The organism is Saccharothrix sp. CB00851, from assembly GCF_001905065.1.
In the GTDB taxonomy this organism is placed as follows: domain Bacteria; phylum Actinomycetota; class Actinomycetes; order Mycobacteriales; family Pseudonocardiaceae; genus Actinosynnema.
In genome coordinates, this window is record NZ_LWLC01000043.1 from 1 (window position 1) to 52,100 (window position 52,100).

Consider the following 52,100-nt stretch of genomic DNA (forward strand, 5'->3'; position numbering starts at 1 on the left):
CGGATCAACTCTTCACGATCCCGCGCCGACAACCTGACCGGCCGCTTCAGTTGCGACACCACCACACCAGTCCTTGTCCGGCAGGGAACGGCCCTGCCGGACAACAGCCTCCCAGCCACTGGCATCACAACTAAGCAGCGACACGCTACTAGATCCCGAAGGCCGCGGCCAACTTCTCCGCGTCACCCTCGCTGACCCCGGCCAACGCCGCGACCGGCGCGTCGAGGACCTCGGCCACGCTCAGCCCCTCGTACGCCTTGTCCAACTGCTTGGCCAGATCCACGGAAACAGCCACTGGTGACTCCACCTCACATAGTCGGTGATCAGGTCCATGTCACCCTATCGAGCCCACGGTCCTGTTCGCCGCGCCGCCCGGATCGCCGACGACCGTCACCCCAACGGGGGGCAGTCCGGCAACGCGGAGTGGCCGCGGCGGTTTCGGTGGACCGACCCACGTCATCCCGAGGACACCACCCGGCCGGGGATCTCCGGCCGCGCCGAACCGACGTGTAGGCGGACCTGGCCGACGGGCAACACCTGCCCCATGCGCGCACCCGGCAGGCCGGCCCGATGACGGCGGCATGGCCCCTGGAATGGATCATCGCGGTCTTCGCGGGCGCCGGCGTGGTCACCGTGCTCGGCGCCGTCCGGCTGGCCGCCCTGGGCGACGCGCCGGCCGACCGCACCGGCTGGGGCGAGGCGTTCTTCGGCGCGGTGTTCTTCGGACTGATCACCTCGCTGTCGGGCATCGTCATGACCGGCGTCAGCGCCGCCTCCGGTGAACCGGAACTGGCCTACAGCAACGCGGTGGGTGGTATCGCGGTGCAGACGCTGGCGATCGTGGCCGCCGACGCCGCCACCGGCGGGTCAACCTCGAACACGCCGCCGCCTCCACCCAGAACCTGCTGTTCGGCTGCCTGCTGATCGCCCTGCTCAGCACCGCGCTGCTGGCCACCTTCAGTCCCGACGTCACCGTGCTGGGCGTGCACCCCGCCTCGCCGCGTCGTTGGTTGGCCACAGCGGTGACCACCATGACGAGCGGTCCGGCAGCGGAGCATGCCGTCGAACCGGCCCCGGCCCGGGGGCCGGTTCGGTAGGGCCGGATGCGAAGAGCGAAGGACGACCGATGAGATGGGCGCCCGGTGCGGACCGCGCCGCGCGCTGGACCGATCGACCCGCACCGCGCCACCAGGCCGGAGCGTGAGCGCTGGCTGCTCAACACACCACGCCGAACCTGGCAGAACCACTCGGAGGAGTTGGTCCTGCCGCGTTCTGCGCAGAAACCGGCGCGCTCTGACTACCCATTCGAGTGGGCTTCACACCGCGGCGCTACGCCACCGGTTCACCCGCAGGGGGAGTCACGGCGGCGGACGGGCGGTGCAGCGACAGCGTCGCCAGTGCCTTGGTCAGCGTGCCGAACAGCGGCAGGACGTTGTCCGTGCCGGTGACCTCCAACGACCGCAGCACATGGCGTCGCGTGACCACCACCGCGAAGGTGATGCCGTCACGCCCCGTCCGCTGCCCGGTCTCCATCAGCAGCGATATACCGGTCGAGGCGAAGAAGTCGACGTCCGAAAGATCGATCACGAACGCGGCGGGACGGCTGTTCAGCCGCGAGGCGACCTCGGCCCGCAGGACACCCACGGTGCTCATGTCGACCTCGCCGCTGCGCCATCCAGGAGGTCGCCGAGAGTTCACGCCACCATCATGATCGCCGACAGGCACCCCACCGCGGTGAGCACGCCGACCGCCAGTGGCAGTCGGCCGGGACCGGCTCCGCGCCGCCAGCGCTGTCGTCCCCGTCTGCCCGCCCACACCGCCACGACCGCGACCAGCGCGATCAGCACACCGGGCACCACCCGCAGGCCCCAGCCACCGCGAGCCGCCACCTGCAGCAACAACGCCGAACACGCCGCCGCGCTGAACGCCGTGCGCCGCCACGCCAGGTCGGTGCGCTCGGGCTGCAACCCCGGATCACGGGGACCGCTCACCCGACAGCCACCAGAATCCCGGCCGTCACTGTCACGACCAGCACCCCGCCGGCCAGGACGACCATTACCCGGCTGCTGGGCAACGGCTGATCGGCACGTATCGCCCGCTGCACCGCCCGCCAGCGGGGATAGCTGGTCGCCGCGAGCACCGCGGCCAGCGCGATGCACATCAGCCCCAGCAGAACCGTCGCGCCGGGGAACCCGAACGGCGGCACCAGCTGCCCGACCGCCACGCCACCGGCCAGTAGCCCCAGCGCCGTGCGGATCCACGCCAGGAACGTCCGCTCGTTGGCCAGGGTGAACCGGTAGTCGGGCTCCCGATCCACCGACGACGACCCCTCCGCCTCACCCTGCATCGACCCTCCGCGTGGTTCGCCCCGCACACCGGACGACCGCCCCGTGGCGGCCTACGTGGGCAGGCTAACCACCTGTAGCCGGTACTTCACCCGACGGCGAGTATTGCCCGGCCTGTCCGTGGCGGAGAGACGCGTAGAACACGGCCCTCACCGCGAACGCCGTGACGATGACCGCGATCGCTCCGGTCGTACCGCCGAGATCGCCTGAACCGGCCTTCGTGTTGTGCGTGATGCCGAAGTCGTCGATCGGCACGCACGAACGGTGTTCGCCGGCGCGCAACGTCGGTGAACGTGACGGAACCGGTACGCCTCTCACGTTATCGGGGGCCGAAGTACCGGAGTAGCCGCCGGTCACGGCGGTACGTTCGGGGAGATGTGCCCTGTGTCGTAGCCGTGGAGGTCAGCCCGATGTCGGACGGACAGCTGACCGGCGAGGTCATCGACGGCAGGTACGCCGTGGGCGGGCTGTACGGCACCGGCGGGATGGCCGAGGTCTACCAGGCGTTCGACACCGTGTTGGAGCGCAAGGTCGCGATCAAGCTGTTCCGGGGCGCGGCCACGCGCGAGGACCGGATCAGGCTGGCCCGCGAAGCGGACGTGCTGGCGGCGCTGCGGTGTCCGGGCATGATCGCGGTCTACGGCTCCGGGTCGTTCCGCGGGCACCCGTTCTTCGTGATGCAGGCCGTCGAGGGCGGCACGCTGCGCCGGCGGATGCGGGGGCCGCTGGCGCCGGAGTCGGTCGCGCGGATCGGTTCGCAGGTCGCCGCAGTGCTGGCCCACGTGCACCGACACGAGGTGGTGCACCGCGACGTCAAGCCGTCCAACATCCTGCTCGACCGCGACGAACGGCGTGCCTACCTGACCGACTTCGGCCTGGCGCTGCAGGCCGAGGTCACCCGGATCACCCGTTCGGGTCTCGTGGTCGGTACCGCCGCCTACCTCGCACCCGAACAGGTCCGCGGCGACGAGATCACGCCCGCCGTCGACGTCTTCGCGTTGGGACTGGTGCTGCTGGAGTGCCTGACCGGGCGGCCGGAGTACCCCGGCGGTGACGCCGAGTCGGCACTCGCCCGCCTGCACCGCGGACCCCTCATCCCCGACGAACTGCCCAGGCCGTGGCGCGAGGTGCTCACCGCCATGACCGGGCTGAGCCCCCGCCGACGACCCACCGCGGCCGAGTGCGCCGAGCTGCTCGTCGCCGCGGGCCGGCTCCACCTGGACGACGCGCCACCGCCAAGCCTCGACACCGCCACCGCACCGAAACCCGCTGAAGCGCCGGTGGTCACCCGCCGGGTGCGCGACGACCTGCTGCTCGGCGGTGCCGCGGCGGTGGTGATAGCCGGAACAGTGCTGCTCAGCGCACTCGACGGTCCCGAAGCGCCGATCGCCGGGGACAACGACCAGCCCGTCATCGGCACCAGCGCCGAACCGACCCCGCCCATCCCTGCCACCGGACCACCACAGCTCTCCTCGACGTCGGCCACGGTCGCCCGAGCGACACAGGAACCGACGGCGGTGGCCGTCATCTCGACCCGGCCGGCGGTGCGGACAACGCAACAGCAATCGTCGACCCGGACGACGCTCCCACCGCCTTCGACATCGCAGGTCGTCCAGCGGACCGGAGCAGGTACGCCTCCGGGCACAGTGCCTCCCGTCAGCACCGAACCGCAGGTCGGCGAAGGTGAGGAACGCGAGGGTGAGGGGCGTGAGAACGGCGATGGCGACTGACCACGAGGCCAGGGCCGCGTGGTGCGCAGCGGAGATCCGGAAGCGGCAGTCGCCTGACCGCGGGCGGGCGATGCGGCACCGTTTCAGGCAGCCGTAGTCTGTCGGAGTCGCAAGAACTCGGGACAGGGGATTTCACCGTGGCCGATCCCGCTGATCCGGAACCGCTGCGGTTCGACACCGCCCGGCCCGATTCCCCGACCATGGCCGACGTGCGCCGTTGGGCCGCCCGTGTCCTGCCCGAGCTGGACGAGGATCACCTCTCGGACGTGCTGCTCGTCGCCACGGAACTGGTCAGCAACGTCTTCGACCACGCTCCCGGTCGGGCTCAGGTTCGGGTGTTCCACCGTCTCGACCCGTGCCGGGTCTACGTCGAAGTGGACGACACCTCGCAGCTCCCGCCGGTGCTGGGGCGGTCGAGCATCGCCGACACCAGGGGACGGGGCGTGGCGATGGTGGCGGTGTACTCCGCGGAGTGGGGTGTGCGCCGGCTCGCCGAGGGCGGCAAGACGGTATGGGCGGTGCTCGCCTGCGACAGCTCCGCCTGCGGTCCCGCCGGTCGCTGACACGTTCGCCCGAGCCGTCCGCGCCGCGGGGTTCGGGCGGGGTGGACGCGGTGGCGTCTCCCCGGTTCAACGGGTGGCGAGAACGTCGAAGCGGGCCACTGCCGGTGGGATCCGCTCGGTTGACTGCCGTTGGGGATGTGGCCGTGTCGCCTTGGTCGGCCGGTGTCGGGACCGGTCACGCGGGTTCGGGGCGGTGGCGGGTCACGAGCAGGGCGATGTCGTCGGTGGCGGGTTGGTTGCCGACCAGGTGCGCCATGATCCCGGCGCAGACGGTCTCCGCAGTGGTCGCCGTCATCTGCCGGCGGAGCTGCTCGAGACGCGTGTCGAGGTCCTCGTCCCGGCGTTCGACCAGGCCGTCGGTGTAGAAACCCATCAGCGCGCCGGGTGGCATGTCGAACGTCGTGCCCTCGCGGCCGGTGACGGCGAGGTTGTGCCCGATGGGCGGTCCGAGTGGTGGGTTGACGAGACGGGCCGGTTCGCCGGGGACGGCCAGCACGGGTGGCAGGTGGCCTGCCAGCGCCAGGTCGACGCGGGCGGTGGTCGTGTCGATCACGGCGTAGGCGACCGTGGCCATGGTCTGGGTCTCGAAGTGGCTGGCCTTGCGGTCGAGCTTGCCGAGCACCTCGGCCGGGTCGGGGAACTCAAGGGCGTAGGCGCGCAGGGCGCTGCGCAGTCGTCCCATGACGATGGCGGCCGGCAGCCCGCTGCCGACCACGTCGCCGATGACCACGCCGATGCGTTCGTCGGGCAATTCGAACCCGTCGTACCAGTCCCCGCCCACACCGTTCTCCGCGCCGGGAACGTAGCGGGCCGCGAACTCCCAGTCGGCGGTGGTCGGCAGCCGGCCGGGCAGGAGACTGTCCTGCAGCAGGGCCGCCGCCGCGAGCTCGGACCGCGACCGGTGCAGGTGCGCAGCCGTGGCCAGCCGTTCCGCGGTGACCTGGAGCAGGTCGAGTCTTCGTCGGTGAACCGGCGCGCGACCGTGCTGCCGATGTGCAACACGCCGATCAGCCTGCCTTCGGCCACCATCGGCACGCCGAGCATCACTCTCAGGCCACGCTCCCACAGCAGTGGGTTGACCACGGTGGAGGGGTCGACGTGGTCGATCTGCACCGGCTCGCGGCGACCGGCGACCGCGCCGGCGAAACCGGAGCCCACGGGTACCCGCACGCCCTGGAGGACTTCTTCCTCCAAGCCGGCGGCCGCCCTGGCCACCAGGTGGCCGCCACCGGAGTCGACCAGGAGCACGGTGGCGGTGTCGACCGAGAACAGCTCCCGCACCTGGCGCAGCAACACCTCGAACAGCTTGTCCACGTCGAGTTCGCGCAGCGCGCTGTCGGTGATCGCCTCCGACACCTGTAGCCGCCGGGCCAACCGCTGCGTATCCATCATCCACCCGCTCCGTCCCGAGACATCGACGCACACCCGAAGGACAGCACGAGCACATGACGGAGCCATGCGAGCCTGCGCGGAACAACGTGGGCGCACCCATGACCGTAATACGACAACGCACACCCGTCCCACCACCGCCTTCACCGGTCGAATGCTCGCGCAATCCGCTCCGTCGAGCAGCCCGCCGCAGACCCTGCCTCGTTCGCGTTCGACAGCACCGCAGTGGACGGTCGTAGCCGGTTATCGCTAACACCAAGCATCTTCACTTGATGCGAAAGACGGCCTTGAGGGGAGCATCCCAGCCCGTTAGCGTTAACAGCCAGCGGTGACGTGGGTCACGTGAACGAGTCGCCGAGGTCTCGACCAACCTCCGAGCCTCGTGGTGCCGGCCACTTGTCGACTTCGTCCGGATGAGGAGTTGTCCGATCATGGTGCAACGACGCACTGTTCTTGCCGGTGGGGTGGCTGCGGTCGCTCTGGCGGGCACGAGCCGACTCGCCGCGCTCGCCGCGCCGGGTGACGCGGCCTATGTGATGGGTTACTGCACCGAATCCCCGTCCCGGATCGCCGACCGGTACGCGCTGCACCTGGCGGTCAGCATGGATGGTCTGCAGTGGACCGCGCTCAACCAGGGCAACCCGGTCGCCACGCCCACGGCGGGCACCGGTGGGCTGCGCGACCCGTTCATCATGCGCAAGCAGAACGTGCACGTCGGCAACGGCACGAACTACCTGTACTACAAGAGCTTCGCCGACGGACGCCTCTACGGCGCGCGCTCCAGCACGCTCAACCCGCGCAGCTTCGACCGCGGCACCTACACCACGGGTGTGGTCAGCGGCGGCATCGAGGCGCCGATCGTGGTCAAGGCGCACAACCGCAACGAGTGGTGGCTGTGGGGCGACTCGTTCGCACCCGTCAACGGCGAGCTGTACGCGTGGCGCAGCGGCGACATCAACACCAACTCCTGGACCCCGCTGACCAAGGCGCAAGCCTCGCGTCCTCGGCCGGCGTGTCGTTCCGCTCGCACAACTTCCCCGACCGCTACCTGCGGCACGCCAACTACGTCCTGCGCATCGACCCCATCCTCACCGCGGTCGACCGCGCGGACGCCACCTTCCAGATCGGCTACTGATCACGTGAGACGCACATCCCCACCGGCCGCTTCACGCGGCAATTCCGGCGACGCACGCCGGTCGTGGACCACGAGGAGACCGACCGCGGCGGCGAACGAGCGGTTACCTCGCGCCGCCGTCCGGCGTGCGGCCACGGCGCTGGCCGTCGTGGCCGGGCTGACCGGGGCGCTGCTCACCGGCTGCGGCACCGACGTGGAGCGGAGTTCCACGTCGGTGACGCGGCTGTCGTTCTGGAGCGGTTACGCCGGTCCGGCGCCGTCGACCCTCGAAGCGATCGTCGACGAGTTCAACGCGGCCAACCCGGACGTGCGGATCGAGGTGAGCCTCATGCCGTGGGACGTGTTCTTCCAGAACCTGCTGCCCGCCTACTTCTCGGAGGGCGGTCCGGACCTGGCGGCCTTCGACAGCACCAGGGTTCCCCAATACGCCCAGAAGGGCGTGCTCGCGCCGGTGGACGACTGGTTCGCCGCGGAGCCCGCGTCCAACGCGCTGGTCACGGCGGCGGTCGACGCGGTGACCTACCAGGGCTCGAAGTACGCCGTGCCGATGACGTTCACCAGCCTCAAGCTCTGCTACAACCGCGCGTTGTTCACCGAGGCGGGGCTGGACCCGGACCAGCCCCCGACCACCTGGGACCAGTGGCGCACCGCGCTGACCCGGCTGACCAGGGACCGCGACGACGACGGCGTGCCCGAGCAGCACGGCATCGCACTGCCCGACCACGAGGCGATCCCCGTGTGGCCCATCCTGCTGTGGGGCCACGGCGGCGACATCCTCACGCCGGACGGTTCCCGGTCCGCGCTCACCAGTCCCGAGGCGGTCGGTGCGGTCCGGACCTGGGTCGACCTGGTGGCCCGCGAGCACGTGTCGCCGACCGGTCTGTCCGGCACCCAGGCCGAGGAGCTGTTCCGCGACGGCAAGGCCGCGATGACGATCACCGGCCCGTGGGCGACCGGTGGCTTCCAGGCGGCCGGTGTGGACTTCGACCTGGCGCCGGTCCCGCCGGGCCCGTTCCGACAGGCCACCCTGGGCACGACCACGTCGCTGGCGCTCAACGCCGAACTGAGCCCTGAGAAGAAGCGGGCCGCTCACCGCTTCCTGTCCCACTGGGTCGGGGAACAGGCGCAGCAGAGCTGGATGAAGGGGTCCGGCTACCCCTCCATCCGGCTGGACCAGTACCCGCCGAACGACAACCCGCTGGTGGGCCAGTTCGCCGACGACGCACGGATCGCCCAACCCGTCATGCCCGGCGTCGTGCAGTTCGCGAAGATCCACGACGACGTCTTCGAACCGGCCATCCGCAACATCATCAGCGGCGAGGCGGGCGTCGACGACGGCCTGGCGACGGCATCGCGCCGCATCGACGAGATCCTGACCGAAACCGGGTGAAGCCGGGCGATCCGATCCGCCGGGTCGACCCGACCCGGCGGCCGGTTCACCGTCCGAGTGTGACTTTGAGGATTCGCTCGTTGCTGTTGTCGGGAACGCTGTCCTTCTCCCCGAGGTTGCTGGTGGTCAGCCACAGGCCGCCGTCGGCGGAGGGTTCGACGGTGCGCAGCCGGCCGTAGGTGCCTTCGCAGCGGGGCCAGCCGTGGTTGCCGCCGCGGACGATCAGGTTGGTCTCTGCCGTCGTCGGCGGCCAGGGACGGCGTCCGTTCCAGCACGTGGTGCGCCACCACCGCCTGCGCCTCCCACGTGATGTCGCCTTCCGGCACCGACAGTCGCAGCACCAGCGACTGCACCTCCACCCGCGCCCAGGTGAGCCGGTCCGCGATCGCCACCCGCTCCGGAGGAAGTGCCCCGAAGCAGCTGTTCGCCGAACTCGATGCCGCACTCGAGGGCGCCCTCCACCAGGGCGGCGCCGGGGTCGGGTGACGCCCGCGGGTGCGGCTTGCTGCTCAGTGGTTCCTGGCTGTCGGTCGCGGGACGGCGGTGGAGTTGCGGACGACGAGTCGGACGTCGAGGACCAGCGGTTCGGTGTGGTGGTTCCCGCCTTCGGCGAGGTCGAGGAGGCGGTCGACGGCGTGGGTCGCCTTGCCGACGATGTCCTGGGCAACGGTGGTGAGCTTCGGGGTGATGTAGGCGCTGATGTCCAGGTCGTCGAACCCGACGACGGAGACCCGCTCCGGCACGGGAACGCCGGTGTCGTGCAGGCCTTCGATGATGCCGATCGCGAGGATGTCCGCGGTGGCGAAGATCGCGGTCGCCTCAGGGTGGTTCGCGAGCAGGCGCCTGCCCAGTTCGACACCGTCGTCGTGGGTGGTGTTGACGGTCTCGGTCGGACAGTCCCGCAGCGACGCCCCGGCGTCCCGCAGTGCCGCTTGGAAGCCGAGGAAGCGTTCGTGCACGACGCCGACATCGGTGAACGACGGCGCGGCGAACACGATCCGCCGGTGACCCAAGGACAACAGGTGTGAGGTGGCCAGGTGGGCGCCGGTGAAGTCGTCGGTGCGCACCCCGGTGGTCAGCGGGTTGTCGGAGTAGCTGTCGATGGCCAGCACCGGTGTCGCCCCGGTGACGCGGCGGTGCAGGCGGTCGACCTCCTCGTCGAGGAAGCCGAGCAGCACGGCCCCGTCCAGGCTCCACGACCGCAGCGCCTCGCCGATCTCGGCGGTGTCGGACACCCCGCGCAGCAACAGGTGGTAGCCGCGCTGGCGCAGCCGGCGCTCGATCTGACCGACGATGGCGATGTTGTGCGGGGAGATGGTGAGGCTGACCTCGCTCTCCGCGGGCACCAACAACCCGATGAGGCGGGAACTGTTGGCGGCCAGGCTGCGTGCCGAACCGTTGGGCACGTAGCCGAGCTCGGCGACGATCCGGCGCACCCGCTCGACCGTCTCCGCCGACACGCGCTCGTGCTTGCCGTTGATCACATTCGACACCGTCATGATGCTCACGCCCGCCGCCCTGGCGATGTCCTTCAGGGTCACCCGCACCGGCCCGATCTCTCCTCTCGCCTTCGCAGAACACCGGACTCGTCGTTGACACCTGCGCTGCGGCGAGGTTAGTGTCCCACACCACCAAGTATAGCGCTAAACCGTGTCTGACCGGCAACGTTCGGTTCATTTGTGGTGCCATGAGGGGAGAAGATCGTGACGATGGACAGCCCGGGCCGGCCGTGGTGGCGCGGCGCGGTGATCTACCAGATCTACCCGCGCAGCTTCGCCGACCTCAACGGCGACGGCACCGGTGACCTCAACGGCGTCCGCGACCGGTTGCCCTACCTGCGCGACCTCGGCGTGGACGCGATCTGGTTCACCCCCTGGTACGTCTCACCGCTGGCCGACGGCGGCTACGACGTGGCCGACTACCGGGCCATCGACCCGGCGTTCGGCACGCTGGCCGACGCCGAGGCGCTGATCGCGGACGCCGCCGGGATGGGCATCCGCACGATCGTCGACGTCGTGCCGAACCACGTCTCCAGCGAGCACGCGTGGTTCAAGGCGGCGCTGGCGGCCGGGCCCGGTTCGCCGGAGCGGGAGCGGTTCTGGTTCCGCGAGGGTCGGGGTGAGCACGGCGAGCTGCCGCCGACGGACTGGGTGTCGAGCTTCGCCGGCGGCACCTGGACGCGGGTGCCGGACGGCCAGTGGTACCTGCACCTGTTCGCGCCCGAGCAGCCGGACCTGAACTGGAACCACCCGGACGTGCGGCGCGAGCACGAGGACGTGCTGCGGTTCTGGTTCGACCGGGGCGTGGCGGGCATCCGGGTCGACTCGGCGTCCATGCCGGTCAAGGACCCGGCCCTGCCCGAGGTGCCGACAACCTACGAGGCGGGCGGGCACCCGTTCATCGACCGCGACGAGCTGCACGACATCTACCGCGGCTGGCGCGCGGTGGCCGACTCCTACGCCGAGCCGCGCGTGCTGGTGGGGGAGATCTGGCTGGACGACCAGCAGCGCTTCGCCCGCTACCTGCGTCCCGACGAGATGCACTCGGCGTTCAACTTCGACTTCATGGGACGCCCGTGGGAGGCCAAGCAGCTGCGCGAGTCGATCCAGTCCACGTTGGACGCGCACGCCCCGGTCGGCGCGCCGCCCACGTGGGTGCTGTCCAACCACGACGTCACCCGACCGGTGACCCGGTACGGCCGTGAGGACAGCTCGTTCTCCTTCGCCACCAAGCGGTTCGGCACGCCGACCGACCTGGCGCTCGGGGAGCGACGGGCCCGCGCGGCGGCACTCCTCACCGCGGCGCTGCCCGGCGCGCTGTACGTCTACCAGGGCGACGAACTGGGACTGCCCGAGGTCGAGGATCTGCCGCTGGAGGCGTTGCGGGACCCCATGCACTTCCGCTCCGGGCGCACCGACCCCGGCCGCGACGGGTGCCGCGTGCCGTTGCCGTGGACCCGTTCAGATCACTCGTTCGGGTTCAGTCCGGACGGGTCGGGCGCCCCTGCCTGGCTGCCGCAGCCGGCCGCCGGGTGGGGCGAGCGCTCGGTGGAGGTGCAGGACCGCGACCCGCGTTCCATGCTGGCCCTCTACCGGGCCGCCCTGGTCCTGCGCCGGTCCGAACCCGGGCTGCGCGGAGAGTGCTTCTCCTGGCTGGACAGCACCGAGGACGTGCTGGCCTTCACCCGTGACGACGTCGTGTGCGTCGTCAACCTCGGCACCGCGCCGGTCCACCTGCCCGATCACCACGAGGTGCTGCTGACCAGCGTCGACCTCGACGGTGACCACCTGCCCGCCGACGCCGCCGCCTGGCTGCGTGCCTGATCAACCCTGGAGAAAGACGATGAAGTCCTCCGCCGCAAGGCCACTGCCGACCAGACTCGCGACCGCGGCGATCGTGCTGCCCCTGATGTTGAGCGGGTGCGGTTCCGATCCCGACGACCAGGTGGGCGCCGACGGCAAGGTCGTCATCACCGTCGCGATGGACGCGGGCCTGGAGAAGGCCGCGATCGACGCGTTCACCAAGCGCGCCGAGCAGTTCGAGGCCGCCAACACCGACATCGACGTCCGCACCCAGGAGTACACCTGGACCGCCGCGTCGTTCACCGCCCAGCTCGCCGGCGGCACCATCCCCGACGTGTTCACCGTGCCGTTCACCGACGGCCGCGGCCTGATCGAGCGCAAGCAGATCGCCGACGTCAGCGAGCAGGTCGCGAAGCTGCCCTACGCCTCCTCGCTCAACCCGAACATCGCCAAGGCCGGGCAGGCCGCCGACGGCAAGCAGTGGGCCGTGCCCATCGCCGCCTACGGCCAGGCGCTGCACTACAACCGCACGCTGTTCACCCAGGCCGGGCTCGACCCGGACAAGCCCCCCACGACCTGGGCCGAGGTCCGCGCCGCGGCCAAGCAGATCACCGAGCGCACCGGCCAGACCGGGTACGCCCAGATGACCTCGGGCAACACCGGCGGCTGGATCCTCACCACGCTCGACTACGCCTTCGGCGGCCGGATCGAGAAGATCACCGGCGACCAGGCCGAGGCCACCGTGGACACCCCGGAGATGGCCGAGGTGCTCGACACCCTGCGAGCCATGCGCTGGGACGACAACAGCATGGGCGCGAACTTCCTCTACGACTGGGCGGGCATCAACCAGGACTTCGCCGCCGGCCGCATCGGCATGTACGTCTCCGGCGGCGGCAACTACGGCAACCTCGTCACCCAGAACGGCCTCAAGGCCGAGGACTACGGCGTCGCCGCCCTGCCGCTGGCGGACAAGCCGGACGCGGGCGTGCTCGGTGGCGGCACGCTGGCCGTGGTGAGCCCGAAGATCGGCGAGCGCAGCAAGGACGCCGCCGTGAAGTGGATCGACTTCTACTACATGGGCAAGCTGACCGACCAGGAGGCGGCCGTCGCCGACGCCAGGACGCTGGCCGAGACCAACCAGCCCGTCGGCGTGCCGGCGCTGCCGGTGGTGGACCGCGCGACCTACGACAAGCAGCAGGAGTGGACCAGGCAGTACGTCAACGTGCCGTTGGACCAGATGACGCCGTACACGGCGAAGATGTTCGACCAGCCGCTGGTCACCGAGCCGACCCGGTCCACCCAGGACGTCTACAAGATCCTGGACCAGACCGTGCAGACCCTGTTCACCGACCGGTCCGCGGACGTGACCGCCCTGCTGGCCAAGGCCGACGCCGAGGTGCAGGCCCAGATCGGCCGGGGCTGACGTGGCCCTCCGACCCGACTCCCGCGTGGCGGCGCTCTCCCCGCCGCCACGCGGTCCCCGCCCTCCGCGACGGCGGCGGCGCACGCCGGTCACGTGGATTCGCCGCGGCGGGTTGAGCACCCTGGTCTTCCTGTTGCCGCTGCTGCTGGTGTTCGGGGTCTTCTCGTGGGCGCCGATCGTGCAGTCGGTGGTGATGAGCTTCCAGCGGACCAACCTCGTCGGGCCCGTCGAGTTCGTCGGCCTGGACAACTTCGCCCAGGTGCTGTCGGACCCGCTGCTGTGGACCGCGTTGCGCAACACGGTGTGGTTCGCGGTGCTGGCGCTGCTGTTCGGCTACCCGCTGCCGCTGCTGGCCGCGGTGCTGATCAGCGAGGTCCGCCACCGCAAGGGGCTGTTCAGCGCGTTGGCCTACCTGCCGGTGGTGATCCCGCCGGTGGTCGCGGTGCTGTTGTGGAAGTTCTTCTACGACGCCGGTCCGACCGGGGTGTTCAACACGGTGCTGGGTTGGGTCGGGCTCGGACCGTGGCAGTGGCTGCAGGACCCTGGCAGCGCGATGCCCGCGCTGGTGCTGGAGGCCACCTGGGCCGCCGCCGGCGGCACGGTGATCATCTACCTGGCGGCGCTGGCCGGGGTGCCCGCCGACCTGTACGAGGCCGCCGAGATCGACGGCTCGGGGATCTGGCGCAAGGTCTGGCACGTCACGCTGCCGCGGCTGCGGGGCGTGCTGCTGGTGACGTTCATCCTGCAGATCATCGGCACGGCGCAGGTGTTCCTGGAGCCGTTCCTGTTCACCGGCGGCGGTCCCGCGAACTCGACCACCACCCTGCTGCTGCTGATCTACGACTACGCCTTCGCCAACAGCCTGGGCGGTGACTACGGCGCGGCCACCGCGTTGAGCCTCATGCTCGCGGCCGTCCTGGCGTTGTTCTCGATCGCGTACTTCCGGCTGACGAGATCCTGGAGCACGTCGTGAACCGAGGTCTGGTCTCGCCCACCGAGTGGGCGACCACCCGCACCCGGCTGGTGCTGCGCGCACTCCAAGGCCTGTTGCTGGGCGCACTGCTGCTCACCGGCCTGGGTCCGGTGCTGTGGCTGGCCAAGGCCGCCGTCACGCCCACCCAGGACACCCTGCGCGAGCCCCTGTCGGTGTTCCCGCACGGCCTAGACCTGGCCAACCTGGCCACGGCGTGGACCCGCGTGGAGATCGACAAGTACTTCCTGAACACCGTGTGGCTCGCTGTCGGCTCCTGGGCCGTCCAACTGCTGGTGGCCACCACTGCCGGATACGCACTGGCGGTGCTGCGGCCCCGCTACGGCGGCTTGATCACCGCGGTCGTGCTGGGCACGTTGTTCGTTCCCTCGATCGTGCTGCTGGTGCCGCTGTACCTGACCGTGGTCGACGCCGGCATGATCAACACCTTCTGGGCGGTGTGGCTGCCGGCCGGTGCCAGCGCGTTCAACGTCGTCCTCGTGCAGCGGTTCTTCGCGAGCCTGCCGCGCGAGGTGTTCGAGGCGGCCCGGGTCGACGGCGCCGGACCGTTCCGGATCTTCTGGTCGGTGGTGCTGCCGCTGTCGCGGCCGATCATCGGCGTGGTGTCGGTGTTCGCCGTCGTGGCCAGTTGGAAGGACTTCCTCTGGCCGATGCTGGTGCTGCCCGACCCCGCGGTGCAGCCGCTGTCCGTGCGCCTGCCCGCCCTGCAGCGCTACGTGGAACTCGACGTGTTCCTCGCCGCCCTGGCGATCTCGTCGATCATCCCCATCGCGCTGTTCCTGGTGTTCCAACGGCTGTTCCTGCACGGCGGCGCGCTGGAGGGCGCGGTCAAGGGATGAACCACGGCCCGACGACGGGCCTCCACCCTGCGAAGAGAGACAACAACGATGTTGATCGAGCTGTCCAAGAGAGGACTCGCGGCAGTCACCACGACAGTGATGGCCGCCGGTCTGATCACCTTGTGGAGCACGGCCGCCCCCGCGGCGCCGGCCGTGCTCGAAGCCGAGTCGGCCGCGCTCTCCGGCGGCGCCCGCGTCGAGTCCGAGCACGCCGGCTACTCCGGCACCGGCTACGCGGGCGGCTTCACCGACGCCAACCGCGGCAACGCCAAGGCGACCTTCACCACCAACGCCACGGCCGGGCAGAACACCCTGACCCTGCGCTACGCCAACGGCACCGGCACGACCCGCACCCTGACCTTGTCGGTCAACGGCAGCACCCGTCAGCTCTCCCTGCCCGCCACCGCGGGCTGGGCCTCATGGGGCAGCGTGCGCCAGAACGTCCAGCTCAACGCCACCGGCAACGCCATCGCCGTGTCCTACGGCACCGGCGACAACGGCAACGTCAACCTGGACAACCTCACCGTCGAGCCGGCACCCGTCTCCGGCGGCGACCTCGAAGCGGAGTCGGCCCAGCTGTCCGGTGGTGCCCGCGTCGAGTCCGAGCACGCCGGTTACACCGGCAGTGGTTACGTGGGCGGTTTCATCGACGCCAACCGGGGCGCGGCAACGGCGACGTTCACCGCCACCAGCAGCAGCGCCGGGACCAGCGAGCTGACGCTGCGCTACGCCAACGGCACCGGCTCGACGCGCTCCCTGTCCGTGTCGGTCAACGGCGCCGTCCGACAGCTGTCGCTGCCCGCCACCGCTTCTTGGAGCACATGGGGCACCGCCACCGCGGCGGTGACCCTCAACGCCGGCGCGAACACCATCGCGGTCTCCTATGGCACCGCCGAGAACGGCAACGTGAATCTGGACCACATCAAGCTCTCCACCGCCGTACCGACCACCACGACGACCAGCCCGCCGGGACCGGTCGGTTCCTACGAACTGGAGACCGGGTTCCTCTCCGGCGGCGCGGCGGCGACCGACAGCCCGTCCGGCGCCACCGGCACGGGCTCGGTGAACCTGCCCGGCAACGGCGCGCGCGTCATCCGCAGCATCAACCAGACCAGCGCGGGCAACGCCACCATCACGCTGCGCCACACCAACTCCACCACGCGTACGGTGACCCTGTACGTCAACGGCATCAAGGGCCCGCAACTGTCCCTGCCGGGCGGCAGCGGCTGGCGCACCACGACCCACAGCCTGGCACTGCGCTCCGGGTTGAACCTCGTCGGCTACCACGTCACGAGCGGCGACACCGGCGGCGTCCAGCTCGACCACATCGCGGTCACCAACACCGCGGGCCTGGCCACGCGCGGCGCGACCGTGCCCTACACCACCTACGAGACCGACAACGGCACCGGAACCCGCATCTCCGGCCGCGCCTACACCACGGAGGCCGCCGAGGCATCCGGCCGCAGCGCCATGAAGCTCACCGGCACCGGCCAGTACGTGCAGGTCACGCTGACCAAGCCCGCCAACGCCATCACCGTGCGCGCGGGCCTGCCCGACGACGCCTCGGGCAACGGCACCACCGCACCGCTGGCGGTGTACGCGGGCGGCACCAAGGTCCGCGACCTCACGCTGACCTCCAAGTACAGCTGGATGTACGGCGACTACCCCTTCACCGGAGGGCCCGGCGGAGCGCGTCCGCACCGCTACTTCGACGACGCCCGCGTCCTGCTGCCCCGGACCTACCCCGCCGGCACGGTGCTACGCCTGGCCAAGGACACCAACGCGACCAGCTACATCACCGTGGACCTGGTCGAGGCCGAGGTGGTCGACGGCCCGACCACCGCCCCGGCCGGTTACCTCAGCATCACCGACCACGGAGCACGGGCCGACGACGGCGTGGACGACAGCGCCGCCCTCCGCTCGGCCGTCTCCGCCGCCCGGGGCAACGCGGCCCGCGGCGTCTGGATCCCGGCCGGTCGGTTCAACCTCCACAGCCTGGTCCAGGTCAACGGCATCGACGTGCGCGGCGCCGGGATCTGGCACACCGTCCTCTCGGGAGCCGACCGCCGCGGCGGGTTCTACGTCAACGGCGCCGACACCACGCTGGCCGACTTCACCTTCGACGGCGACGTCACCACCCGCGACCCCGACGGCGCACCCAGCTCCGACGCGTTCATCGAAGGCGAGTTCGGCACCGGGTCGCTGATCTTCAACGTGGCCTCCAACCACGCCAAGGTCGGCCTGTGGATCAAGCAGGCCGACGGCCTGCTCGCCTCGGGCATGCGCATCCGCAACACGATGGCGGACGGCCTCAACGTCAACGGCAACACCGCCAACGTCCGCGTGGAACAGAGCAACTTCCGCAACACCGGTGACGACGCGCTGGCCATGTGGTCCTGGGAGGCGGCGGGCACCGTCAGCCGCAGTGTGTTCGCCTTCAACACGGTCGCGCTGCCCATCCTGGCCAACGGCGTGGCCATCTACGGCGGCACCGACAACCGCGCCGAGGACAACCTGATCACCGACACCGTGTTCAACGGCTCCGGCGTGATGCTCTCCACCTGGCACGCGTCGATGCCGTTCAACGGCACCACCACCGTGCAGCGCAACACCCTCACCCGCACCGGCACCCGCAACTGGGACTGGCACACCCATACCGGCGCGATCTGGCTGTTCGCCGAACGCTCCGACATCACCGGCGCGGTCGTGCTGCGCGACCTGGAGATCAACGACAGCAACTACCACGGCCTGCTGCTGAGCTGGAACAAGGCCGTTGGCAACCTGACGGTCGCCAACGTCGGGATCAACGGCACCGGCGGCGCCACCGAGTCCTTCGACGACGGCGCCGGAACCGTGACCAACGCCAACTCCCACGGCATGTACTTCTACCTGATGTCCGGCACCGGCCGCTTCGACGGCGTCACGGTCTCCGGGCTCAAGGGCACGGGCAGCCGCGGGATGGTCAACGACGAGAACCGGTACACCGTCCAGCGCGGCAGCGGCAACTCCGGCTGGTGACCCACCGGTGCGGCCCCGCGCGTGACGTCCGCGGGGTCGCACCGCCCGGACCTGCGCGGGAACACCCGGCACAGAACCGAAAGTGCGACGAATGACCCCCTGGTGGCGTGACGCCGTGTTCTACCAGGTCTACCCGCGCAGCTTCGCCGACTCCGACGGCGACGGCGTGGGCGACCTGCCCGGAGTCCGATCCCGACTGCCCTACCTGCGTTCGCTGGGCGTGGACGCGGTGTGGTTGTCACCGTTCTACCTCAGCCCGCAGGCCGACGGCGGTTACGACGTCGAGGACTACCGCGTGGTCGACCCGCTGTTCGGAACCATGGCCGACGCGCGGGCACTGCTCGCCGACGCCCACGACCTCGGCCTGCGCGTCATCGTGGACCTGGTGCCCAACCACTCCTCGTCGCGCCACCCGTGGTTCCGCGAGGCCCTGGCCTCGCCGGACTCCGACCACCGCGCCCGCTACCTGTTCCGACCCGGGCGCGATGACGGGCCGCCCAACGACTGGCAGTCGCTGTTCGGCGGGCCGGCGTGGACCCGCACCACCAACTCCGACGGCACTCCCGGCGACTGGTACCTGCACCTGTTCTCGCCCGACCAACCCGACTTCGACTGGACCCACCCGGCCGTCGCCGAGGAGTTCCGGTCCGTGCTGCGCCACTGGCTGGACCTGGGCGTCGACGGCTTCCGCGTCGACGTGGCCCACGGCCTGGTCAAAGCACCCGGGCTGCCCGACCACGGCGTGCCCACCCACCTGCTGGACCTGACCGCCACGCCGTTCTGGGACCAGGACGGCGTCCACGACGTCTACCGCGACTGGCGGCGGATCCTGGACGCCTACCCGGGCGATCGGGTGGCCGTGGCCGAGGCGTGGGGCCCGACGTTGACGCGCACGGCCCAGTACGTGCGTCCCGACGAGCTGCACCAGGCGTTCAACTTCCACTACCTGACCTGCCCGTGGGACCCGGTGGCGCTGCGAACGGTCATCGACGACTCCCTGAGCGCCATGTCCGCCGTGGGCGCACCCGCGACCTGGGTGCTGTCCAACCACGACGTGGTGCGCCACGCCACCAGGCTCGCCCCCGACGCCGACCTGCGGACGGGGCTGCGCCGGGCCCGCGCGGCGACACTGCTGATGTTGGCGCTGCCCGGCTCGGCCCACCTCTACCAGGGGGAGGAGCTGGGTCTGCCCGAAGTGCGCGACCTGCCGCCGCACACACGCCGCGACCCCGCGTTCGCCCGCACCGGCGGCCGTGACGGGTTCCGCGACGGCTGCCGGATCCCGATGCCCTGGCGGGGAACCCGACCGCCCTACGGTTTCAGTACGCCCGACACCGTTGCGTGGCTGCCCCAACCCGCGCACTGGGGCGAGTACACAGTCGCCGCCCAGACCGGGGATCCGACTTCGACCCTGGAGATGTACCGCGCCGCGCTGACGGTCCGCAAGACCCTGCACGGCGAACTGGTCTGGCTGGCCGCCGCGCCGGACGTGCTCGCGTTCGAACGCGGCACCGCGCGCTGCGCGGTCAACCTGGGCGACCTGCCCTGCACCATCGACACCGGCGGAGTCGACCGCGTCCTCCTGGCCAGCGGCCCGGTGCACCACGACGGCCACCGGACGAGCGTGCCACCGGACACGACGATCTGGTGGCGGGCGTAGGGGACAAGACGTTGTGATCCGCCGTCCCTGGTACGCCTCGAACAGGCAAGTGCCGCCGGCGCGTTGGGAACCGTGGCCACGAGTGCCGGCGCCGTGCCGGCATGGCGTGCGGAGGTGCCGGTCGCCGCCCGACCACACGGTGGATCTCAGGAGCGGTCGTCGTGTGCGCGGGGAGCCCCGGGCGGTCCCAGCCGGTCGACCTCGTCCGCGAACCTGGTCAGCAATGACGTGAGAATTACGACGTCATCCGCCGGCCACTGAAGCACGACTTCGCCGAGCCAGGCGAGTCGGAACCGGGTGGCGCGGTCCCTGGTGCGACAGCCGGCCTCGGTGAGCACCACCCGGGTGCGCCTGGCGTCGGCGGGTGACGGTTCGCGCTCGACCAGTCCGGCTCGCACCGCCCTGTCGACCAGGCGGCTGGCCGTGGAGTGCTCGGTGTCGGTGAACGCGGCGATGTCGCTGATGCTGGTGTCCTGACCCTCCTCCGCCCTCCGGGCGCAGGCCTCGACGACGAGGATGCTCGACATCTCCACTGGTGTGCCGTCGGCGTCGATGACCGGGCGGGAGGCGCTCCACAACCTCCGCAACCTGACCAGGGCCTGGTCCAGGCCGTCCAGGCGACCTTCACTCGACATGTATGTATGGTACATGTTTTGGTGGTCGGGTTGGTTGGAGGTTCGGGTGAGGATCGCGGTGCTGGGGGCGACCGGGCGCACCGGACGCCTGGTGGTGCGCACGCTGCTGGAACGGGGGCACCACCTCGTGGCGGTGGTGCGCGACGCGGACAGGGCGGAGCTCCCCGAGGAGGTCGAGCTGGTCGTGGGCGACGTCCGGCGGGCCGACGTGCTCGGCCGGGCTGTGGAGGGAGCCGATGCCATCGTGTCCGCCCTCGGCCCGGGTCCGGGCGCGCCCCGGTTGCACGCCGAGGTCGCGCCTGTGCTGCTCTCGGTCATGACCGAGAGCGGCGTGCGTCGCTACGTCGGTGTCAGCGGAGCCGGCCTGACCGTGCCCGGCGACCGCAAGAGCTTGCGCGACCGGGTGATCTCCGCGCTCATGTCGCGCTCGGCCATGGTCGCCGACAAGGCGGCCGAGCACCGGACGTGGGTGAGCAGTGACATCGCTTGGACGCTGGTCCGCCCGCCGCGCCTCACCGACGGACCGGCGGGCGACGCGGTGGAGCACCACGCCCACTGCTCGCCCCGGCGCACCCTGCTCAGCCGCGCCGACTTGGCCGTGTTCCTCGCCGACGTCGTCGAGGGCGACCTCTACGCCGGCCGAGCCCCACTGGTCGCGGCCCGATGAGGGCGGTCGTCCTCAACGGCAGAGGTGGTCCGCAGGTCGTCGGCCTCGGTCACAGCGGCGGGGGACAGGCCGAGTACGTGCTGGTCCGGCAATACCGTGCGGCACCCGCCCCGCGCGGACTCCCCGCCACCTCGGCGGCGGCGGTGCCGCTGGCCGGGCTCACCGCATTACAGGCGCTGCACCGCAGGGCACACCTGCACCGGCGCCCGGGAGCACGCGTGCTCGTAATCGGAGCCGGCGGCGGCATCGGGGTGTTCGCGGTGCAGCTGGCCGCACTGGCCGGGGCCCGCGTCACCGGGACCGCCGCAGCGGCCAAGCACGACCTGGTCGCCTCCCTCGGCGCACAGGAGGTCGTCGCCCACGACGATGTCCGAGGCGTCTACGACGTCGTGCTCGACACGCCAGGGGCGTTGCCCGCGACCGCGGCCCGACGCCTGCTGAGGCCGGGTGGCGTCCTCGTGTCCACGCGCCCGGTGAGTGCCCAGGCCGTTCGGGGACTGCTGGCCTCGCGGACCGCTCCACCTGGGCCGCGGCGCTGGCCGGTGTGGACGCGATGTTCCTGCTGTTCCCGCTGCCCGGCAACAAGGCCGCCCGGGAAAGGATCATCCCGTTCGTCGACGCCGCGGCCCGGGCGGGGTGCCGCCACGTGGTCTACGTGTCCGTGTTCGGCGCCGACCGGCTGACCTTCCTGCCCCACTACAAGGTCGAGCGGGCGATCCGGGCATCCGGCATGAACTGGACGGTGCTGCGGTGCTCGTTCTTCATGCAGAACCTGCACCGGTCGGTGTCCACGCATGGCACCGACATCACCGAGCGCGGCGAGCTGTTCGTGCCGGCGGGAAAGGGGCGCACGACGTTCCTGGACGCCCGGGACGCCTCCTCCGTCGCGCTCGACGCCCTGCTCCACCCGGACCAGCACCGCGACGTCGTCCACCACCTCACCGGGGCGCGGGCGCTCGACACGGCACAGGTCGCCGCGGCGCTGAGCACCGCGCTGGGGCGCACGGTGCGCTACACCCGCCCAGGGCTGTTCCGGTTCGCCGCGCGACTGCGGCGGCGGGGCGTCGGATGGGACACGATCGGATTCATGGCGGCCGTCTACACCGCGACCAGGCTCGGTCGCAACCAACCCGTCACCGACGAGGTCGAACGGCTGCTGGGCAGACAGCCCACCTCGCTGGAGCGGTTCCTGAAGGACTCTGCTTGGCGGTGGCCGGAACGCCGGTGGACCTGAACGGCGGCCGAACCCGTTACATCGTCCGCTCGAGCCGAGCCTGTGTCACGGGTAGACCTCCGCGCGATCGAAACCGATGAACGAGTCCTGCACCGCGGGTTGTTTGGCGCCGGCGTCGCGGATGCACAGCACGTGGAAGCGGCCAAGCATGGAATTCCTCAACACCATGCCCGCGCGGTACCCCGCCGCATTGGCGCGGGCCACCGACTACCTCACCGCCATCGCCCACCCCGACGGCGGCTTCCCGACCTGGGTGCGCGGCGCCAACCGGACCTGGACATGACCGCCGGCGCCATCCTCGCCCTGGCCCCGGACTCGGATCGCCACCACGACCTGCTCGTCCGGTCGGTCGACTTCGTGCTCGACGCGCAACGCCCCGACGGCACCTTCGAACGCAGCTGGACCATCAGCGAGTCCAGCGCGATCCAACGGACCCTGGACGCGCTGCACGCCGTACCCGACCTCGCCGCCGATCACCGGGTCGAGGCCGCCACGCGGCGGGCGGTCACCGCTGCCGTTCGACTACCCGGTGCTGACCGACCTCCACGCCCTCACCGCGCTGCGCCGCGCCAAGACCGCCACCAGGACCGCCACGGGAACCGCCCAGCCGGGCGCGTCGCGCGGACGGCGACGGTTCGCCGACCTCGCCGAGAGCATCGACGGCCTGGTGCTGCGACCGGGTGACGCCGCCTACGAGCAGGCCCGGCTGTTGGTCAACCAGCGCTTCGACACCGTGCGCCCGCAGGCGGTGGTCTACCCGCCACACCGCAGGACGTCGAGGAATGCGTCCGCTACGCCCGCACCAACCGGCTCCCGCTGGCGCTGCGCTCCGGCGGCCACAGCTACGCCGGCTACTCCACCGGCCCCGGCCTCGTCCTCGACGTCAGTGCCCTCAACACCACCCAGGTCGCCGACGGCCGTGCCCGGTTCGGCGCCGGCGTCAAGGCCGGACAGGCGCACTCGGCGCTGGCCGCCACCGGCGCCGGCCTGCCGCTGGGCCGTGGTACGGCGACATGGCGGGCAACATGGTGCGCACCACCCCGCGCGCCCAGACCGGCCTGGACGGCTTCGCCTCCTACGACAGCACGCGCAAGCGGGTCGACGTGGTCTTCGGCGACGAGTCCGGCACCAACAACGTCCGCGTCACCGGCCTCAGCGGGCTCGGCGGCACGGTCCGCGTCCGCCTGGAGTCCACCCCGGGCTCCGGGCGCTTCACGAACGTGTCCGCACCGACCACGCTCTCGAACACCACCTACACCGTGACCAACGGCGCCATCACCGTGCCGGTGCCGAACATGTCCGCCACGGCGTCGTACCACCTCGTGGTCGAGCCGACCAGCGGCGTGCCGTCCTACCAACAGCGGTACGAAGCGGAGAACGCGTCGGTGTTCCGCGCCGAACGGCTCTCCGCGTCGAGCGCCTCCAACGGTGGGTACGTCGGCCGGATCGACAACACCGGCGACCCGCGCACCGCGAGCTACGTCGACTTCATCGTCAACGTGCCCACGGCCCGCAACTACACGATGACCGTCGGGTACGCCAACGGCACCGGCGCCACCGCGACGCACGGCCTGGCCTACAACGGCAGCGCGTGGAGCACGATCAGCTACCCGCCCACCGCCGGGTGGGGCCAGTTCGGCGCCACCGTGAGCACCACCGTCGGCCTGCGGGCCGGCTACAACGTGATCCGCCTGGCGAAGGGCTCGCCCTACTTCGCCGGCGGCACCGGGTACGCGGAACTCGACTACATCCAGCTGACCTGACAACAGCCCGGTCACCACCGAGGTCACAGGACGACCCAGGTGGTGACCGGCTTCCAGCGACGCGACGTGGTCGATCACCCGGATGACGTCCTCGCCCTCGAACGCCGGGTCGCCCACGTGTGCCTTGCCGCCGCTCTCGCCGAAGCCGCGCTGGTCGAAGCTGACCACGCCGAAGCCCGCGTCGAGGTACCGCTGGACCGGTCCCGGTTCGGTGGCGCGGGCGCCGCCCCAGCCGTCGACCGGCACCCGGTCCTGCGGCGAGGCGGTGGCGGGCTGGAAGACGGTGAGGCAGATGTTCACAGGTCCGGGTGCCAGCGGTTCGGTTTCCGGCACACCGGCGATGCAGACGTGGTGCGGATCGGGGGCTTCCGCGTTCGCGGCCGGGGGAATGGCGACGGCCACTCCGGCCGCGGTCATGAGCGCGGCGAGTGCGGTCAGTACGCGCATCGGGGTCCTCCATCTTGATCGGGTTGGCCGGGCCGGGCGATCAACGACGCGCACCGCGGTCGACGCCGGTGCGGTGGAGGTCCGGTGCGGTGGCGTGGCCGCCACCGCACCGGGACCGGCTTCAGAGGTTCCCGGAGCGTGCGACTTCGCCGTACCAGCGCGCACTGGGCTTGATCGTGCGGGTGAAGGTCTCGCGGTCGACGGACACCAGGCCGAAGGTCGGGGTCCACGACCCCCACTCGTAGTTGTCCAGCAGCGACCAGTGCAGGTAGCCCCGCACGTCGACGCCGTCGGCCATGGCGCGCGCCAGCCCCGTCAGGGCGCCGCGCGTGTACTCGACGCGCTCGGCGTCCTCGGCCGTCGCGATCCCGTTCTCGGTGACCAGGATCGGCACGGTGGGGCCGACTCGTCGGGCGGTGTGGCGGACGGCGCCTTCCAATGCCTCGGGGTAGAACTCCCAGCCGGTGAGCGTGGTGCGCGCGCCGTCGGCGGTCTGCGGGCCGTCGGGTCCGATGACGACCCGGGTGTACGCCTGCACGCCGATGAAGTCGTCGTCCTTGGCGACGTCGAGGAACTGGTCCTCGCGGGAGTGCAACCACCGCGCGGTGGCCTCCTCGGCGCCTGGCGCGGCCTGGAAGTTCTGGTTCGCCACCGTCCAGCCGGAGCGTACCTGCGGCAGCGCGGAGAGCTCCTCGCGTGCGGCGCGGTGCGCCGAGATCAGCGCGTCGGCGACGTCCTGGTCCGGCGGGGGCATCGCCCCGGCCACGTTCTCGTGCCGCTCGCCGCGCTTGAGCATCGCGCTGATCATCGCGAGCATGTTCGGCTCGTTGATGGTGCACACCCACTCGACGCCGTCGAGGATCGGCAGCACCGACCGGACGTAGTCGCGGAACCGGGCGACGCCGCCGTCCGCGGTCCACCCGCCCGCCGCGCGGAACCACGCCGGACTGGTGAAGTGGTGCAGTGTCACCACGGGTGTCAGGCCGCGCTCGAAGCAGCCCTCGATCATCCGGCGGTAGTGCGCGAGCTGTGCCCGCGAGACGTGGCCGAGCGCGGGTTCGACGCGCGCCCACTCGATGCTGAACCGGTAGGAGTTGAGGCCGAGGTCGCGGACGCTGTCGAGGTCCTCGGGCCACCGGTGGTAGCTGTCGCAGGCGTCGCCGCTGCGCTCCGGCATGACCGGGTCCGGCGCGTTCTCGACGGCCCACAGGTCGCTGGTCGTGTTGTTGCCCTCGACCTGGTGCGCGGAGGTCGCGGCGCCCCAGAGGAAGTCGCCGGGGAAGGTGGTCGTCACGGTGTCTCCTGGCTGCGGTCGCGGGGGTGTCACGGGCGTCGGTACGCGCCGGTGGCGATGAGCTCCTCCTGGCGGGCCTGCGCCTGGGCGACCAGGTCGGCCACGGTCGCGGCGGTGACGCCGAGGCCGAAGGAGCGCAGCTTGTCGAGCGGGATGGACAGGAACATCCGCACCAGCTCGGGGGCGACCGACGAGGCCCGACCGGCCAGGGACACCCGGCCGAGGAGCGCGGCGAGCACCTGCTTGCCCGCGGGGTCGGCCTGCCACTCGGCGATCGTGGACTGGGCGGTGAGCGGCGTCAGCACGCGGTCGCCCTCGCTGTGGACCGTGGCGCGCAGCCGCACGTCGCGCGAGGAGGCTCCCACGCGCACGGCGTAGTCGCCGGGGAGCACCGTCCAGCGCCGCCCTCGCGCGTCCCACGTCCGCAGTTCGGCGGTGGTGAGCGGCAGCGTGATGGTGGTCGTCTCGCCGGGGCGCAGGTCGAGCGCGGCGAAGCCGCGCAGCTCCGCGCGGGGGCGGGTCGGCTGCTGCCCCTCGGCAGGGCCGACGTAGAGCTGGGCGACCTCCCGGCCGTCGCGGTCACCGGTGTTCGTCACCGAGAACGCGACCTCCCACGTGTTCTCCGCGTGTTCGACCACCCGCAGGTCGGAGTACTCGAACCGGGTGTAGGTCAGGCCGTGCCCGAACGGGAAGGCGACCGGCCGGTCCACCGCGTCGAAGTGCCGGTACCCCACGTGGACGCTCTCCCCGTACACCGAGATCCCGTCGGCGCCAGGGAAGGTCGGGTAGCTGGGGTGGTCCGCGAGCCGCAGGGGGATGGTCTCGGCGAGCCTGCCCGAGGGCGCGCGGTCACCGAGGAGGAGGTCCGCGGTGGCCTCTCCTCCCGCCTGTCCGAGCAGCCAGCCCTCGAGGATCGCGTTGGCGTGGTGCTGCCACTCGGCCACCGACACGACGCCGCCGTTGGACAGCACGACCACCACGCGGGGCGCGACGGCGGCGACCCGCTCCAGGAGGCTGACCTGGTCGGCGGGCAGGTCGATCGTCGTGCGGTCGAAGCCCTCGGACTCGGCGTGCTCGGGCAGTCCCAGGAAGACCACCGCGACCTGGGCGGCGCCGGCGATCTCGACCGCGGCTCGCGCCAGCGCCTCGTCGCCGGAGCCGTCCACGGCGTACCCGGGCGCGAACCGGACGACGTCGGCGCCCAACCGCGCGGTGAGCGCGTCCAAGGCCGAGCTCACCACGGTCGGCACGATGCGGGATGAGCCTCCACCCTGGAATCGGGATGTGCGGGCGAGCTCGCCGATCACCGTGACCGAGGCCCGCGACGAGGGGTCCAGCGGCAGCACGCCGTCGTTGGTCAGCAGCACCGCGGACCGTGCGGCGGCTTCGCGGGCCAGGTCGGTGTTGCGTTCGCGGATCGCCGCCAGCTCGTGCTCGGAGGCGGGCTCCTTGGCCGGGCCGAGCCTCGCTTCGAGTCGGCGCAGGCGCTCGACCACGGCGTCGAGCGCGGACTCGGCCAGCTCGCCCCGTTCGACGGCGGACACGACCTCGTCGTCGGTTCCGGTCGGCGGCATCTCCAGGTCCAGACCGGCGCGCAGGGCGGCGACCCGGTCGTCGACCGCGCCCCAGTCGGACACGACTACCCCGTCGAAGCCCCACTCCTCGCGCAGCAGCCGGGTGAGCAGCCAGGGGTCCTCGCTCGCGGGGACGCCGTTGATCCGGTTGTAGGCGCTCATCACCATGACCGGGTGCGCGGTCCGCACGACGTGCTCGAACGCGCGGAGGTAGACCTCGCGCAGGGCCCGCTCGTCGACCTCGGCGGAGACCCGCATGCGGTCGGTCTCCTGGTTGTTCACCGCGAAGTGCTTGACGCACGCGCCGACGCCGGCGGACTGGATGCCCTCGACGTAGGCGGCGGCCAGCCGACCGGTGAGGTCCGGGTCCTCGGAGAAGTACTCGAAGTTGCGCCCGCCGAGAGGTGAGCGCTTGAGGTTCATCCCCGGACCGAGGAGCACGTCCACTTCCAGGGCAGCCGCCTCGGCGGCGAGGGCGGCGCCGACGCGGCGCACCAGCGCCGGGTCCCACGTGGACCCGAGCGCCACCGCCGGGGGGAAGCACGTGGCCGGGACGCTGTTGCCGATGCCGAGCGCGTCACCGCCCTCGCGCTGGCGGCGCACCCCGTGCGGCCCGTCGGCGAGCAGGAACGGGCGCACGACACCCGGCGCTCCGGTCGAGTGCCAGGTGTCGCTGCCCGAGGTCAGCGACGCCTTCAGCTCGATCGAGGCGGAGCGGTCGATCTCGTCGGGCATGGGTGCGGTCTCCCTCATGGGTGGGTGGGTTGGCGGGCCGCGGCTTCCGAGTGCGCCCGGCCGGTGCGCCTCAGGCCGAGTCGGTGCGCCAGCCGGTCGTGTCGACGCCGAGCAGGGCGAGGAAGTCGACCAGGCGGGCGCGCATGTCGATCACCTCGGGGGCGAGCAGCCACTGCGTCTGCAGCCCGTCGAGGAGCGCGATGAGTTGTTGTGCCGCCGCGTCGGGGTCACGGGCGGACCGATCGCCGTGCCGGTCCATCAGTTCACCGAGGACCGCCGCGAAGTGCTCTCGCAGGATCTCGTAGCGGCGGCGGAAGTAGGTGTGGGCGGGGTGGTTGACGTCGCTGGCCTCGTTGGAGAGCTTGGCGTACAACGCGACCAGCCCCGGCGTGCGGGCGTTGCGCTCGACGATGCGGACCGTCTGGTCGAGGTGTCCCCAGGCGTCGAGGTGCTCGTCGAACAGGACGACGGCGTCGTCGGCGTCGCGTCGTTCGAGCACCTGCATGAGCAATTCGTCCTTGCCGCCCGGGAAGTGGTGCAGCAGGCCCGCGTGGGTGATCTTCGCTTGGGCGGCGATGTCCCGCTGGGACACCGCGAGGTAGCCGAACCTCGAGAACAGATCGGCGGCGGCTTCGACGATCCGCTCCTTGGTGCGGTCGCCTTTGGTGTACCGGCGGGCGGCGGGAGGCGGGTCGTCGGCGACGTGGTCGAGGTCCGGGCTCGTCATCGTGTCTCCTCATGGGTCTTGTCCCGGTCGGGCAGCACCGGTGATGCGCAAGCGTGCTGGACATCTTGCGTGGTGGTGTGCCTACCATGTCGTTCGGCAGAACTTACCACATGGTTAGTTCTGTGGGATCGGTGTACGGGCAAGGAAGCCCGGCTGCTCAGAACAGGAGTGACCATGAGGATCCGCAGGTTCCCGACCGCCGGTTCGGCGTGCGTCGTGGCAGCCGCCCTCGTCTTGGCGGGGTGCGCCGGAGCCGGCGGCGGGACGGCGGGGCAGAGCGATCCGACGCTCGACATCGCCACGATGACGTTCCCCCAGAGCCTCGACCCGGTGACCGCGGTCGGCGGCGCGCTGCCCTTCTTCCAGGCCACCTACGACTCCCTGCTCAAGCGCGAGGCCGACGGCGCCTACCGCCCGATGCTGGCCACCGAGTGGACCTGGGACGCGGGCCGGACGAAGCTGTCGCTGACGCTGCGCGGTGACGTCAAGTTCGACGACGGCACGCCGTTCGACAGCACGGCGGTCAAGGCGAACCTGGAGCGCTTCAAGGCGAGCACCGGGGCCAACGCCAAGTGGCTGTCCGGTTTGGAACAGGTGGAGGTGGTCGACGCGACCCACGTCGTGCTGCACCTCAATGCCCCGGACCCGGCCTACCTCTACTACCTGTCCGACGCCGCCGGCCTCATGGCGAACCCCAAGGCCTTCGCCGATGCGGAGAAGCTGAAGACCGCGCCCGACGGCACGGGACCGTACGAACTGGACGCCTCCCAGACCACGGTCGGGACGAAGTGGGTCTACCGGCGCGCCGACGGCTACTGGGGTGAGCGCCTGCCGTTCGACGGTGTCACCATGACGGTGTTCGACAACGAGACGGCCATCGTCAACGGGCTGAAGACCGGTCAGATCGACACCGCCGTCGTCCAGGACGCCAACCAGCAGGCTGCCCTGGAAGGCGCTGCCGGGCTGACGACGACCCCGATCAACTTCGACTACCAGGGCATCCTGCTGTTCGACCGCGCCGGTGTGGTGACCCCGAGCTCGCCGACGTGAAGGTGCGGCAGGCGCTCAACCACGCGGTCGACCGCAAGACGATGCTGGAGCAGATCCGCCGGGGCAAGGGTGTGGTCACCAGCCAGGTCTTCGGCACCGACTCCCTCGGCTACGACGAAGCCCTCGACTCGCACTACGCCCACGACCCGGAGAAGGCCAAGCGGCTCCTGGCGGAGGCCGGCCACGCGGACGGCTTCGAGCTGAAGATGCCGCGCATGACCTCCATCGTCACCGAGGCCATCGCCTCCTCGCTCAAGTCCGACCTCGCCGATGTCGGGATCACCCTCACGTGGGTCGACGTCGACCAGGGCGACGCGCTGCGGAGGGTCTTCCAGAACCGCGAGTTCTCCGGTTTCGTGATGAACATCGGGCAACAGGCCAGCGACTGGCTGGTCATCAAGGACCTCGTGCTGCCGGGCACGTTCAACCTCTTCGGCTACTCCGACGAGACGGTGCGGGCGCTGGTGCCGAAGATCCAGACCTCCTCGACCGAGGACGCGCGGGACGATCTGCGGGCCCTCAACCGGAACCTCGTGGAGAACGCCTGGTTCGTCCCGTTCTACCGGATGACCTACGCCCTGGTGACCGACAGCGGCGTCACGGCGACGCCCCAGTCGGGCATAGCGGTGCCGTCCCTCTACAACTACCGGCCGGCCGGCTGAGGCCGAGGGGAACCCCGGTCCCGCAGGAGGCCGTTCACCATGTCGAGATTCGCTGCCCGCCGCCTGGTCGCGGGCGTCTTCCTCCTCCTCGTCGTCTCGTTCGTCTCGTTCGTGTTGTTGTCGATCCCGACCCTCGACGTGGCGCGGCTGCTGCTGGGGCAGTCCGCGTCGCAGGAGGTCGTGGACGCCAAGAACGCCGAGCTCGGCCTCGACCAGCCGGTCCTCACCCGTTACGGGCAGTGGCTGGGTGACGCGCTCACCGGCGACCTGGGGACGTCGTGGTTCACCAGCGAGGACGTGCTGACGGCCATCGGGCACCGGCTCCCGGTGACACTGAGCCTGATGCTCGGCGTCACCCTCGTCACCGCGCTGCTCGCCTTCCTCCTCGGGGTGTGGGCGGGCGTGCGGCGCGGGCCCGTCGACCGGCTGGTGCAGGTGCTCGGCGTCGTCGGGTACGCGTTGCCCGGCTTCCTGGTCACGCTCGTCATCGTGCTGGTCTTCGCCGTGCAGCTGCGGTGGGCCCGGCGATCGGGTACATCCCGCTGACGACATCGGTCCCGGGGTGGCTGTCCACGGTCACCCTGCCGATCCTGTCGTTGTCCGTAGCGGCCGTGGCCGGCGTCTCCCAGCAGGTGCGGGGTTCGGTCATCGACGTGTTGCGCCAGGACTACGTCCGCACGCTGCGCGCACGGGGGCTGCCGCCCGGGCGGGTGCTGTTCCGCCACGTGCTGCGCAACGCCTCGGCACCGGCGCTCACCGTGCTCGGCATGCAGTTCGTGGGCCTGCTCGGGGGCGCGGTGCTGGTCGAGCAGATCTTCGGCCTGCCGGGCATCGGCTCCATGACCGTCACCTACACCACGCGCGGCGACACCCCGATCATCATGGGCCTGGTCATGACCACGGTCGTCTGCGTGGTCGTGATCAACCTGGTCGTCGACCTGCTCGTCGGCTGGCTCAACCCGAAGGCGAGGGCCGCGTGAGCGAGGCGCTCATGTCAGACAACCACCCGGTGCCCGGCGCGGTGGCGCCCCGCCGCGCCAAGCGGTCCCGGCGGTTCCTGCGCAACCCGCAGGCCGTGATCTCCGCGCTGGTGCTCGTGCTGATCGGTGGCGCGGTGCTGCTGGCGCCACTGCTGTCCACCGACGACCCCGGCGCGGCGGAGCTGAGCAAGGCGTTCGCCGGGGCGGAGCCGGGACACCCGCTCGGGTTCGACTCCGCGGGGCGCGACGTGTGGTCCCGGCTGCTCCACGGCGGCCGCAACACCCTCGGAGGCGCGCTCATCGCCCTCGCGGTCGCGCTGTCCATCGGGGTGCCCAGCGGCCTGGTCGCGGGCTACTACGGCAAGTGGTTCGACGCGCTGGCGAACTGGGTCGGCAACTTCGTCATGGCCCTGCCCGCCATGGTCGTGCTGCTGGCGTCGCGGGCCATCCTCGGCCCCACCATGTGGGTGCTCATGGTCGTCCTCGGCGTGCTCGTCGCGCCGAGCTTCTTCCGGCTCGTGCGCGGCATCGTCGCCAACGTGCGCGGTGAGCTGTACGTCGATGCCGCGCGCGTGTCCGGGTTGCGCGACCGCCGGATCATCGCCCGGCACGTGCTGATCGTGGTCCGCGCGCCGATCATCATCCAGACCGCCCTGGTCGCGGGCATCGCCATCAGCCTCCAGGCTGGGCTCGAGTTCCTCGGCATCGGCAGCGGCGACCTGCCGACCTGGGGCGCGATGCTCAACGAGGCGTTCCAGAACGTCCAGCGCAGCCCCGAGTTCATGGTGTGGCCCGGACTGGCTCTCGGCGTCACCAGCGCCGCGCTCGTGCTGCTGGCCAGCGCGTTGCGCGACGTCCTGGAGGACGGGGACGCCAAGGCACCCACCCCGCGCGCCGCCCGCCGTGCCCGCGTCGCCGCATCCACGACGACGGACGACGCCGGGCCACGCGCGTCGTTGCTGTCCGTGCGCGACCTGGCCGTGTCCTACGGTTCCGGCCCGTCCGCCGTCGACGTGGTGCACGGGGTGGACCTCGACGTCGCCGAGGGCGAAATCCTCGGGCTCGTCGGCCAGTCGGGCTCCGGCAAGACGCAGACGGCGTTCTCGGTGCTGGGCATCCTGCCCGAGGGCGGTCGCGTCTCGCGGGGCAGCATCCTCGTCGCCGGCACGGAGGTCGTCGGGCTCCCGGAGAAGGCGTACCGCGCGCTGCGGGGTGACGTGATCGCCTACGTGCCGCAGGAGCCGATGACCAACCTCGACCCGGCCTTCACCATCGGCAGCCAGCTCGTGGAACCGATGCGGCTGCGGCTCGGGCTCTCGCGCAAGGCCGCGGCCGAGCGCGCGTTGGAGCTGCTGCGCCAAGTGGAGATCGCCGACCCCCGGCGGGTCTTCCACGCCTACCCGCACCAGATCTCCGGTGGCATGGCGCAGCGGGTGCTCATCGCCGGGGCGATGAGCTGCGACCCGAGGTTGCTGATCGCCGACGAGCCGACCACCGCGCTCGACGTCACCGTGCAGGCCGAAGTGCTGGAACTGCTCCGCCGACTGCAAGCCGACCGCGGCCTGGGCGTGCTGCTGGTGACCCACAACCTCGGCGTCGTCGCCGACCTCTGCGACCGCGTCGCGGTGATGAACGCCGGTCGCATCGTGGAAACCGACGTCACCCACCAGGTCCTCGCGAACCCGCGGCACCCGTACACCCGAACCCTGATCGACGCCGTGCTCGACGACGCCCCCGCCAGGCCCGCCTGGGTCGCGCCCCGAGCCGACGGCACGGAGGTCCCGACATGAGCGTGTCACCCGAGTCGCCGACCACCACCACCCCGCCACCCGGACCGCGGGTGCTCGACATCCGCGACCTGCGGGTGTCCTTCCCCGGCAAGGGGTGGCGCGCTCCGCGCGTGGAGGTCCTGCACGGCGTGTCGCTCGACATCCGCCCCGGCGAGACCGTGGGCCTGGTCGGCGAATCCGGCTCCGGCAAGACGACGATCGGGCGGGCCGTCTTGGGCCTCGTCCCCGTGCAGGACGGGGCGGTGGAGTTCCTCGGTGAGCGCATTGAGCACGCCTCCACCCGGCGGCGCCGCCGGCTCAGCCGCGATCTCCAGGTCATCTTCCAGGACCCGTTCGCCTCGCTGAACCCCTCCATCCCGATCGGCGACACGCTGGCCGAACCGCTGCACGCGCAGGGCGTACCGGGCCACGAGGCCCGGCGCGGGGTCCTGGACCTCCTCGACCGCGTCGCCCTCCCCGCCGACGCGGAGCAGCGGCTCCCGCGGGAGTTCTCCGGCGGGCAGCGCCAGCGCGTCGCCATCGCCCGTGCGCTCGCCATCGGCCCCAAGCTGATCGTGTGCGACGAGCCGGTGTCGGCGCTCGACCTCACCACCCAGCGCACCGTGCTGGACCTGCTGCTGGAGATCCAGGAGCAGACGGGGGTCGCCTACCTGTTCATCTCCCACGACCTGTCCGTGGTGCGCTACATGAGCCACCGGGTCAACGTCATCCACCGGGGCCTCATCGTCGAGTCGGGGGACGCCGAGCAGGTCACCACGACGCCCCGGCACGCCTACACCCAGCGCCTGCTGCTGTCCGCCCCCGTCGCCGACCCCGTGGTGCAACGGGCTCGACGGGCCGCGCTGGACCAGCGGCGGGCAGAGGAGAACGCATGACACCGAACCTGTCCCTCGTGCCGCTCCCGTCGCACGTCGCGGCGACGGGAGCGGGACCCGTCGCCCTCGGGGCCGCGGGCACGGTGACCGTGGCCGTGCCGCCCAGCCTCGCCCCGGGCGTGACGGACTGGTTCGCCACCTGGGCGCAACGCCCTGCACGGGCTCGACGTCCGGGTCATCGCGCACGGGGCACCGGGAGCCGACGTCGTGGTCGTCGTGGACGGCCCCGAGGCGCTGCGGCTGGCGCACCTGCCCGGACCCGACGGGGTCGACCCCCGCGCGGCGCGGGCCGACGAGCGGTACCGGCTGACAGTCCGCTCCGGGGGCGTGCTCGTCGAGGCCGCAGGTGACGAAGCCGCCTTCCGCGGCCTCACCACCCTGCTCCAACTCGTCGACCCCTCGTTGACCGTCCCCGGCGTCACGATCGAGGACGGACCCGCCTATGCGTGGCGCGGCCTCTCGCTCGACGTCGTGCGCCACTTCTTCCCGCCCGAGGAGGTCTGCCGCGTCGTCGACCTCCTCGCCTGGTACAAGCTCGACGTCCTGCACCTGCACCTCACCGACTCGCAGGCGTGGCGCGTGGAGGTCACCAGCCGTCCTCGGCTCACCGGGCCTCACCCCACCGCGACTGCGGACTTCTACTCGCGCGCGGGCCTCGACCGGATCATCGCGTACGCGGCGGAGCGCTACGTCACGGTGGTCCCCGAGTTCGACGTGCCCGGCCACGTGATCGCCGCGTTCACCGCCTACCCGGAACTCGCCGGCGGCACGGAACCGGCACACCCGTACGTGCGCTACCTCGACCCCGACATCCCAGAGGCCGCCGCCTTCGCCCGAGACGTGCTCCACGAACTCGTCGACCTGGCGCCAGGACCGTTCGTGCACCTGGGTGCGGACGAGCCGTTCGGCATGCCGGTGCAGGCTTACCGCCGGTTCGTCCAGGACGCGCACGCGCTACTCCGCTCCCGCGGCAAGCGCGTCGTGGCCTGGCAGGAGGCCGCCCGCGCGGACTGCCTGGACGGCGACGACGTGCTGCAGTACTGGATCGGCCCCGACAACCCCTTCGACGTGGAGCAGCTGAAGGCGCGGGCCCCGTCCGCGCTGCACCGAGTGATCGACGACGCGGCCCGGATGTTCGCCCTCGCCCCGCGGGACATCCCGACCGCGGCCGCGGCGGGCGTGCCGGTGCTGGTGTCCTCCAACACGATGCTGTACCTGGACCGCCCCTACGCGCACGCCGACGACGAGCCGGAGCGATCGCGGCGACATGTCGGACACTCGGACTACGAGGCACGCAGCCCCGAGCAGGCGTTCACCTGGCACCCGAGCACCCTGCCCGAACTCACCGACGCCGGCGCCCGGTTCGCCGGCGTCGAGGCGGCGATCTGGTGCGAGACCGTCGACTCGTTCGACGACCTGGCGTTCCTGCTGCTCCCACGCCTCGCGGGAGCAGCGGAGAAGGCCTGGACCCGACAGGTCACCGACTGGCCCCACCACAGCGCGCGTCTGACCGCGCATGCCGGCGCGTGGAGCGCCCTCGGGTTCCACGCCGCGTACCGCGCGGACCCTCGCGCAGTGGGCTAACTGGTCCTAAGCTTGAGTTTTAACCTCTGAGGGGTCGGCCAGCCCCCTGGTTGATCACGAGTGAAGCCCTTGGTTGATCATTCTTCTTGCGACAGAAAGAAGATCGAACCAAGGGCTTCAGTTGATCAGTGTGCACCATGCCCGTGATGCCGGTGCGTCCGGGGAGCTGTCCGAGTTGCGGCAGGAGTACTACCAGTGCCTGACCCGGCGGACGGACGCCTTGTTCGAGCTGACCGACGCGGTGTTGTGCACCGACGGGCCGGTCCCCTCGATCGCGGAGCTGTCGCTCACAGGCGAGCATCGCCGCGGGCATGGCAGCGGCTATGCCGCGCTGGCACGGGGGCGTGTCGACATCGACCGGTTACGGACGGCGCTGACTGCGGTGTCGCTGCCTCGTGCCGCGGATGGGCGGTTGGTGCTGGCGGTGGACGTGACCTGCTGGCTGCGCCCGGAGGCACACACCTGCCCGCAGCGGATCCTGCGTCACACCTACGGCCGGGGCAAGGACCAGCACATGATGGTCCCGGGCTGGCCCTACTCCATCGTCGTCGCCCTGGAAACCGGACGTCACTCGTGGACCGCGCCGCTGGACGCGGTCCGGCTCGCGCCCGGTGACGACGCCGCGAGCGTGACCGCCCGACAGATCAGGGACGTGGTGTCCCGGCTGATCGCCGCCGGCCAGTGGAAGCAGGGCGATCCGGAGATCATGGTGGTGCTCGACGCCGGCTACGACGCGCCCCGCATCGCCTACCTGCTCGCGGATCTGCCGGTGCGGGTGCTGGGACGGATGCGGTCGGACCGGGTGCTGCGCCGCCCGACCCCGCCTCGTCCGTCCGGCACAAGGGGCAGGCCCTGCCGCCATGGCGGCGAGTTCGTCTTCGGCGACCGGGCCACTTGGGGCGAGCCGGAGATCACCATCGAGACCAGCACCCGGCTCTACGGCCCTGCGCTGGTCCGGGCCTGGGACCGGCTGCACCGCGGGTCGACCTACACGGCCTTTCGATTCACGGAACGGTTGGCGGACAACGGTATTCTGCCGTCGATGGGGTCGGTCGGCGACTCGTATGACAATGCTCTGATGGAGAACTTCTTCTCCACGTTGAAGATCGAGTTGGTCTACCGCCGCTCCTGGCGCACCCGTGACGAGGCCGAGAACGACCTGTTCCGTTATATCGACGGGTTCTACAACACCGAACGCATCCAGAAGGACCTCGGCTGGCTCAGCCCCGACGAGTACGAAGCCGCCTGGCACACCGCTCAGGCCCGGCCAGCTACCATCCCGGCGGCACCGACCGCATCCAGGTAACAACCGCCTCGGGTTATCGGGGGAAGCTCAAAATGCTAAAGCACCTGATTACAAGTCTTGTCCGTAACCCTCGGGTAGCCAGGGTGAGGTCCAGGGTGCGGCGGTGGTGAGCAGTTGCTCGTCGGTGCGGCTGTGGAAGTAGGCGTGGGCCTGCCGGACGCGGTCGGCCATGGTGGCGGGTGCGGTGTTGGCGATCCACTGCTTGAGTCCGGCCCAGACGCGTTCGACGGGGTTGTCCTGCGGGCTGTACTTGGCGCCCTGGATCAACATGAGGCGGGGGTGTTTGGCGAGCCATCGTCGGGTGATGCCGCTGTGGTGGGTGGAACCGTTGTCGCAGACGACGGCCACGGCAGGGGCGTCGGGATAGGCGGTGAGCAACTGTTCGAGGAAGTAGCAGAACACCACCGAGACGTTCTTGACCGAGACGTGGTGGTGGAAGGCGCCGGTGGCGAGGTCGATCGCACCGTGCACGGTGCGGCGGCGGTTGCTGCCGGGAGTGGGGATGCGGTGGCGCAGGCCGGTGGGCATCCAGGTGGCCCGGACCCTGGGCAGCAGGTCGATGTGGGTCTCGTCCTCGGCCAGGACCACCGATTCCGACCGGGAGCGCGGCGATGCGGGCGCGGATGTCGGCGCAGATCGTGTCGTGGTCGGGGTCGCCTTTGGCGATCAGGCGGGGACGGCACCAGCGGGCCTGTTCGCGTAATCGCCGGTGAAAGGTGGCCAGGCTCATCGCCGGGCGCCCGGCCGCGCGCCACAGGCGGGCGGTGGTCCAGGCTTTCGGGGTGGTCAGCAGGGTGCGGATGCGCTGCCCGAGTCGGGGGCTGCCCAGGCGGGGGCGTCCGCTGCGGGGCCGGTCGGGCAGCCCTGCCAGGCCGTCGCGGGCGTGACGGTCGATCCAGCGGCGCACCGTGGCCGGGTCGTAGTGCAGCAGCTCGGCGATCTCGGCGGCGGTCATTCCGGAGGCGGACAGCAGCACCATCACGATCCGGGCGGCCACCCGCCACTGCCGGTGCAGGGCGGTGACCAGGTCCTGGTGCTGGGCGGGGGTGGGGTCGGCGTAGACGTGCGCGGGGCGCATACTTGCGGTGGCCTCGTCGTGGTGGGTTCAGGTGTGGTAACCGAATCCAACCGCGACGAGGCCCTTCGCGTTCACGGGGCATCACCCCGGCGCGTTACGGACAAGACTTCTGATCGAGCGCTTTAGCTGGAGGCCAACGCCGACCGGGTCGAGCTGCACCTGATGCCCGGCTACAGCCCTGAGCTCAACCCGGACGAGCTGCTCAACGCCGACCTCAAACGCAACGTCAACGTTTCACGCGCCCACAACGTCGACCGACTCGCCAACGAAACCCGACGCTTCCTACGCCGACGCCGACGCCAGCCCCACATCGTCCGCGGCTACTTCCAGGCCCCGCACGTCCGCTACGCCGCCATGTAGGCAACCGAATACTTTTGGCTCAACAGCTCAGGCCCGGTCACGCAGGCAGTCGTGAGGCAGGGTCGGGCCGGCGGCCCGGCCCTGCCTTCTGGAAGCAGCCATTCCGGACCACGGCCGCACGGTGTCGCGGCACTTCCCGCACTGCTCCAGAAGGCGCCGCAGCGCGTCGGCGACGACGGTCTTCGTGTCGTCCAACGGCTCCAGCAGCCGCGCGTACAGGTCCATGTGCTCGGCCGGCATCCCGTCCACGGGCCGCCGGCCCCGGTCGGTCAGCCTGATCCGCACCACCCGTCGGTCGTTCGCGCCCGCGACCCGTCGGACCAGGTCCTTGGCTCCCATCCGGTCGATCCGGTTGGTGATGGCCGGCCTTGACCAGCGACGCGGACAGGGACGCGCCCGCCGTCATGCCGTTCGGCGCCCCCGAAGGACGGGTCGCCAACCGGACCCGACGTCGTAGGTCCGCCGGCGGACGCGCGAGCGCCCGTGGTCCACCAGGACCCGCACGGGTCGTCGCTCGGCGACGACGGCCGGTGCGGCGGGACGGCCCCGCCCGAGGCGGAGTCGTGCCGCCTACGGGTGTTCGGGGACGCCTGTCGGGTTCGCGGTGCTTCGTCGGTCGTACAGCGACCAGCCGGTGGGCTCCCCTATCTCGGAGCGGACGCACCGCCCGTGCCGCATCAGTGTGAGTAGAGACCGGCCACGATGCCGGTCAAGAGGGCCATGAGCCGGCCGGGATGTACGGCGGTGCCGTCCGGGTCGGCCTCGCGCAAGGCGGCGTGGACGTGGGTGTAGACGTCGTCGAGAGTGCCGTGGCCGGCGGGCAGGTGCTGGTACCAGCGGTGGCCGCGAGGTGGGGCGGGCACCCCGGCGTCGGCCAGGTAGTCCTCGATGCCCTCGTCGATCGCCTCCTGGTCGGTGGAGGTGCGGGGCCCGGTGTGGGTGGTCGTGGAGGTGCCCCGGATCTCGGCGGTCGTGACGCTGTGCGGTTCCCGGTCCGGCAGGCGCACCAGGTGTTCGGGACCGGCGAGCCAGGCGATGAGCATGGTGAAGCCGGTGTCGGGCACCCGGTCGTAGGCGGTCTCCTCGATCCGCAGGCGGGCCGGGGGTGGGCGGTCGGGACGGCGAGCAAGCGTGGTGACCGGCGTGTCTTGGGGCAGCAGGCGCACTTGCCGCCATCGGCCGGCGTCGTGTTCGGGTGTCGGTGCCGGCTGTTCCATGTCTCTCGCGCCTTCGTGGTTCCAGTCTGCGTTCCCGCCGTCGGATGGTGGGAACCGGACGGCCGGTCCCGCGCACCGGGTGCGCGGGACCGGCCACATGGTCCGGGACGGTACCGGTCAGGTCATCGGCAGGTCGGCACCACTGGAAGTAGCAGTTGTCGCTGCCGTAGCAGTAGAAGTAGGCGCTCTCCAGCGTGCCCATCGCGTAGGCGGGGTAGCCGCCGGGGGTGAACTGGCCGTTGACCCCGCCGTAGTACTCGTTGGAGTTGTTGAGCCGGTTGCCGTAGAGGGTGCCGCTGTTCCAGCGGGTGTTGCCCTCGGCCAGGCGGTCGCGCAACGCGTCGAGCAGCCGCTGGGAGGCACCGGCCCTCTCCAGGCGACGAAACGCTTGCAGACCTTGGGCCAGGGCGGGAAGTCCGCGGGCAGGGCCTGCCGTTTGATGCCGTTGTCCACCACGTAGAGGATCGCGTCGACGATCAGCCGACGGCAGTGCTTCTCCCACCGCCCGCCTCGGCCGGCCAGGCACGCCGGGTCGGGCGGCAGCGGGTCGATTTCGGCCCACTGGGGTCGGTGACGTCGGTCGGATACCGGGCCGTCCGCACGGCGAGCTGGTGGGACGCGGCCAGGCGGCAGCCACGGGTACCCGTGGCGGACCCGCCCAGGGGGCATTGGGCACGATGACAACGGAGCTCCTGACAGAACGGCGCTTCGACAACGTCCGATCCACCAGCAGTTCCCTCGTCTGCGCGCCGAAGCGCCTTCACCTCCTCAAGCTCGGGAACAGCCACTTACAACCACAACCTGACGAGTAGCTGACAATCACGCACGGGGGCAGGCTCTGGCCGCTCACGCGGCGCAGCGGTGCGCTACGGTCCGAACACCGGCTGCGACGGGGAGGACGACCAACGAGTTCAACGCCCAACACCAGGTCCCGCCGGCGGGACAGCGCCTTACCGGAAGGTCACTCCGCTCGAGATGACGACGGTCGATCGCGCAACTCAATGGGCTCGCGGCGCCGCAGGGCGCGTTGTCGGGCACCTTGCGCGGATATTCCGAGGACGGTGCCGATTTCCTCCCACGTGTGCGTTCTCTGGTGCGAGGCATGTTGATTCCCGCGCGCTTCGACAAGCAGTTCATCGAGGTGCTTCTCGGCTGCACGGCGGAGTTGTTCCACCGCCCACAGTCGGGCGAGCACGATGTCGTGGAAATTATCCCGCACGTCCTGTGCCAATTCCTCCACAGCGGTGCGGACGTGCCGCGTGCCTAGTTCACTTTCAGTCACGTGGTCCTACCCTAGTGATCCCACACTCGATGAACAACTGTTGTGTTGAACGTACAACTGTTGTTCAAGACTCTCCCAGGGGTTGGGCGGAAGACGGTTCCAGGAAGTTCTCGCAAGCGAAGTCCACCTGTTCGTCAAATGTCCGGCAGTAAGGACCACGGTAGGTGACAGCCCGTCGTTCGCACTGGGCCGATCGAGTGTTCGGTGAACATCTCTCTAGTTTTCCTCCGGGTCATGGGTAAAGTGCTTGGCGGGGCGGATCGCCGAATGGTCTACCGACTTGGATCGACTCGACCACCGGTTTCCCGCTGGCCTCGTTCGACGAACGTGGTCGACCTTTGGGGGAGTGCCATTTATTGAAGAGCGGGACCGGGCGCGTGCGTTCTCGCGCCATCCATTGCTCTGCTCCATCAGCACTGCCACCCCCAACCCTGCACTCGACCTATACAGGAGTGGAAAGTGAGAGAGAGCATCAAGAAGGCGCTGTCGGCCGCGGGGCTGATCATCAGCGGCTTGCTCGTCGTCGGTGGCGGCGTCGCGGCGGCCGAGTCCGGCGCGGTCGCGGACCCGGCGGCCGAAGTGAGCGCGCAGGCGCTCCCGGGTGGCCCGTGGGGGACGTTGACGGTGTACACCGACAGCGGCATCCCGATCGCGCAGGCGTCGGGCACGTGGCAGGGCTACCGGGAAGACCAGAACCGCGGTTCGCGCATGCAGGACTGGATGCAGTACCGCGACCCGGCCAACAGCGACTCCAACGGCGCCTACGTCGACCACGACTGGTACTTCAACTCGAACCAGTGCTACGTGTCGTCGTACAGCACCAGTGGCGGCGGCATCGCGTGCAGCCAGGGCTGGTGGGGCGCGGGGAGCTACGACTCGATGGACCGCGCCGGCGACTCGAACTGGAAGTACTGGGAGGCGTGGCGCGCCATCGACCCGACCGGCACCAGCGGTCGCGGCGCGATGCGCGCTTGCGTGGACTTCTCGTGGGCGACCGATCCCTGCTCGGCCGCCATCCTCCGAGGTAATGTGAACTACTGATTCGGTCGGGGCGGGGCGATTCGCCCCGCCCCGCCGGGCACTGGAGCAGACAGCGTGACGCACAGCATCTCCGTCGAGGACGTCCGGTACGGTTACGACCGCAACCGCCCCGTGTTGAATGGACTCAGCTTCGCACTTCCCGGTGGTTTGCACTTCCTGCTCGGCGTGAACGGTGCGGGCAAGACCACCCTGTTCCGGCTCTTGCTCGGCGCGCTGCAACCGGCTGCCGGGAGGATCAGCGTCCAGCGATCCGCGGAGTCCGGTGTCGACGCGGTCGGTTACCTGCCGCAGGCGTTCGACTTCCCGGGCCACGTGACCGTGCGTCAATTCGTCCGGTACGTCGGGTGGCTGCGGGGCATGCGCAAGACCGATGCCGCCGCCACGAGGGCGATTGGGCTCGTCGGCCTGGCTGAGCGCGCCGACGTCCCGCTCAAGAAACTCTCCGGCGGGATGCTGCGCCGCGCGGGAATCGCGCAGGCGATCGTGCACGAACCGGCCGTCCTCCTCCTCGACGAGCCGACCAGCGGCCTGGACCCCGCGCAACGGGTGGACCTGCGCGCATTGTTGACCGGCCTCGCGGAATCGATGTGCGTACTGGTGAGCACGCACCTCATGGAAGACGCCCAATATGCCGGAGGCGACGTGCTGATCCTGCACGACGGCGCCATCCGGTTCCAGGGCGCGACCACCGAGGTCGAGATCGGGGACCAGGATTCCGGTACCACCGGCCTGTCCCCATTGGAGCAGTATTTCCTGCGGATCACGAGGGCTTGATGTTGTCCTGGACTGTGGTGTTGCGGCGCTCGGCGGGCTGGTTGGCCCTGCCCCTGTCGTTGGGCCTCGCCATTTTCGCGTTGACCGTGCCGGAGGCGAACTGGCGTTTCGAGTGGGGCCGGTCGATGAGCGCCGCGGGGCTGTACCTGTTCATCGCCAGTCCGTTGTACGCCGGGCTGGCTTCGTTCGACACCGTGTTCTGGCGCAATCGCACCGCCCAGGTGGCAGAGGGCATTCGTGACCGAGACCTGATCGCCAGGCTGCCGTGGCTCTGCACGGCCGCGATCGGTCTCGCCGTCCACGCGGTGGTGCTGCTGGCCATCGCGGTGACCGCCGCGGTGTCGGGCGCGGTCGGCGCCGTGCACGTGGAGATCATCGTGGTCCAACTCCTGTCGATCGCCGGTTTCGCCGCGCTCGGCGGTCTGGTCGGCCTCTACACCCGCAGCTACCTCGCCGCACCCGTGCTCGCCCTCGTCTGCGTGGGCCTCAACGTGCTCGCGCCGACCGGGCCCTTCCGCTCGCTGGTCACCGTGGGCACCGGCACCAAGGACCTGATCGAGTTGCGTCCCCATCCCACGCAGATCGCGCTGCAGGTCGGGGTGTTCACGGTGCTCTTGGTCGCGGCCTTGCCGGTGCGCCTGTTCACCCGCCGCGCCCGCACGTCGGTCTCGGCCGTGCTCCTCGCCGCCGTGCTCGTCACCGGCGGGGTCTTCGGCGGCAGTGCCCAGCCCCTGGAGTTCGACCAGGCCGAGCAGGTCTGCCGGCAACACGAGGTGGCGGTGTGCGGCCCGGCCGCGCTCAGCGACCGGTTCGCCGCCATCGGCGGAGCGCTCGCCGACGTCGCCGCACCGCTGGTCGCCATCGGGATACCGGTGGAGCGCCGGTTCGTCGTGCTGACCGATGGTGGCATCGCGCCACCGGACGTCCGGGCGGCGTTGTTCATCGGCACCGAAGCCGTGCGTGACCCGGAGCGGCTGGCCGTCGCGGCCAGGCGCGGCGTCACCTCCGGGGCGCACTGCGACAGCCGCTCGACGGCGATGCCGCACGACTCCGTCGTCCTGGGCCGGGCGATGCTCGACGGTTGGCTGCAGCGCCGACTGGGGCTCGACCAGCCGGGTACGTACCCCACCGACCTCGTGGACGCCCTCGAAGCGCTGCCCGCTCCCGACGTCGCTCACGTCCTCGGCGCCGTCTACGCGGCAGTCGTCGACTGCGCCGAGAAGGTTCCGCTCCCGGGTCCGGGGGCGTCCTAGGCTGACGCCGCGTGGGGCCGGGCGCCTGCGGTCGGCCTGGTCGGGGCGCCAGCGGTGAGACGGTTTCCGCGGCGAGTCGGCCGCCACGCACGTCCGACCCGGGCCGGACGTGCACGCGAACCCCCGTCGGGTCGGACACCGACGTCCCCGCCGGACACGCCCTACCGGAAGTGGAACCATGGCCTTGTTCATCCTCACCCGCTGGCGTCCCCGGCTGTGGGTCGCGCTAGTCGTGATCGGCTTGTTGTACTGGTTCGTAGCCGGGCACCTGCTGGTCGTCCCACTGGTCAACGGTGAACCGCGCGTGCCCGCCGACCCGCTGCTGCCGTGCGGGTGGGCGGTGGTCGCCGGTCTGCTGTTCGGGCACCCCATGCGGCAGATCGAGGAGATCGCCCACCGGCGGCTCACGTGGGCGAGGGCGTGGTGGTTCGCCTTGGTCCTCGCGGTGGGCGGCGCGCTGTCGATCGCCGCCGGCGCGGTGTTCTCGGCGACAGCTCCGGCCGAGAGCACGCGCAGTTGGTTGGCGTTCCTGGGCGTGACGCTGATCTGCGGGCAGCTGCTCGGCATCGGGCTGTCGTGGTTCGGCCCCGTCCTGCTCCTCGTCGCTACCCTCTTCCTGGGCAAGGACGACGTGGACAACCCCAGGGCTTGGGCATGGTTGCTCCACGAGCCCTCGTGGTCCTCGGGTGGCCAACTGGTGTCGCTGGGGATCTTGGTGATCGGCGCCGCCCTCTACGTCGGAGGGATCGGCTCATCGACGTCGTCGGACGGACGGGGAGAACCATGAGTTCGGTGCATCGGGTTCGGATCGGGCTGGGCGCGGCCCTCGTCGCCGCGCTGGTCTGGCTGGTCGTCGTCGGTGTCCCGGCGATCGAGGAGGCGGGCTTCCGCTCGGAGCTGCGGGCGAGTGGGTCGCGGTTCGACGCGCGGGTGGCCGAGGCGGGTTTCGAGCGACCGGACGGCACGCTGCGGGAGGTCGTCGTCACCGGACCGTTCGACAACCTGGTCGGTGTCGACCTGGGCGAGAGCCGGGTGCGCGTGCGCGAGGTCGGTGACGAGTTGCGAGTGGTGGTCCCCAGCACGGCGTATCACCGGGGCCTGCCCGAAGACGTGGTGGACCGCTCGGTGGCGGCCTACCTCCTGGCTCGTCTGGCAGCTCCCGGTGTGGTTGCCGTGTCGCTGCTCATCGCCCTGGTGATCGCCCACCGACGCGTCCGGTCATCCGGGCAACACCACTGAAGGACTTGTCCCGTTTCGGGCGGGTGTACCTGCCGAGAACCAACGGTAGTCGTCGAGCGCCCCACCGGAGCCGGGCCCGAGCAGGTGCACGCGAAGCAGTTGGTGGCGGCCTTCGACGATCCACCGTGCCACTCCACCGACGAGATCGAGCCATCGTCCCGGCTCAGCGGGACGACCGTGCCGTCAACGACCTCCACGTGACGATCCTCATGCTCCGCTTAGTACGACAACGACAGGTTGTGATCTGAGGTTATCTTCTGGTACCTGATCTTGTGTGTCGATGGAGTCGGTGTCGGGTTGGTCGGCGGGGTTCGATGCGTTCCTCGGCCGGTTCGCGGGTCGGTTCCCGCGTGTGGAGTCGCGGCGCCGGATGCGTTGGTACGTCAGGGTTTGCTCTCCGAAGTGGAGCGGAAGAACGGGTGGACGCTGGCCGAGGCAGCCGGTGATGCGGGTCCGGAGGGTATGCAGCGGCTGCTGAACTTCTACGCCTGGGACACCAACGGGCTGCGCGACGACGTCCGCGCTGCGGTGGTCGAGGCGATCGGTGACGCCGAGTACGGCGTGCTGGTGATGTCATTCGCCGGATGCTGCCGAGGGTACCGTCCGATAATCTTCCAGGCTGATATTCCTCGGGGCCGCGGTCGAGTACCTGGCGCACGTGCTCGCGCGGGTCGAGGACCGGCTCGATCCTGACCGGGTCGTGGACCGGCGCGAGACGCGGTGAGCCGGAGATGCTGACCCGCGTCGAGCACGAACGCGCACAGCGCACCGGAACCGAACCGCAATGGCGCACCCTGGAACGACGGGTCCGGGCCGTGGCCGCCGGATCAACCGGGCCGGGCGAGTTCGTCGACGTCCTCGCGCTCGGCGGGGTGAGGGTGACGCCGTCGACCACGGTCGACCTCGACGTGGAACGGGCGACCGGCTACCGGGTCGCTCTGGCCGAGGACCAGGTTCTCGACGGTGGCCCGGCTTCCACACCATGATCATCAACGGGAAGTTCGACGGCGCGATCAGCGCGCACACGCCCACCGGCACGTCGTACTGCAGCGTGTCCGGGAACGACATCGACCGCACCGCTGGGCGCGCGGCGACCTCGACGGCATGGTGACCGTGCTGGCCCCGGACGTCCGCTGGACCGAGGCGGCGGGCTCGGCGTACGCGGGCACGTACACGGGCCCGGCCGCCGTGGTCGAAGGCGTGTTCCGCCGAATGGACGGGGAGTGGTCGTCGTTCACCGTCGAGGTGGACGAGCTGCTCGACGCCGGTCACGCGCTCGCCGCCGCTCGGACGTGAGACGGCACGGCACCCGTTCAAGACCACGGGTGGCCGTCGGCTCGGCCATCTCGATGATCCTCTCGGGCGCGGGCCGCGCGGGTGTCGCCGCCGGCCCGCTTGGCGGCTGGATCGACCGGTGGGTGTCGCCCTTTGATGGAAGTGGGGGCCGAGCGACCGGCGTTCGACCGGGCCGGCTGAGATCAGGGGGGATGCGATGCTGTCCAGAAGTGTGCCCAGGAGAAGACTGACCGCGGGGTGGTCGGTGGCCGTGGTCGTCGCCGTGAGCGGGCTGGCGGGTGCGGTTCCGGCCACCGGTGCGGCCGCACCGGCCACGGCGGCGGCGTTCGACCACGTGGTGTTCTGGAACGACGTGCTGCTCGAATCCTACCGGCAGGCAGGCGGCGCGCCGGGGCCACTGGCCCGTGCGGGTGCGATGACGTTCCGGGCGATGTACGCGGCGAACACCGATCAGGCGCCGTCGGGGGTGGTGCTGAATCGGAGCGCCGCCATGGACGCCGCGGCGTACACCGTGCTGAGCCAGGTGTTCAACCGCACGGACCACCCCGGTGTCACCGTCGACTTCGCGGCCGAGTACGCGCAGGCACTGGCCGACGCGGGCGCCGGCACGAGCAGCCCGTCGGTCGACTTCGGCCGGCGCCGCGGTGAGGCGGTGGTGGTAGACCGCGCTGACGACGGTTGGAACGACCGCACGCCCTACACGCTCGACAACGGGCACGGTGCGTGGCGACCGACCGGCGGTGACTGCGACGACGCCTCCGACGCCGCGACCCCGAACTGGGGCAAGGTCCGGCCGTTCGTCGTCGACGGCGGATCGCAGTACCGGCCGGCGGTGCCCGGCGGGGCTACCGATTACGCCCAGTTCATCAACAGCACCACGTACCTCCACCAGGTGGACGAGGTGCGTCGCGTGGGCGGGCGCGAGGACTACCCGGCCAACGAACGCACGCCGGAGCAGACCGAGATCGCGTGGTTCTGGGCCAATGACCTGGACGGCACCTACAAGCCGCCGGGGCAGTTGATGGAGCACACCAGGATCGTCGCCGAGCGCCGAGGGCTCGGGCAGGACGAGAAGGCCATGCTGTTCGCGCGGGTCGCTCTCGCGCTCGCGGACGCGTCCATCGCGGCGTGGGACAACAAGTTCCTGTCGCCGATCGACCTGTGGCGGCCGGTGGACGCCGTGGAACACGCCTACTTGGGCGCGAGTTGGCAGCCGCTGTCGGCCGACCGGAACGGCAACCCGCTGACGCCGTGCTTCCCGGCCTGGGTGTCGGGGCACGCCACGTTCGCCGGTGCGTGGTCCGGGGTGATGCAGCGGTACTTCGGGACCGACCAGATCGGCACCACCCCGACCGACCGCGTCGAGCTGACCACCGAGGACCCGCACGCGACGACCGTGCCGGGCGGCGGGTTCAAGACGCGGGCGTTCACCACGTTCAGCGGAGCCGCTCGGGAGAACGCGTTGAGCCGCCTGTTCCTGGGCGTGCACTACAGGTTCGACGGCGACCGCGACGGGCTGGCGCTCGGCGACAACGTGGCCGCCGCGGTGTCCTCGTCGCCGGGCCTCGCCAACGGCCTCGGCCCCACCGGCGTGGTGTGGCGCGATGAGCAGCACATGTTCACGCGCGGAGTCAACGGGACGCTGGAGCACTACCGCTACGGCACCGATCGGGTCGTGTCGCACGACAGCTGGGGCGGCACCATCGTCGGCAACCCGAGCGCCTTCGCTTCCAAGTACGGCGGCACGGACCAGCAGCTCCACGTGATGGCCCGCGACGGCGAAGGCAGGCTCCTGCACTACTGGTGGGACGCCGCCACACCCGGCACGATCCGCCGCGACGTCTGGGCAGGGCCGAGGATCACCGGCGACCCGGTCGGGTTCACGTGGCGCAACGAGCAGCACGTCTTCGCCCGCGGCGCGAACGGGACGCTGGAGCACTGGTGGTTCGCACCCGGCACCGGGGTCAGCCACAACAGTTGGGGCGGCAGCATCGCCGGCAACCCGAGCGGCTTCGCCTCCGCTTACGGCGGCGCGGACCAGCAGCTCCACGTGATGGCCCGCGACAGCGAAGGCAGGCTCCTGCACTACTGGTGGGACGCGGCCGCACCCAACACCATCCGCCGCGACGTCTGGGCAGGCCCCAGGATCAGCAGCGATCCGACCGGGTTCACGTGGCGCGGCGAGCAGCACGTCTTCGCCCGCGGCCAGAACGGCACCCTCGAACACTGGTGGTTCGCACCCACCACCGGAGTCAGCCACAACGGCTGGGGCGGCTACCTGATCGGCAGCCCGAGCGGCTTCGCCTCCGCTTACGACGGCGCGGACCAGCAGCTCCACGTGATGGCCCGGGACGGCGAAGGCAGATTGCTGCACTACTGGTGGGATGCCGCCGCACCCGGCACCATCCGCCGCGACATCTGGACGGCTCCGTCGATCGTCAGCGACCCCACCGGGTTGGGAACTCCGCGAGGCGCTGTGGAGCAGCTTCCTCAGTACGGTGGTGCTGCCACGGCGTCGCCCGCAGGATGCGGATCGTCTGGTGTTCTGGCTGCGTTTCCTCCGGCTGTGCGAGCGGATGGTCGCGGGAGAAGCACCGGAGGCGCTGCTGGAGGAGTTCGGCGAATGGCTGCCGAGCGTGCCGAACCTGTTCATCCGGCCGAGCCCGCGCACGGTGACCTCGCCTCCGCCTTCTCGTGATGAGCGGCTGGTGGAGCGGCGACGGCGGTTCGCGGCCGCGACGGCGCATCTCGAACAAGTGCGGGCGGCGCACGCGCACGTGTCGGAGCTGGTGAGCACGCGGTTGGACACAGCCTCGCAGCAGGCGGAGAGCAGCTCGAACGGCGACTCCGGTCGTGGTAGTGCGCGTGCCGGCGCCGGCGATTTGGTGTTGCGGCTGGAAGAGATCAGTCCGTCGGTGTTGGCGACGTTGCGGCGGTTGGGGCTGACGGTGTCCCGGATGGATGCGCTGGACCTGGTCTCCGAGTTGGAGCTGCGGTTGGGCGCGGCTCATGCGGAGGTGAGCTCGCTGCGACGGGTCGACGAGGTGGTGTCGGTCGGGTCCGCCCTGGTGCGTCGGCGTCGGGTGCTCTCCGCCGCGGAGCTGGGCGAGGTGGCCCGATGAAGCCCGACATTAAGCCGTGGGGCATCGGCGACCTGATGGTCGTCAAGCAAGACCTGGTTCGTTACGCGCCTGGCGAGGTGGCCCACATCGAGAACGTCATGGCGACGGAGAGCCGGGGACGGGAACACCGGCGCCTGCGGCGCACCGAGGAAACGTTCGTCATCGAGCAGGAACACCTGGAGGAGAGCCAGCGAGACCTGCAGTCGACAGAGCGGTTCGAGCTGCGCCACGAGGTGGAAAAGACGATCAAACAGGAGACGAAGTTCGGGATCGGTACGGAAGTCTCCGGCGGATTCGGCCCGGTGAAGCTCGGGACGAAAACAGACTTCTCGACGAGTAAATCGAAGAATGAATCGGGGAAGCGCGCCACCGAGTACGCCAAGGAGGTCACTGAGAAGTCGGTGAGCAAGCTGGTGGAGCGGGTGCGTCAGGAGCGGACCACCAAGACGATCGAGGAGTTCGAGGAGAAGAACTTCCACAAGTTCGAGAACGCCGACGGTGGGAACAAGACCGGCGTCTACCGGTGGGTGGACAAGTTCTACCGGCTCAAGGTCGTCAACTACGGCAAGCGGCTCTTCTACGAGTTCATGGTGCCGGAGCCTGCGGCGTTCTACATCTTCGCCAGCACCTACAGCGTCAATACCAAGTTGTTGCCGGGGGAGCCGGAGCCGCCACTCGATCCGGAGAGCGAGGAGCCGCTGGAGCCGGGTCACATCACGCCGGAGAACTACCTGAGCCTGGTTGCGGAGCATAACGCCGCCGGAGTGACACCACCGCCGCGCGAGTTCATGCGGCTGACACGCATCATCACGCGGGAACTGAAGCCGGGACAACAGTTCGCGTTCGTGGACAACGAGTTGGAGGTCCCGGCCGGATATGAGCGGATCAGTAGTGATATCGCGATCAACGACCACCATGATCCCGGCCACTACTACATGGTGTACCACCCCGACTCATGGTTCGAAATCGATGACGGGAAGGCCGAGTACTTCTCCACGCTCCACATGGCAGACGGTATATATCCGATCGGTGTTCGGGGCGACGGCCTGCACTCCTTGATGGTCACCGTCACCATCGCCTGTCAGCGCACGAGCCAGGCGATGGACGAGTGGCGGCTCAAGACCTTCCAGGCGATCATGGACTCGTACCAGAAGAAGCGGCTCGCCTACGAGGAGCAGCTCGCCGCCGCGCAGATCCGGAGCGGAGTCCACATCGGGGGGAACACCCGGTCGTCAACCGCGCCATCGAGAGGGAGGAGCTGAAGAAGTCGTGCATCACGCTCTGGACCGGTTACACCTACAACCAGAACGCCGGCATCGACCACAAGCTGCCCGACGAGGGCGAGGAGATCGGGCCGGAGCACTTTCCCTGGCAGGGTCATTGCGTTGTGGGGTAGCTGCTGGTCACAGCGGTGATCAGGTCGTGTGATCGGCGGTTGGCGCGTCGGAGGGCGCGGGCGATGTTGGTGTCGCCGTTGGTGCGGTGCCAGCCGATCGCGGTGTTGCGCAGGGTGGCGATGACGGCGGGGCCGGTGCCGGTCCGGGCTTGGTGGGAGTCTTCACGGAACGTCACGTCGCGGACGTGGTGGACCTGGTTCTCGATGAGCCATTCGCGGCGTATCCAGTCCTGCAGATCGGCCGGCAGGGCGTCGCCGGCGGGCAGGGACACGGTGAAGTAGACCGTTTCGCGGCGGGTCTTTGCGCTGGTGGTGCGGCTGCGGGTGAGCCGGACGGCCTGCTCGGCGTGCGGGAACGCGATGCCGCCGGGGATGCGCGGGGTGACGGCTTTGACGGTGCGGGTCTCGCGGCGTCCGTGACCACGGTCGCGAGTGCGGTCCCCGACGGGGATTTTGGGCCAGGGCAGGGATTTGAGTTGGGTGAGCAGCTTCGGTTGGTTGCCTTTGACCGCGGTCATCAAGTGGGCTCCGCGGGCGGCGACCTGCCGGACATGGTCGGCTTGGGTGTGCAGGGCGTCGGCGACGAACACCGTGCCTTCCAGAGAGCCCATGACCTTGTGGACGGCGTCGAGAAGCGGTGTGAACGCGGGAATCTCGTTCGTTCTCGCATCCACGGTGACCTGGGCCAGGACGATGCCGGTGTCGGTGTCCAGCGCGGAGAGCAGGTGGATTTGACGGCCGCCGTCGAGGCGGGCGCCGCGCAGGGTCTTGCCGTCCACGGCGATGACGTGGCGGTGTCGGCGTGGACGGACCGGTGGTGATCGCCGGGCGCGGGTGGTGAGCCAGCCGCCGAGGACGGTGGCCAACAGGTCGGCGTCGAGGCGGGTTACAGATCTTGAAAGGTCAGGGTGATCATGCGTTCCTCGGCGTGTCC

Annotated in this window: 52 protein-coding genes and 7 pseudogenes; 39 read left to right on the top strand and 20 right to left on the bottom strand. The window is 70.5% G+C overall.

Going from position 1 to position 52,100, the window contains the following annotated elements; translation table 11 throughout:
• Positions 1–148: 148 nt before the first annotated feature.
• Positions 149–295, bottom strand: a complete 147-nt coding sequence (locus A6A25_RS44360; RefSeq protein WP_158073863.1) for a hypothetical protein — start codon at positions 293–295, stop codon at positions 149–151.
• A 275-nt stretch (positions 296–570) separates the two neighbouring features.
• Between A6A25_RS44360 and A6A25_RS33625 the strand changes: the two genes are divergently transcribed.
• Positions 571–924, top strand: coding sequence for a hypothetical protein (locus A6A25_RS33625; RefSeq protein ID WP_241829064.1), 354 nt, complete (start codon positions 571–573; stop codon positions 922–924).
• 405 nt (positions 925–1,329) lie between these two features.
• Here A6A25_RS33625 and A6A25_RS33630 read toward each other — a convergent pair whose 3' ends face one another.
• The 4 genes from A6A25_RS33630 to A6A25_RS33645 form a co-directional block, all read right to left on the bottom strand.
• A complete protein-coding gene (locus tag A6A25_RS33630; RefSeq protein ID WP_338013244.1) occupies positions 1,330–1,725 on the bottom strand; it encodes an STAS domain-containing protein in 396 nt (131 codons plus the stop codon).
• Positions 1,695–1,991, bottom strand: a complete 297-nt coding sequence (locus tag A6A25_RS33635) for a DUF202 domain-containing protein (RefSeq protein WP_073897124.1) — start codon at positions 1,989–1,991, stop codon at positions 1,695–1,697. The genes A6A25_RS33630 and A6A25_RS33635 overlap by 31 nt, the downstream gene beginning before the upstream one ends.
• A complete protein-coding gene (locus tag A6A25_RS33640) occupies positions 1,988–2,347 on the bottom strand; it encodes a YidH family protein (RefSeq protein ID WP_073897126.1) in 360 nt (119 codons plus the stop codon). The genes A6A25_RS33635 and A6A25_RS33640 overlap by 4 nt, the downstream gene beginning before the upstream one ends.
• A 64-nt stretch (positions 2,348–2,411) precedes the next feature.
• On the bottom strand, positions 2,412–2,600 hold the full coding sequence (locus A6A25_RS33645; protein ID WP_143193586.1) for a hypothetical protein: 189 nt from the start codon (positions 2,598–2,600) through the stop codon (positions 2,412–2,414).
• Between the two features lie 155 nt (positions 2,601–2,755).
• Here A6A25_RS33645 and A6A25_RS33650 point away from each other — a divergent pair, with 155 nt between their 5' ends.
• On the top strand, positions 2,756–4,075 hold the full coding sequence (locus A6A25_RS33650) for a serine/threonine-protein kinase (protein ID WP_143193587.1): 1,320 nt from the start codon (positions 2,756–2,758) through the stop codon (positions 4,073–4,075).
• A gap of 137 nt (positions 4,076–4,212) precedes the next feature.
• Positions 4,213–4,638 carry an ATP-binding protein gene (locus tag A6A25_RS33655; protein ID WP_073897131.1) on the top strand — a complete coding sequence of 142 codons (426 nt, stop codon included), beginning with the start codon at positions 4,213–4,215 and terminating at the stop codon, positions 4,636–4,638.
• A gap of 175 nt (positions 4,639–4,813) precedes the next feature.
• On the opposite strand, the gene A6A25_RS33660 is transcribed toward A6A25_RS33655, so the two are convergent.
• From A6A25_RS33660 to A6A25_RS46960, 3 genes and pseudogenes are all read right to left on the bottom strand, one after another.
• Complete coding sequence (locus tag A6A25_RS33660) at positions 4,814–5,704, bottom strand: PP2C family protein-serine/threonine phosphatase (protein WP_338013245.1); 891 nt, start codon at positions 5,702–5,704, stop codon at positions 4,814–4,816.
• Positions 5,650–6,096, bottom strand: a pseudogene (locus tag A6A25_RS46700) (GAF domain-containing protein); the annotation flags it as partial. The gene A6A25_RS33660 and the pseudogene A6A25_RS46700, both read right to left, overlap by 55 nt.
• 748 nt (positions 6,097–6,844) lie before the next feature.
• Entirely contained in the window at positions 6,845–7,012 is a 168-nt protein-coding gene (locus A6A25_RS46960) for a hypothetical protein (protein WP_198932954.1), read from the bottom strand.
• A gap of 27 nt (positions 7,013–7,039) precedes the next feature.
• Between A6A25_RS46960 and A6A25_RS46965 the strand changes: the two genes are divergently transcribed.
• On the top strand, positions 7,040–7,162 hold the full coding sequence (locus tag A6A25_RS46965) for an AbfB domain-containing protein (protein ID WP_198932955.1): 123 nt from the start codon (positions 7,040–7,042) through the stop codon (positions 7,160–7,162).
• Positions 7,163–7,376: 214 nt separating this feature from the next.
• Positions 7,377–8,552, top strand: coding sequence for an ABC transporter substrate-binding protein (locus A6A25_RS46970; RefSeq protein ID WP_443217080.1), 1,176 nt, complete (start codon positions 7,377–7,379; stop codon positions 8,550–8,552).
• Between the two features lie 46 nt (positions 8,553–8,598).
• Here the strand turns inward: A6A25_RS46970 and A6A25_RS46010 are convergent.
• Positions 8,599–8,787: pseudogene (locus tag A6A25_RS46010) on the bottom strand (glucose dehydrogenase); the annotation flags it as partial.
• Positions 8,788–9,061: 274 nt separating this feature from the next.
• Complete coding sequence (locus A6A25_RS33685; protein WP_073897138.1) at positions 9,062–10,099, bottom strand: LacI family DNA-binding transcriptional regulator; 1,038 nt, start codon at positions 10,097–10,099, stop codon at positions 9,062–9,064.
• Positions 10,100–10,261: 162 nt separating this feature from the next.
• Between A6A25_RS33685 and A6A25_RS33690 the strand changes: the two genes are divergently transcribed.
• From A6A25_RS33690 to A6A25_RS33715, 6 genes are all read left to right on the top strand, one after another.
• The gene (locus tag A6A25_RS33690) at positions 10,262–11,875 is read left to right on the top strand and encodes a glycoside hydrolase family 13 protein (protein ID WP_073897187.1); all 1,614 of its coding nucleotides are present in this window, start codon (positions 10,262–10,264) and stop codon (positions 11,873–11,875) included.
• Positions 11,876–11,894: 19 nt separating this feature from the next.
• The gene (locus A6A25_RS33695) at positions 11,895–13,277 is read left to right on the top strand and encodes an ABC transporter substrate-binding protein (RefSeq protein ID WP_073897140.1); all 1,383 of its coding nucleotides are present in this window, start codon (positions 11,895–11,897) and stop codon (positions 13,275–13,277) included.
• 112 nt (positions 13,278–13,389) lie between these two features.
• Complete coding sequence (locus A6A25_RS33700; RefSeq protein WP_241829066.1) at positions 13,390–14,250, top strand: carbohydrate ABC transporter permease; 861 nt, start codon at positions 13,390–13,392, stop codon at positions 14,248–14,250.
• The gene (locus tag A6A25_RS33705; protein WP_073897141.1) at positions 14,247–15,107 is read left to right on the top strand and encodes a carbohydrate ABC transporter permease; all 861 of its coding nucleotides are present in this window, start codon (positions 14,247–14,249) and stop codon (positions 15,105–15,107) included. Before A6A25_RS33700 ends, A6A25_RS33705 begins: the two co-directional genes overlap by 4 nt.
• Before the next feature lie 48 nt (positions 15,108–15,155).
• Positions 15,156–18,125 (top strand): CBM35 domain-containing protein, encoded by a 2,970-nt coding sequence (locus A6A25_RS33710; protein ID WP_073897143.1) that lies wholly within the window; start codon positions 15,156–15,158, stop codon positions 18,123–18,125.
• Positions 18,126–18,216: 91 nt separating this feature from the next.
• Positions 18,217–19,785, top strand: coding sequence for a glycoside hydrolase family 13 protein (locus A6A25_RS33715; RefSeq protein ID WP_073897144.1), 1,569 nt, complete (start codon positions 18,217–18,219; stop codon positions 19,783–19,785).
• Positions 19,786–19,931: 146 nt separating this feature from the next.
• Here the strand turns inward: A6A25_RS33715 and A6A25_RS33720 are convergent, their stop codons facing one another.
• Complete coding sequence (locus A6A25_RS33720) at positions 19,932–20,420, bottom strand: MarR family winged helix-turn-helix transcriptional regulator (protein ID WP_158073864.1); 489 nt, start codon at positions 20,418–20,420, stop codon at positions 19,932–19,934.
• Between the two features lie 46 nt (positions 20,421–20,466).
• Between A6A25_RS33720 and A6A25_RS33725 the strand changes: the two genes are divergently transcribed.
• The 4 genes and pseudogenes from A6A25_RS33725 to A6A25_RS46510 all read left to right on the top strand — a co-directional run bounded on the left by A6A25_RS33725 (position 20,467) and on the right by A6A25_RS46510 (position 22,604).
• Positions 20,467–21,087, top strand: coding sequence for an NAD(P)-dependent oxidoreductase (locus A6A25_RS33725; RefSeq protein ID WP_073897147.1), 621 nt, complete (start codon positions 20,467–20,469; stop codon positions 21,085–21,087).
• Positions 21,084–21,491 (top strand): annotated as a pseudogene (locus A6A25_RS46975) (hypothetical protein); the annotation flags it as partial. The gene A6A25_RS33725 and the pseudogene A6A25_RS46975, both read left to right, overlap by 4 nt.
• A gap of 113 nt (positions 21,492–21,604) precedes the next feature.
• A pseudogene (locus A6A25_RS33735) lies at positions 21,605–22,321 on the top strand (NmrA family NAD(P)-binding protein); the annotation flags it as partial.
• 148 nt (positions 22,322–22,469) lie between these two features.
• Positions 22,470–22,604: a hypothetical protein gene (locus A6A25_RS46510; RefSeq protein WP_274534367.1), complete on the top strand. Its 135-nt coding sequence runs from the start codon at positions 22,470–22,472 to the stop codon at positions 22,602–22,604.
• A 222-nt stretch (positions 22,605–22,826) separates the two neighbouring features.
• On the opposite strand, the gene A6A25_RS33745 is transcribed toward A6A25_RS46510, so the two are convergent.
• Positions 22,827–23,087 carry a hypothetical protein gene (locus A6A25_RS33745; RefSeq protein ID WP_073897152.1) on the bottom strand — a complete coding sequence of 87 codons (261 nt, stop codon included), beginning with the start codon at positions 23,085–23,087 and terminating at the stop codon, positions 22,827–22,829.
• Positions 23,088–23,134: 47 nt separating this feature from the next.
• Between A6A25_RS33745 and A6A25_RS46980 the strand changes: the two are divergent.
• Together A6A25_RS46980 and A6A25_RS33755 are read left to right on the top strand one after the other, a co-directional pair.
• Positions 23,135–23,257, top strand: a pseudogene (locus A6A25_RS46980) (hypothetical protein); the annotation flags it as partial.
• 77 nt (positions 23,258–23,334) lie between these two features.
• Complete coding sequence (locus tag A6A25_RS33755; protein WP_198932956.1) at positions 23,335–24,084, top strand: carbohydrate-binding protein; 750 nt, start codon at positions 23,335–23,337, stop codon at positions 24,082–24,084.
• Positions 24,085–24,652: 568 nt separating this feature from the next.
• Here the strand turns inward: A6A25_RS33755 and A6A25_RS33765 are convergent.
• From A6A25_RS33765 to A6A25_RS33775, 3 genes are read right to left on the bottom strand one after another with little or no spacing between them, the layout of a single operon-like run.
• Positions 24,653–25,825 (bottom strand): glycoside hydrolase family 1 protein, encoded by a 1,173-nt coding sequence (locus A6A25_RS33765; protein WP_073897155.1) that lies wholly within the window; start codon positions 25,823–25,825, stop codon positions 24,653–24,655.
• Between the two features lie 29 nt (positions 25,826–25,854).
• On the bottom strand, positions 25,855–28,152 hold the full coding sequence (locus A6A25_RS33770) for a glycoside hydrolase family 3 C-terminal domain-containing protein (protein WP_083668888.1): 2,298 nt from the start codon (positions 28,150–28,152) through the stop codon (positions 25,855–25,857).
• A gap of 52 nt (positions 28,153–28,204) precedes the next feature.
• On the bottom strand, positions 28,205–28,861 hold the full coding sequence (locus tag A6A25_RS33775; RefSeq protein ID WP_073897158.1) for a TetR/AcrR family transcriptional regulator: 657 nt from the start codon (positions 28,859–28,861) through the stop codon (positions 28,205–28,207).
• 174 nt (positions 28,862–29,035) lie between these two features.
• Between A6A25_RS33775 and A6A25_RS46515 the strand changes: the two genes are divergently transcribed.
• From A6A25_RS46515 to A6A25_RS33805, 8 genes are all read left to right on the top strand, one after another.
• The gene (locus A6A25_RS46515; protein WP_198932957.1) at positions 29,036–29,911 is read left to right on the top strand and encodes an ABC transporter substrate-binding protein; all 876 of its coding nucleotides are present in this window, start codon (positions 29,036–29,038) and stop codon (positions 29,909–29,911) included.
• Positions 29,908–30,573 (top strand): ABC transporter substrate-binding protein, encoded by a 666-nt coding sequence (locus tag A6A25_RS46520; RefSeq protein WP_198932958.1) that lies wholly within the window; start codon positions 29,908–29,910, stop codon positions 30,571–30,573. The genes A6A25_RS46515 and A6A25_RS46520 overlap by 4 nt, the downstream gene beginning before the upstream one ends.
• Positions 30,574–30,612: 39 nt before the next feature.
• Positions 30,613–31,119, top strand: coding sequence for an ABC transporter permease (locus A6A25_RS45020; RefSeq protein ID WP_198932959.1), 507 nt, complete (start codon positions 30,613–30,615; stop codon positions 31,117–31,119).
• A complete protein-coding gene (locus A6A25_RS45025; protein ID WP_198932960.1) occupies positions 31,089–31,553 on the top strand; it encodes an ABC transporter permease in 465 nt (154 codons plus the stop codon). Before A6A25_RS45020 ends, A6A25_RS45025 begins: the two co-directional genes overlap by 31 nt.
• A gap of 11 nt (positions 31,554–31,564) precedes the next feature.
• Complete coding sequence (locus A6A25_RS33790; protein ID WP_073897193.1) at positions 31,565–33,343, top strand: dipeptide/oligopeptide/nickel ABC transporter permease/ATP-binding protein; 1,779 nt, start codon at positions 31,565–31,567, stop codon at positions 33,341–33,343.
• Entirely contained in the window at positions 33,340–34,218 is an 879-nt protein-coding gene (locus tag A6A25_RS33795) for an ABC transporter ATP-binding protein (RefSeq protein WP_073897160.1), read from the top strand. The genes A6A25_RS33790 and A6A25_RS33795 overlap by 4 nt, the downstream gene beginning before the upstream one ends.
• A gap of 207 nt (positions 34,219–34,425) precedes the next feature.
• Positions 34,426–35,802, top strand: coding sequence for a family 20 glycosylhydrolase (locus A6A25_RS33800; RefSeq protein WP_073897162.1), 1,377 nt, complete (start codon positions 34,426–34,428; stop codon positions 35,800–35,802).
• Between the two features lie 130 nt (positions 35,803–35,932).
• Entirely contained in the window at positions 35,933–37,108 is a 1,176-nt protein-coding gene (locus A6A25_RS33805; protein WP_241829068.1) for a transposase, read from the top strand.
• A gap of 48 nt (positions 37,109–37,156) precedes the next feature.
• On the opposite strand, the pseudogene A6A25_RS46705 reads toward A6A25_RS33805, so the two are convergent.
• Positions 37,157–38,186: pseudogene (locus tag A6A25_RS46705) on the bottom strand (IS630 family transposase).
• Between the two features lie 126 nt (positions 38,187–38,312).
• On the opposite strand from A6A25_RS46705, the gene A6A25_RS33820 reads away from it, so the two are divergent.
• Positions 38,313–38,546 carry a transposase gene (locus A6A25_RS33820; RefSeq protein WP_274534369.1) on the top strand — a complete coding sequence of 78 codons (234 nt, stop codon included), beginning with the start codon at positions 38,313–38,315 and terminating at the stop codon, positions 38,544–38,546.
• 27 nt (positions 38,547–38,573) lie between these two features.
• Here A6A25_RS33820 and A6A25_RS33825 read toward each other — a convergent pair whose 3' ends face one another.
• The 3 genes from A6A25_RS33825 to A6A25_RS46985 form a co-directional block, all read right to left on the bottom strand.
• The gene (locus A6A25_RS33825) at positions 38,574–38,885 is read right to left on the bottom strand and encodes a MarR family winged helix-turn-helix transcriptional regulator (protein ID WP_073897164.1); all 312 of its coding nucleotides are present in this window, start codon (positions 38,883–38,885) and stop codon (positions 38,574–38,576) included.
• 338 nt (positions 38,886–39,223) lie between these two features.
• Positions 39,224–39,763, bottom strand: a complete 540-nt coding sequence (locus A6A25_RS33830) for a DUF5956 family protein (protein WP_073897165.1) — start codon at positions 39,761–39,763, stop codon at positions 39,224–39,226.
• Positions 39,764–39,880: 117 nt separating this feature from the next.
• Complete coding sequence (locus A6A25_RS46985) at positions 39,881–40,432, bottom strand: transposase (protein WP_073897167.1); 552 nt, start codon at positions 40,430–40,432, stop codon at positions 39,881–39,883.
• Positions 40,433–40,865: 433 nt separating this feature from the next.
• Here A6A25_RS46985 and A6A25_RS44365 point away from each other — a divergent pair, with 433 nt between their 5' ends.
• The 13 genes and pseudogenes from A6A25_RS44365 to A6A25_RS33890 all read left to right on the top strand — a co-directional run bounded on the left by A6A25_RS44365 (position 40,866) and on the right by A6A25_RS33890 (position 51,032).
• A complete protein-coding gene (locus A6A25_RS44365; RefSeq protein WP_158073866.1) occupies positions 40,866–41,030 on the top strand; it encodes a hypothetical protein in 165 nt (54 codons plus the stop codon).
• 474 nt (positions 41,031–41,504) lie between these two features.
• Positions 41,505–42,086 (top strand): hypothetical protein, encoded by a 582-nt coding sequence (locus tag A6A25_RS33840; protein ID WP_073897169.1) that lies wholly within the window; start codon positions 41,505–41,507, stop codon positions 42,084–42,086.
• A gap of 54 nt (positions 42,087–42,140) precedes the next feature.
• On the top strand, positions 42,141–42,860 hold the full coding sequence (locus A6A25_RS33845; RefSeq protein ID WP_158073867.1) for an ATP-binding cassette domain-containing protein: 720 nt from the start codon (positions 42,141–42,143) through the stop codon (positions 42,858–42,860).
• Positions 42,860–44,113, top strand: coding sequence for a hypothetical protein (locus A6A25_RS33850; RefSeq protein WP_073897172.1), 1,254 nt, complete (start codon positions 42,860–42,862; stop codon positions 44,111–44,113). The genes A6A25_RS33845 and A6A25_RS33850 overlap by 1 nt, the downstream gene beginning before the upstream one ends.
• 178 nt (positions 44,114–44,291) lie before the next feature.
• Positions 44,292–44,900, top strand: a complete 609-nt coding sequence (locus A6A25_RS33855; protein WP_073897174.1) for a hypothetical protein — start codon at positions 44,292–44,294, stop codon at positions 44,898–44,900.
• The gene (locus tag A6A25_RS33860) at positions 44,897–45,352 is read left to right on the top strand and encodes a hypothetical protein (RefSeq protein WP_073897175.1); all 456 of its coding nucleotides are present in this window, start codon (positions 44,897–44,899) and stop codon (positions 45,350–45,352) included. The genes A6A25_RS33855 and A6A25_RS33860 overlap by 4 nt, the downstream gene beginning before the upstream one ends.
• 280 nt (positions 45,353–45,632) lie before the next feature.
• Positions 45,633–45,937 (top strand): annotated as a pseudogene (locus A6A25_RS33865) (transposase); the annotation flags it as partial.
• Between the two features lie 146 nt (positions 45,938–46,083).
• Positions 46,084–46,338: a hypothetical protein gene (locus tag A6A25_RS44370; RefSeq protein WP_073897177.1), complete on the top strand. Its 255-nt coding sequence runs from the start codon at positions 46,084–46,086 to the stop codon at positions 46,336–46,338.
• Positions 46,335–46,463 carry a hypothetical protein gene (locus tag A6A25_RS46990; protein ID WP_274534368.1) on the top strand — a complete coding sequence of 43 codons (129 nt, stop codon included), beginning with the start codon at positions 46,335–46,337 and terminating at the stop codon, positions 46,461–46,463. Before A6A25_RS44370 ends, A6A25_RS46990 begins: the two co-directional genes overlap by 4 nt.
• Positions 46,457–46,648: a hypothetical protein gene (locus A6A25_RS33875; RefSeq protein WP_073897179.1), complete on the top strand. Its 192-nt coding sequence runs from the start codon at positions 46,457–46,459 to the stop codon at positions 46,646–46,648. Before A6A25_RS46990 ends, A6A25_RS33875 begins: the two co-directional genes overlap by 7 nt.
• A gap of 196 nt (positions 46,649–46,844) precedes the next feature.
• Positions 46,845–49,346, top strand: coding sequence for a phosphatase PAP2 family protein (locus A6A25_RS33880; protein ID WP_083668890.1), 2,502 nt, complete (start codon positions 46,845–46,847; stop codon positions 49,344–49,346).
• Positions 49,347–49,356: 10 nt separating this feature from the next.
• Entirely contained in the window at positions 49,357–49,770 is a 414-nt protein-coding gene (locus A6A25_RS33885; protein ID WP_073897182.1) for a hypothetical protein, read from the top strand.
• Positions 49,767–51,032 (top strand): hypothetical protein, encoded by a 1,266-nt coding sequence (locus A6A25_RS33890; protein WP_073897184.1) that lies wholly within the window; start codon positions 49,767–49,769, stop codon positions 51,030–51,032. The genes A6A25_RS33885 and A6A25_RS33890 overlap by 4 nt, the downstream gene beginning before the upstream one ends.
• 115 nt (positions 51,033–51,147) lie before the next feature.
• Here A6A25_RS33890 and A6A25_RS33895 read toward each other — a convergent pair.
• Positions 51,148–52,100 (bottom strand): ISAs1 family transposase (locus A6A25_RS33895; RefSeq protein ID WP_083668891.1); only part of this gene is annotated, 953 nt, incomplete at its 5' end.

Excerpts from the sequence above, each read along its gene's own strand:
- A6A25_RS44370 (WP_073897177.1), top strand. The coding sequence starts at position 46,084 with ATGCTGACCCGCGTCGAGCACGAACGCGCACAGCGCACCGGAACCGAA.
- A6A25_RS33875 (WP_073897179.1), top strand. The coding sequence starts at position 46,457 with ATGGTGACCGTGCTGGCCCCGGACGTCCGCTGGACCGAGGCGGCGGGC.
- A6A25_RS46990 (WP_274534368.1), top strand. The coding sequence starts at position 46,335 with ATGATCATCAACGGGAAGTTCGACGGCGCGATCAGCGCGCACACGCCC.
- A6A25_RS33850 (WP_073897172.1), top strand. The coding sequence starts at position 42,860 with ATGTTGTCCTGGACTGTGGTGTTGCGGCGCTCGGCGGGCTGGTTGGCC.
- A6A25_RS33830 (WP_073897165.1), bottom strand. The coding sequence starts at position 39,763 with ATGGAACAGCCGGCACCGACACCCGAACACGACGCCGGCCGATGGCGG.
- A6A25_RS33650 (WP_143193587.1), top strand. The coding sequence starts at position 2,756 with ATGTCGGACGGACAGCTGACCGGCGAGGTCATCGACGGCAGGTACGCC.
- A6A25_RS46515 (WP_198932957.1), top strand. The coding sequence starts at position 29,036 with ATGAGGATCCGCAGGTTCCCGACCGCCGGTTCGGCGTGCGTCGTGGCA.
- A6A25_RS33720 (WP_158073864.1), bottom strand. The coding sequence starts at position 20,420 with ATGTCGAGTGAAGGTCGCCTGGACGGCCTGGACCAGGCCCTGGTCAGG.
- A6A25_RS33755 (WP_198932956.1), top strand. The coding sequence starts at position 23,335 with ATGGCGGGCAACATGGTGCGCACCACCCCGCGCGCCCAGACCGGCCTG.
- A6A25_RS33795 (WP_073897160.1), top strand. The coding sequence starts at position 33,340 with ATGAGCGTGTCACCCGAGTCGCCGACCACCACCACCCCGCCACCCGGA.
- A6A25_RS33625 (WP_241829064.1), top strand. The coding sequence starts at position 571 with ATGACGGCGGCATGGCCCCTGGAATGGATCATCGCGGTCTTCGCGGGC.
- A6A25_RS33890 (WP_073897184.1), top strand. The coding sequence starts at position 49,767 with ATGAAGCCCGACATTAAGCCGTGGGGCATCGGCGACCTGATGGTCGTC.
- A6A25_RS33855 (WP_073897174.1), top strand. The coding sequence starts at position 44,292 with ATGGCCTTGTTCATCCTCACCCGCTGGCGTCCCCGGCTGTGGGTCGCG.
- A6A25_RS46510 (WP_274534367.1), top strand. The coding sequence starts at position 22,470 with ATGGAATTCCTCAACACCATGCCCGCGCGGTACCCCGCCGCATTGGCG.
- A6A25_RS33695 (WP_073897140.1), top strand. The coding sequence starts at position 11,895 with ATGAAGTCCTCCGCCGCAAGGCCACTGCCGACCAGACTCGCGACCGCG.
- A6A25_RS33880 (WP_083668890.1), top strand. The coding sequence starts at position 46,845 with ATGCTGTCCAGAAGTGTGCCCAGGAGAAGACTGACCGCGGGGTGGTCG.
- A6A25_RS33690 (WP_073897187.1), top strand. The coding sequence starts at position 10,262 with ATGGACAGCCCGGGCCGGCCGTGGTGGCGCGGCGCGGTGATCTACCAG.
- A6A25_RS45020 (WP_198932959.1), top strand. The coding sequence starts at position 30,613 with ATGTCGAGATTCGCTGCCCGCCGCCTGGTCGCGGGCGTCTTCCTCCTC.
- A6A25_RS33770 (WP_083668888.1), bottom strand. The coding sequence starts at position 28,152 with ATGAGGGAGACCGCACCCATGCCCGACGAGATCGACCGCTCCGCCTCG.
- A6A25_RS33860 (WP_073897175.1), top strand. The coding sequence starts at position 44,897 with ATGAGTTCGGTGCATCGGGTTCGGATCGGGCTGGGCGCGGCCCTCGTC.
- A6A25_RS33640 (WP_073897126.1), bottom strand. The coding sequence starts at position 2,347 with ATGCAGGGTGAGGCGGAGGGGTCGTCGTCGGTGGATCGGGAGCCCGAC.
- A6A25_RS44365 (WP_158073866.1), top strand. The coding sequence starts at position 40,866 with ATGTTGATTCCCGCGCGCTTCGACAAGCAGTTCATCGAGGTGCTTCTC.
- A6A25_RS33790 (WP_073897193.1), top strand. The coding sequence starts at position 31,565 with ATGTCAGACAACCACCCGGTGCCCGGCGCGGTGGCGCCCCGCCGCGCC.
- A6A25_RS33775 (WP_073897158.1), bottom strand. The coding sequence starts at position 28,861 with ATGACGAGCCCGGACCTCGACCACGTCGCCGACGACCCGCCTCCCGCC.
- A6A25_RS33825 (WP_073897164.1), bottom strand. The coding sequence starts at position 38,885 with ATGGGAGCCAAGGACCTGGTCCGACGGGTCGCGGGCGCGAACGACCGA.
- A6A25_RS33710 (WP_073897143.1), top strand. The coding sequence starts at position 15,156 with ATGTTGATCGAGCTGTCCAAGAGAGGACTCGCGGCAGTCACCACGACA.
- A6A25_RS46985 (WP_073897167.1), bottom strand. The coding sequence starts at position 40,432 with ATGCCCCCTGGGCGGGTCCGCCACGGGTACCCGTGGCTGCCGCCTGGC.
- A6A25_RS33715 (WP_073897144.1), top strand. The coding sequence starts at position 18,217 with ATGACCCCCTGGTGGCGTGACGCCGTGTTCTACCAGGTCTACCCGCGC.